The sequence below is a fragment of the Psychrobacillus sp. Z3-81 genome (genome assembly GCF_056620325.1).
In genome coordinates this window covers 1-53780 of the sequence record NZ_JBWQPU010000018.1, presented here as the reverse complement: position 1 = coordinate 53780, position 53780 = coordinate 1, and the positions used below count along the sequence as shown (strand labels likewise).

Sequence of the window (53780 nt, the reverse complement as noted above, 5' to 3'; positions counted from 1 at the left end):
TGAACGGGAGAATGACGCAGGAAGAACAGATACGATGATTGTCGTAACAGTTAACCCTGATTTAGGGACCATGAAGATGCTAAGTATTCCCCGTGATTCACGTGTAGAGATAGTGGGCAACGGAACAGTGGAGAAAATAAACCATGCTTACGCTCGCGGAGGAATTCCGATGACGATTGATACGGTGGAAAAGGCATTAAATATTCCAATCGACTTTTATGTATCTGTAAATATGGAAGGCTTTCTATCGATTATTGATGAGCTAGGTGGCGTAGAAATTGAAAACGATATGGATTTACAGCATCAACATTACTCTTTTCCAAAGGGAACAGTAAACTTAACTGGAGAGGAAGCATTAGTTTTCTCTCGTATACGCTATGAAGATCCAAGAGGAGACTTCGGCAGACAAATACGCCAAAAGCAACTAATCGAGGCACTCTTAAACAAAGCAAAAAATCCTTCTATCCTTTTAAAGATCGATGATATTTTTGAAGTTCTAGGAGACAATGTTCAAATGAACTTCACGAAATCCCAGATAATGAATATGCAAAAGCTCTATAGTAAACTAGACAGAAACATTGAGCAATTGGCATTTGAAAAAGGGGTAGGTAGTCGTATAGATGGATATTGGTACTACGTCTTGGATGAAGAAGAAGTAGCAGCTATCTCGAAGGAGTTAAATGATCATTTAAAAGGTATACAGGTAGTACAGGAAAATACGTTGCCTGAGCAATAAAAAAGAATATTCTTATTATTGTAAAATGAATATGTTAAAATGAGAGCTATCCAATCGTCTGATGACGAAGTGGATGGCTCTTTCTATTTGCTTGCTATAACCAAAAGCTAATAACTGCGCTTTACCATACTGATTCTATACAAAGGGGATAACTTTATGGAGTATTATAAATACTTACGTCAATATATAGGGCATCAACCGATTATTTTACCTGGTGCAGTAGTCATACTATTGAACGAGCACAATGAAGTTTTATTGCAAAAGAGAATCGATGGTGGGTACGGCTTGCCTGGAGGATTAATGGAGATGGGAGAGAGCCTAGAGCAAACTGCTAAAAGAGAGGTATTGGAAGAGACCGGCTTGGAAATTGATGAGCTAAAGCTTCTAGGGATATTTTCTGGGGCTGATTACTATTTAAAGATGAATAACGGTGATGAGTTATATTCCGTAACAGCCGTTTACTATTCAAGAAAACAAAGCGGAGATATAAGAGTTGATTTATCAGAATCAAGTGCAATGGAGTATTACCCTCTTACTGACATGCCAGAAGATTTGATCGAGTCATATCGCAATTACATAGAACCATATATTCCGAGAATTTTAGAAGAATTTACCCCTACTTTCTAAAAAATAGGGGTGCCTCAAATTTTAAAAAAAGTGTTATAATGTTTCAGTCAGTGTGCAGGAAAGCAGCATGGCCATCTGAAGGTCGTGCTTTTTTTAGTGCTTTAACATATGCCATCTGAATAAATTTTTAGGAGATGAAAATATGCACAAAGAAAATAGACTGCCTCACAATGCAAAAGAAGGAATCCTATTTATGTTGATTATTTCAATCATTTCTGTAAACACGATTGCTCCAATTATAATGGGTTTGGAACGTGGATTCAGTATGGATGTCTACTTAGATACATTAAAAATAATCCCGATTATGTGGGTGATTGTAATCTTACTAGTAAGATTAGTAGCAGGTCCGCTTGTTGGAAAAATTATGCCGAAGTTTGTGGGACAAACGGACGGATTTAATGCAAGGATATTATTAAACACTTTATTAAATGTAACAGTTCTTTCTATTTGTTTGTCTATCATAGGGACATGGGTCGGAACGAAAGAAATTTCAATGGAACCGTTCCAAAACTTCTTACACATCTGGCCAAGAAACTTTGGTATAGCATTTTGGATTGAATTGCTGGTTGCACAACCAATTGCTCGGCTTGTGATGAAAAAGATGCATGAAAATCAAGAAAGAAAATTAGCATTGTAGTCTACACTCCCATTGAAAATTTTATTTCAATGGGAGTTTTTATTTATCCCGCATTAAGGGACAGTAAGACTCCCACTTCTAGATGGCAAAAGAAATGAGACAGCTAAGTGGGAGATCAACTGTCCCTAAAAGCCCGATTGGTTCAACTAATGATTGGTGGGGATGAAAGAAAACCCCACCAATCAAAGTTTCACTTTATCCCGCATTAAGGGACAGTAAGACTCCCACTTCAAGATGGCAAAAGAAACGAGACAGCTAAATGGGAGATCAACTGTCCCTAAAAGCCTGATTGGTTCAACTAATGATTGGTGGGGGATGAAAGAAAACCCCCACCAATCAAAGTTTCACTTTATTTATTAAGTTTGACTTGGTGTATACGTATGTATACAATTATAAGAAGATTACTATATTAATAAGGATGGAGTGAAAGATATATGTTCGTTCAAATGCGTAAATGGGTTGTAACAGAAGGAAATGCAGATAAAATAATTGAGCGCTTTAAAAAGAAGTCTGGTGATGGTCCATCCTTACTTGAACAACGAGAAGGCTTTGTGGGTCGTGAAATTCTTGTGAAGAATGTCCGCCGTGGAGAAGAAGAGGTTATCATGATGGTGCGATGGGAGTCTGAGGAAGCATGGAAGGCTTGGGAAAAGAGCCCAGAGCATATCGCTGGCCACAAGAACAAAATTAAAGAGCACGGTGGAAAACCACCTCAACCAGAATATGTTATTTCTGTGGAAAGTGGCAAATACACAGTAGTAGAATAAGCAAGTATATAAAAGATAGAGGCCGGGATAAATAAAATGAGAAGCAGTTATGATTCTATATTACGATTAGAATTATAACTGCTTTCTTTTTTTGAACCTCAGGTTCTTCGCTACGTCGGACGCTTTCCCGGAGGCCAACAGGATGTTGGTCAGGAAAACGTTGTCACACGACGTGACGTTCTTAGTTTTCCCTCCACTAGGCAAGACAGCACCCAACGCTTACGCGTACGGCTGTGCTGTCTTGCCTACCACCCTGCTCCCGCAGGAGTCGCCGACGCTGCTCTGAACCAATAGAGTTACTTACTAAAAATAAAGTTTTGATTAACAATTCCCAAAAGGATATAGTTCATTAAGAAGGGCTAGGGTTATATCCCGACCTCTTTTCCTTTTTTATAGGGCTTCTACCTATTCGAATTTAGTACTAGTATTACAATAGTGATTTTGTATATGCTAGTGGAAGAGGTGACTAATATGTCCAACAAGTATTATTCCATAGGGGAAATGGCCAGGTTGATGAACGTTTCGATTCAAACACTACGTTATTATGATCAAATCAATTTGTTCAAACCAATATATAAGGATCCGGTAACCAATTACCGTTATTATGATGAATCTCAATTTTACTATTTGGATTTAATAAAGGCACTCAAATATGTAGGGACACCATTAGAAACGATTAAGCAAATGCAGCATTCTTCGCTGGAAGAATTGGTAGAGTTCCTATCAGAGCAAGAAAAAGCCATTGAATCTGGCATTCAACGACTTCAAGAAGTCCAATACACACTTCTAAAAACAAAAAAACAGATGGAGGAGCAGCTTGCTATATCCGTTTTTGATGAGGTTTATATAAAGGAAGAGGAGGAGGCTCGATTACTTTATATTCAAGTAGAAAATGCAACTCCAGATTTTATTCCGAACGAATATTACAGTGAGCTGATGAAAACGATAGAGAATGAAAATAGTTTGACGACAGGTAGGTATGGGAGTACATTTTCCTTTCAATCATATAACTCTATAAAAGAAATTTCTTATGAACGCATATTTACCCCCATTTTAACCAATCGCTATCTACAGCATTTGTCAGATGATATGGGAGTGTTGAAATACCAGTCAGGACGTTATGTATGTATTTCTTTTATCTTTTCGGTAGATGCTTATTTAGAACAGTTTCAGAAATTGTATACGTATATACAAGAGCAACAATTAACAGTAGAACCAGAAGTATATGAGTTTTTTATGCCAATGCATTATTCTCCACGTCATGAAAATCAGTACATAATTGAACTAAAGGTAAAAATAAAAAGCTAATTAAGTTGACCCTATAGTTACTATAGGGTTTATCTTGTTAAAGGAGATGATTCCGTAATCATCATGGAAAGAATGGAGCAAACACGATGCAAAAAATAAAAGAAAATCTTACATTATCTATATTGTTAGGAAACTTATTTATAGCCTTTTTGGGTATAGGGCTTGTGATACCTATATTGCCAACGATTATGAACGAATTAAATATAAATGGGAAGGTTGTTGGTTATTTAACGGCTTCCTTTGCGTTGGCACAGCTGATTGTTTCCCCATTTGCGGGAAAAGCGGCTGACCGGTATGGTCGGAAAATAATGATTGTGCTTGGATTGTTTATCTTTGCTTTCTCGGAGTTTTTATTTGGAATTGGAAAAACAATTGAAGTTTTATTTATCTCCCGTATATTAGGAGGTATTAGTGGGGCATTTATTATGCCTGCTGTTACTGCCTTTATTGCTGATATTACGACGCATCGTACTAGACCAAAGGCACTTGGCTATATGTCAGCAGCTATTAGTACAGGATTTATTATCGGACCAGGAATTGGTGGTTTTCTGGCAGAAATAGGAACAAGGGTACCATTTTACTCTGCGGCAGTACTTGGAACAGTAGCAGCAGTGCTGTCCATTATATTATTAAAGGAACCAACTCGTCAGATACAAGAAGAGCATATAGGTTTACCAAAAACAAAAGGAATCAGGAAAATATTTATTCCTATATTCTTGATTGCCTTTATCGTCATATTCATTTCCTCGTTTGGACTTGCTGCATTTGAATCATTCTTTAGCTTATATGTAGATCATAAGTTTGCTTTTACCCCTTCTGATATTGCTATCGCCATTACTGGAGGTGCAATCGTTGGGGCAATTGCACAGGTCCTTCTATTTGACCGATTAACGCAAAGGCTTGGAGAAATAGTATTGATTCGTTATTCTCTTCTCCTTTCGGCTATTTTAGTTTTTATGCTAACGGTTGTAAATTCATATTGGACCGTATTACTAGTAACTTTTGTTGTCTTTGTAGGATTTGATTTAATTCGTCCTGCTGCTACAAATTATTTATCTAAAATAGCTGGGAATGATCAGGGCTTTGTTGGGGGGATGAACTCGATGTTTACCTCTCTTGCAAATGTAATCGGCCCGGTTTTAGGTGGAGTATTGTTTGATGTGGATATTGACTATCCTTATTACTTTGCTGCTATTACGTTGGTTCTTTGCTTGGTGGTAGCGTTATTTTGGAAGATGCCAAAGAATTTGGCATAAGCGCTTGTTTGGGAAGCACCTGATTCTCTGCAAACCTTTATCCTTTATATGGTAATATAGAGGGGGACGGTGAAGGGAGAGAGCTTCAATGAGTGTGAATGGATTATTATTTGGAGCGGTTGGAGGAATTCTTACGTTTATTGTTGCGGGAGAAGCTACACCGCTTATAGTGACAAATGTGCTGTTAGGTTTCATTGCAGGAAAGTTAACTGATAAAAAATAGCCGCTATCCTTTCGTGGGATAGGGGCTATTTTTTGTACCGCAATAAATTTAGATGATATCTAAGTGATTCCGTCCTATTGTATCACTGCTTGTCTTTCATAATTCTTATTTCGTCCTTAGCTGCAGCGTGCGATGTAAGAATACAGAAAAGTGCTCGCGGCTTACTGGTCTATTTGGCATGAAGTTGCCGTTATCTCCAGTAGTAATCCCGTGTGATGCAAGAATTTGGATATATTCATAGGAACCGTGAGTTGAGCCAACGTCCTTCCACTCAGGAGCATCTCCTTCTAGCTTTAAATCAAATGCTTTTACTAAAATTTTCGCTAGCTGTGCGCGAGTTAAATTTTGTGAGAGATTCATCTTGCCATTGCTACCATCCACGACTCCGGCTTCATAAAACGACTGGATTAGCAGATAATCGGTACTAAAATGCTTTACATCTTGAAAGGAAACCATCTCTCGTATTTTAGACAATGGTAATTCATCATATCGAGAAAGCATGGTGAATACCTGTCTACGTGTGATGGCCTCTGTCGGTAAAAACGTACCGTCAGTATAACCATTAATAATGCCTTTTGTGGATAGGCTCATGATTTCTTCATAATAGCGGTGGTGAGAAGGAATATCCTTATAGGTGACTTCCGTGAACATCATTTGATAATTTACTTCATCTGTCTTAGCGTGTAATGTACTTGGTTCGAACAAGTAGTTACCCGGCTGCAAGAAAACAGTAACGGTTAGTAATCCTTTTTGTTCATCGTAAGTAATACGATTGTAGACTTGTTCTTCATTCCCATCTTTGTCTATGGAGAATAATATCCCCGACATCAACTGTGGAGAGTCTGTAGAAACAGTAATTTTTATCTTTTGTTCCCGATCTAAGCTAAAGAAGTATTCATCATTGCGAGATAAAAAGCCTCTTATTTCCTGCCCCTCTAGAAGTGATGTTCCGAAAATGCTATTTTTAAAGGTTTCAGGATGCGTGATTTCCTCTGTCTGTATAGTGAATTCATAATACGGATTGTAGGACATAGTACTACGGCTGACCTTGGCATAATAATTCCCAGGTAGCAGCATTTCTATATCATTCTTAGACCATGTTTGAGAGGTCATGGTAGATAAATAGATTCTGCCCTCTTCATCAAAGACCTCTACATATAAACGACCATTGAGGTCGGGATATGAGTTAGGCATAAAAGCATCTGTGGCAAGTGTCACCTTGCTTGGCTTGTCAATTGTAAACGAATAAAAGTCCTCAGAATCAGAGGCACTTCCAATATTTTTAACCTTTTCGTTAAGCATAAGTGGGTTTGCTTGAGCTCTTGAATCATTTGGTTCTAAATCGATAGATGATTTCAATGGTAAGATAGAGTAGATGGCATTATACGCTTCTTCATCGGGACCATCCAGACGAATATAGTATGTACCAGCTCGTAGCTGGAGCTGTTCCGTCGTTTGATTTATATTTCCATCTTTCTCCGTAGTTCGCAAGGATACAATGGTGCGACCATGGGTTGAACCATTATCCTCTATAATCGATAGTAATATTTCGCCTTTGGCTGGGTCATCAAAGGTGAAGTTGACATACGAATCCTTTTCTAATTGAATGCGATAGTAGTCGTATGAATAGTCGGGTACTTTCTCCAAGCGAGTTTCCGGGGACCAAACCGGTGCCTCTTTCATAAATTTCTCAAAATATGTTGCTTGTGCACTCGTATTGCAACCTAAAAGGAGCATGAGGGCAAATGTACTTACTGCTAGCCATTTCTTCAATTGACAATCCCTCCAAATAAACACATGAATTTTATTATAACTGGGACAACTTCATTACTAAATCTATCCTTCTCCCTGTTTAATTGGGGAGAACTGCCTTTTTTGAAATAAACGGAAAAATGAACCTTTTTCGGTTGTTTGACGTATAAGAGGAAGGCTATTCTAAAGGGAGGTGGTGGTTATATGAACGATGTAGGGGAATTGACACCTTACAGTTTTGGAGAATCTTTTATTCAAGAAAAGTTTGCATCTATCTACTCGCAAGCTACGCAAGAATTTCAAGCGTTGGTAACCTTAGATCAATTTGAGCAAATGGCAAAGGACTATAATAAAGGCGTAAAAGGGTATAAGTTAGAAATGAGCACAACCGTGCAAAACTTAACGCAATTTATTTGGCTAGATACCAAGCGTAAAAAGGGGATAGCAGTCTCTTTTGACGATCAAGATGTGATACATAGCATTTATTTGAGACCATTTGTGAGCTTTCCAAAAAGCGATAAAGCCTATACGAAGAATACTTACCAAATGCCTGTTGCAGAAGGTTGGCTTGTTTTTTGGGGAGGCACGAACGAATTTATTAACTACCATTACATCTATGAGCAGCAAAGGTACGCTTACGACTTGGTGCTACAAGAGGATTGGCAATCCTTTAAGGGGACGGGAGAGCAAAATGAAGACTACTATGCCTTTGGAAAGGATATTGTCGCTCCTCTGGAAGGAAGGGTAGTAAAGGTTCAGGATGGGGTAGAGGATAATGTTCCTGGAGTGATGAATGAGGCAATCCCTGAGGGGAACTGCGTGGTTATTGAACATAAGCATGAAGAATATTCGATGCTAGCACATATGAAGAAGGGCTCCATTTTAGTGAAAGAAGGAGATATGGTGCTGCGGGGACAAGTAATTGGGCAGTGTGGGAACTCAGGTAATTCCTCCGAGGCCCATTTACATTTCCAAGTGACAGACTCGCTCGATTTCTATTCTGGTAGATCCATTAGAATCCGTTTGAAGGGGAATGAGCCGATCCAAGGAGAGACTGTATCTCACACACGTAGTCAAAAAGAGGATGATAAATTTGATCGAATTGATACGGCATTCACCATAGGGGATATTTTTGTTAGTATAGGTCGATTATTCTCTCAGTTGTTTAAATAGGATATAAACCACCTACTTAGTTTAAGTAGGTGGTTATTTTTATGAGTAAAATTTAATGAGAAACACTTTTGATTCTTTAATAGGATAAAACATAAGTGCTCTCTATTTTTTGAGACTGATGTTCTCCGCTGCGTCGGGCGCTTTCCACGGGCCAACAGGATGTTGGTCAGGAAAACGTTGTCACACGATGTGACGTTCCTAGTTTTCCATCCTTAAAATGAGCCATAGCCGAACGCTGTCGCGTGCCGTTGCTATGTCTCACCTGTCTCCCTACCCCTGTAGGAGTCGCCGACGCTACTACGAACCAATAGAGCTTCTTACTATACATAAACTTTCATCAATAAATTTCAAAAAGGAAATATTCCATTAAAGAATAGGTTTTGACTCTTATCCTTACTGTGCAAAAATATTTGAAAATTTACACTTGCCAATCTTCTTGATTTTGTGTATATTGTGTATATAGTATATATACATTAATAACAAAAAGAGGTTTTTGCATGCAAATAATTATTTCGAATAACTCAAAAGAGCCGATTTACGAGCAGATAACCAACCAGGTGAAAAAGCTAATCCTAACTGGTGAATTGCAGGAGGGAGAATCGCTTCCGTCCATGCGTCAGCTTGCAAAGGACTTAAATATTAGTCTCATTACCACAAAACGTGCTTATGAGGAGCTCGAAAAAAACGGTTTTATCTATTCTGTTGTTGGGAAGGGCTCCTTTATTTCCGAGCAAAACATGGAAATGGTCAAGGAAAGAAAAATGAAGGTCATGGAGGAAACGCTATTACATGCCATTCACAATAGTAAAGAGCTGGGGATGAGTCTGGAAGAGCTAAAGGAATTACTGACCTTACTCTATGAGGAGGATGAATAATGGAGAATGTAATTGAATGTCAAAACGTTCGTAAAACATTTAAGGGGTTTGAACTAAAGGATTTATCTTTAACGGTAAAAAAGGGGTATGTGAATGGATTTATCGGTGGAAACGGAGCGGGCAAATCAACGACCATTAAACTGATTATGAATCTGTTGAAGCCGGATAGTGGGTCCGTTTCTGTTTTTGGTCTGAACTACAAGGAACATGAGAAGGAGATTAAGGAACGAATAGGCTTTGTCTATGACGACAATATCTACTATGAAAATCTTACATTAAAAGAGATGAAAAGAATTATGCGTCTTTCTTATAAGAAGTGGGATGATAAGATTTTTAAGCATTATGTAGAATACTTCGAGCTCCCACTTAATAAAGCCATTAAGACTTTTTCAAAAGGAATGAAAATGAAGGTCTCTCTAGCTTTTGCTTTGTCTCATCATGCTGAACTAATCATTATGGATGAACCAACATCGGGTCTTGATCCCATTTTTCGAAGAGAGCTGTTAGATATTTTACATGAGTTAATGCAGGATGAGAATAAAACCATTTTCTTTTCTACTCATATTACGACAGACTTAGATCGCATTGCGGACTACATTACTTTCATTCATGACGGAAAGCTTATTTTTACAAAGGAGTTTTATAAAATAGAAGAAGAGTATGCCATCGTAAAGGGGACGCTTGATTTATTAGATCGGGAAGTGGAACGTGAATTTATTGCAGTTAAGAAGACCAATAGTGGATTTGAAGCATTAACCAATAATAAAAACCACGTAGCTGGCATATTTGGTGAAACGGTAGTGATCGAAAAGCCATCGCTCGAGGATATTATGTATTATACCAAACAAGGGGGACTTTCTTATGCTTAGACTCTTGTGGAAAGATATCTTAACACAAAAAAGGACTTTCCTGATTCTTATTGCTATTCTAGTTGCCTTTTTACTTCTAAACGATGGTATTTCGTTTATGTGGCTAGGAATTTGGTTCAGTATTGTCGTTGCCATGAATACGTTTAGTATAGATGAGAAAGCCAGCATTCAAACTTTACTCAACTCCTTACCTTATACAAGGAGGGAAATTGTCAGTTCGAAATATATTGGTGCTTTGGTCTATACCGCATTCTCTGTATGCTTCATCTATGTAGGTGACTATTTAATTAATGGAAGCAAAGAGTTATTTGTATGGAAGGAAATGCTGCTGATAGTAGGAATCGTTTTACTTGCTGTTTCATTTATGTTTCCTTTTTCATTTAAATTTAAATCCCAGTTTCTGTTAATCGGAGTAATGGTTTTATTTGTAGTCTATATGGTTTTTGCGAATATCTTTGCCCTTAATGATAAAATAAGGGAGTTTGTTGGACATGTCCTAGCTCTTTCCGATACACAATTATTTCTTTATGCTTCGGGTATCATTTTAGCTATCTACTTTGCATCTTGGCTGCTTTCTATACGTATTTATATGAGAAAGGCATTTTAAATCATTGGCACTCCTTTGTGGGGTGTTTTTTTATTTGTTACAAATATTGGTTGTGGAACGTCTACTATTTTATAAAGGGGGTTAGATTCGATGAGGAAGTTCCTTATAGGATTGATGATAGTCGTTTGTGTGGCGTGGATATTTATCTATGAACCATTTCGCGGAGAACCTCCTACACCAAAGGTAACTGTTGGAGAAGAGAAAATTCCTACAACGAAAGGCTCCTATTGCTGGGATGGAATCTTGATTGCTAGATGTGCAGATATGGCATTCACAGGAACAATTGATATGGCTAGAAACCATGAACCGACAACTGTATCACCAGGAGCGAACATAGAAATACAATTTTCTAGAGAGCCAATTGATGGCCTGATTGAAGTGGAGAAATGGATAGGTGAGAAAACTCACGAAGCTGTAGAACTAAAGGATGACATGATAAAAGCACCTTCCGAGGAAGGTGTCTACGTTTATCGTATAATGGCCGATTGGAAGCGAGGCGACGGGGAAGATGTGTTTTCTATTAAGGTGAAATAGTGGCTAGGAATATTCTGTAAGTAGATCATTTTCCGATTCATAAAAGCCTAAGGATGTTGCCCCTTCTGTGAAAAAATTCATTCTTGAGAACGCAGAATCATTTGAACGTCAAAACCAGCCCCGTTAGATGGAAAGGGGCTGGTTTATAGCTGCTGCTCTTTTTACATTTTCCTTCAGGTACCCAGGGAGCTCTGGGTGGGCAAGTATCTCGGAAGTGGTCATCCAGATTACATCATCGACCTCGTCTACGGCTTTTGCATACGGTTCACCCGATTGATACTGACAAAGGAATACGATATCAATTACATGGATACCAGAATCAGTTATAAAGGAGGAGCTGTTCACATATTGTAGCTCTGCTACCTCTATTCCAACTTCTTCAAAAATTTCTCTATGTAATGTTCTTTCTAGAATATCAGAAGAGAACCCTTCAAGCTCACATTTTCCTCCTACCAGGGATAGTCCGCCACCAGCGTGCTCTTCCTTTTCGCTCCTGCGAATCAATAGCCACTTGCCTGTCTTATAAATAGCACCTTCTACATTTACCACAAACATACGAATCACCCTATCTAAATTTTATCTCTCTATTATATAATAAAAATATGAAAAATTAGAAAATATTAGTCGGGAGGTATGGTGTGAAAGGGAAAAAATGTGCATTACTTTTTATTGGGCTGGTACTCTCCGGCTGCGGTAAATCGGTCGCTGTCTCGCATAGTCATGCCACAGCATTTACTGAAAATGAAGAAGATATAGTTGATAAGCACGGTGAAGTAGCCAACTTTGAAAGAATGGAAGAATTTTTATCAAATATCGAATGGCAATCGGAGGATCATATTCGAATTGTACACTATACAGTAGAGGGAGACCCTATTATACAAGAGGTAGATTTTAATGGGGAAATATATACTTATGTATATGACAATACACATGACAATTTTGGCTCTCCAAATGTGACGACAAGCACCTGTACAGAGCTAGAAACAAAAGAAGAATCGGGAGTGACTAATTATGTGCTGCTTGGATGTGATTTAGAATATGATCCATTGCTATTAAATATCCCAGATTAAAATGGAAGGTGATTTACATGATGAATAAAGCAATAAATGGTGGACTTCACTGGAAGCTACGAATACCGCTGATCTTATTTATTTTTGGCGTTACCGCTGGGCTTTATCAGTCTTTTCCAGGCTTATTTTTGTTTGAGAATAGTTTCTTCATAAGCGTCCAATATATTGGGGTCAATGCTTTACTTATTTGGTTCCTTGAGGTGACAGAGATAAACGAAAAGCGCGTACACTTTTCTATCGGGCTTCTATTCATTCTCGCAGCGTTTTTCATCGATTTTCTGCTTGTTTAAACATGTACAAAAGCCTCCTTCAAACAAAGGAAGCTTTTTTTATGGAAAGCCTAGTCACGCAAGCTCTTTTCCTCTAACAATTCAATAATCCTATCTAATTTTTTCTCCAAATTCGCCTCGCTAATGCTTTCAGCTCGACGATAGCTTGTATTGATTAATATTTTTCGAATAAATAAAGTGAAGGACACCACTGTTAATAAACCCACTATAAATATAACTAGAAAAAATACTTCGGCCATTTAACTACTCCTCCTCATATTATATAAATTTTACTATTTATTAATAATGGTTCCAACATGTTTCCTTTCTGCTTTATTAGTCAATCTATATAGAGAGAGGTTTTAGAAGGAGAGATAACATGGCTCATAGTCACGACCATACCCATGGTTCCAATAAAAGAGTGTTACTTGTTTCCTTTACTATTATCACGTCGTTTATGCTCGTAGAGGCAATCGGAGGGTTTCTTACAAATAGCCTGGCACTTCTTTCAGATGCAGGGCATATGCTTAGTGATTCCATTTCTTTATTGATTGCGCTGCTTGCGTTTAAGCTTGGTGAGAGGTCAGCAAGTGCTAGTAAGACCTATGGCTATAGAAGGTTCGAAATACTGGCAGCTGCTTTGAATGGTATCACCCTTCTTGCAATTGCCGTTTTTATTTTTTACGAAGCAATCAAGCGCTTTGCCAATCCTCCTGAGGTCGCTACTACAGGAATGCTAATCATTAGTATTGTCGGCTTACTAGTGAACGTGTTGGTGGCTTGGATTATGATGAGGGGCGGAGATACGGAAGATAATCTAAACATGAGAGGTGCCTTTCTTCATGTATTAAGCGACATGCTTGGTTCGGTAGGAGCGATAACGGCTGCACTACTCATTATTTTCTTTGGCTGGGGCTGGGCGGATCCGTTAGCTAGCGTAGTAGTGGCGGTGCTTGTTTTAAGAAGTGGCTTTAACGTGACAAAGGATTCATTACATGTACTCATGGAAGGTACTCCCAGTAATATAAATCTAAAGGAGATTGTACACGCAATAGAAGGAGCGGAAGGAGTTATTTCCGTTCATGACTTACACGTTTGGACTATCACGAGTGGATTGAATGCACTATCTTGTCTTGCCGTAGTAAGCGGAAGGATGACCATTGAAGAAGGCGAGCGAATCCTCCAGGGGATAGAACATACTTTAGCCCATAAAGGCATTCATCATATGACGATTCAGCTTGAAACCGAGAGCCATCCGCATGAGAATTCTTTGCTTTGTAAGCAGAAAAATGAAGTATCACATCATCATGAAAGGCATTCCTAAATGGGGATGCCCTTTTCTTGGTAAACGATTTTTACGACATTATCGCTCAAGTTTACGACATAGCTAGTGATTTTTACGACATTTGCTCTTCTTTTTACAACATCTTCAGAGTGGCAAAGCGTTATTACGACATTTACGCTTAAAATTACGACATAACGGTTAATTTTTACGACATCTAATCTGGTTTTTACGACATTCTCCCAAAGTATAATTAGTCAACTGCACTCCTAAATAGAACTTTAACTGATTCAACTAATTCTGATTGCGTTTCCTTCTTCTTAAAAGTAATTCTTCTATTGCTCCCGTTCCAAATAACACCCCGATGATGATGGCTATACACCCCAAAATCTGAAACAATGTAATTTGTTCTTTTAATATTAGTGTAGTGCCTATTATTCCGAAAATGGTATTAAAGTTCCCAAATATAGCTGTTTCTGCAGCTCCGATTTGAGAAATAGCGAAATTATAAATCATGTGGCCGATGGCGGTTGCTAATAATGCAGAACCAAACAGTAGGGCATACATCTCAAACGGTGCATCTAAAAATTCAAGGAAATTCATTGGCTCTATCACTAACCCCATGAACAACAAGACAAAGGAGCCAAATAAAAGCATATAGCCTGTTAACAGCATGCTGTCAAAGTTTTGGGAAACCTTACGAATCACTAGAAAGCTTAAGGCTTGTGTCGTAATAGAAATGAAGACCATGAGATCACCAGAAGAAAATGAGGTGTTGACGTTCCCACCATTCATTACAGCCATTGTAACGCCAAAGGTCCCTAATAGAAACCCAAAGAACGAGAGTGGATTAAACCGGTTGAACCCAAAGACTAAAGCCAAAATAGCAGTAATAAGTGGACTAAAGCCTAGAATTACACCACCATTAATAGCACTCGTTTTCGATAGGCCGATGGATAATAACCAGTGATGGAGCACTACTCCCAGGAGACTTGCCAATCCAATCCATTTCCACTCTGACCCTTTAGGAAGTCTTAAACGATGAAAAAAGCCTAAAATGATGAGCACGCTAATACCGGCCAAGAAAATTCGAATACCTGTCATAGGAAGGGGGCTGAAATAAGTAACGAGCAATTTTAAGGCCACTAAGTTTAGCCCCCAAAACATCATAACCATTAGCAGCAAACTATAAATCCTAATTTTAGTCATACGATACCTCTTTTTTAGGTTGTTGTATTGCAAAGGCTTCGGTTAATTCGTAGAATATTCATTATATAAAAAGTACTCTAAAATTATAGTGTATACAAGAAAAAGAGATTGAGAGGATATTTTATGGTAGAGAGTATTGTGTTAAGACCTATTAAGATAGATGACTTTACAAAAGTGCTAAAGTGGAGCATGAATGAAGAATTTTGTTTGTTAAATGAATGGGAGTTAAATCGGGAAGAGAGAGAGCTTTACGAATGGTGGAAAAAATGCTGCGATATACAACATTCATCCTCCTTCCGTCGAATGGGGATAGAGGTTGCGGGACGACTGATTGGATATGCAGATATAGCGGAGATAAAAGGTAACACTGCAGAGGTCGGTATTGCAATAGGGGATAGCACGCTTTGGGGGAAGGGCATCGGTACAAGAGTACTAAAAAAGCTAATGCAATACGGAAAAGAGGCATTAGCGATCGAGGAATTTTACGCAGAAACCAAAACATCTAATCTTCGATCTAGAAAGATGTTAGAGAAGTTAGGGTTTTCTCAAACGGATATTAAGGAAGATATTTATTATTTTAAAATAATTTATACCGATGAGTAATTACTGATGAATACTTCTTATTTATAAAGAAGCATTTTTTTATTTTATCAATATAAAACAAATAAACAGGTATCAAAAGAATGTGTCCAAATTGTGAAGTAAGGAAAATGAGTAGTAAAATAATGCTTACATCCGTAAAAGTTATTTTGATATACTAAACAAACCGATTGGTATGTGGGGGTGTACTACGGAAACGGATACTACGTTAGTAAATATAAATAGTAACGAGTCTTCTTCCCATCTATGGATGATGAAAGAAAATGATAATAAGCATTAAGGGAGTTTTAAATAAGTGAATAAAACAATTAAGACAGGACCTATAATGGCTGCTCTTCTAGTTGCAGGCTTTGTAGGTTTATTTAGTGAAACGGCTTTAAATATTGCGTTAGCAGAACTAAGCAATATTTTTAGTGTCGATCCAACAACGGTTCAATGGCTTGCAACAGGTTATTTCTTAACACTCGGCATTTTAGTGCCTGTTACAGGAATATTGATGCAAAAGTTTACAACGCGCCAAATGTTTATGGCGTCTTTATTTTTCTCTATTATCGGAACAGTTTTAGCAGCTGTAGCACCATCGTTCGCAATACTCTTGACTGCTCGAGTAATTCAAGCGGCAGGTTTAGCAATTATCCTTCCATTAACGCAAAATGTTATCTTCACAATCTTCCCCCCAAACAAACGTGGGGGAGCTATGGGTATAATGGGGTTGGTTATCCTAGCAGGGCCAGCATTTGGGCCAACTTTAGCGGGGATGATTCTAGATACACTATCATGGCATTGGATTTTCTGGGTAACCATTCCGTTCCTACTATTCTCTCTAATATTCGGATATATTTACATACCGAATGTAAATGAAATACGTAACGTATCAATAGATGTCTTTTCTGTTATCTTGTCTACTATTGGCTTTGGTGGCGTCGTGTACGGAGTAAGTGTAGGCGGAGAATTCGGTTGGACAAGCGGCACCGTGCTTGGCTGTATTATTGTAGGTATTCTCGCGTTAATTTTGTTTGCATTCCGTCAAACAAAGATGGAAAATCCTATGTTAAATTTAAAAGCATTCAAGTACCCGTTATTCGTGCTTGGTTTGGTCATGAATATGATCACCTTCTTGAACATGTTATCTATGCTTGTTGTGTTACCGATGTATATGCAGATGGCACTTATCGTATCAGCGTTTGTGACAGGGCTAATCATGCTGCCGGGTAGCTTGTTGAACTGTATATTTGCGCCTATTATCGGAAAAATGTTCGATAAGTACGGACCGCGGGCAGTGATAACTCCTGGAACAATCCTAGTTGTAATTGGTTATGCGTTGTATACAATGTATGGCACTGATACAGCTCTATGGATCATGGTTGTTACTCATATCATTATGATGCTTGGTATAGGGATGGTTTTAGCATCTGTCCAAACAAATACATTGAATGCACTTCCAAGACAACTCTATCCCGATGGTATTGCGATTACACAAACGTCTCAACAGGTATCTGGAGCGATTGGTATCGCGGTGATGATTTCCATCTTCTCTGCTAAACAAAATAGTTATCTCAATGATGTGGCAAATGATCTTCCTGCTTCAGCAGCGAGTGGATCATCTCTCGTATTCACAATAAGCTTGGTTTTAGCTGTCATCAATGTGATTTTATCTTTATTTATGAAAAAGCCTCAACAATAAGCAAGAGACGATTGTCATTTGGCAATCGTCTTTTTTGATGGAGAGAAAATAAAATATAATTGGATATTTATGTTAAAATAAATGGTAGATAAAGTGGATTGTTTTTTTCGAAGAAGCTCGGTAAAAAGCAATTCGCACAAAATTATGCACTTGACTAGTCATCGCTCGAAACTGTGGTGTTATCGATCGGAAATGAGGTGTTATCTATCGATAAAGTGTGTGTATTAATCGATAATCTCTATCTATTAATCGATAAATACTTTCAAGAAAGCAATCGAGCGAAACGAGGGAGTCATCGATCGGAACCGAGGTGTCATCGATCGATAAAGCGAGTGAATCAATTGATAATCCATGTCTATCAATCGATAAAGTTTTTATGAGCAAGGTATCGCTCGAACCAGCGGTGTTATTGCTCGGTAAATTCTATCAAGATGGATAAGGAGCTAGCTATGTTAAATATTATAGAAATTTTGATTGGGATCACGGTTGTGACATTGGTATCCTATTCATTGATAAATACAAAATACTCCCAGTCATAAATATAGAAATAGCGGAGTTTTTTTCGTTATTTGGTTATTTGGTTATTCGTTTATAAAAGATAATCCTAAAAATAAAGGTACAGATGTATCCTTGCTGTTTACAACTGGCTCTATATTTATAACGACGATTGCTAAAATTTTTTTAATGAATGGAGGTGATAAGAGTGGAATTTATCGCTGGCGCTGCAATTTTAATAGTATTGGTAATTAGCACTAACACTATAGAAAAATCTTTAAAGAAAATGGAAAGGCAGAATGAAGAAATAATAAAAATTTTAGAGGATATTAAAAATAAGTAAAATTTCTTTTGGGGTAAGGGGGATTTAATGAACACAAGAGTGATGGCATATTTACATATTGCAAGCTTCAATGATTTTCCGGTTCATAAGGTCACAGAGCTACTTGGTATACAACCAACTGAGACAAGAATTAAAGGGCAATTAGGTAATAACCAGTTCCCGCACCGTTATACAAGCTGGAAATATAGCTCTGGCTATCAGGAAACTTTAGAGGTCGATAAGGTTCTTATGGAAGTGCTAGAACCCTTTGAAAATAAAGTACAAGAAATCCTTGCAGTAAAAGAAAAATATCAAGTGGATACAGTTATTCAATTGGTTATAGAAATATATAATGGTCGAACTCCTGGTTTAGTAATTGATCCAAGAGTGAGTAAATTTGGTGGAGATATTGATTTATATGCTTTTCCGTACGTAGAGCCTGACGAGCCTGAAATAATCGAAGGATATTTTGAAAAGTAAAAGCAGCCTCTTGGAAGGCTGCTTGTCAAAAGTGGAAATCGTCTTCTGTGATAATGATATCTTTGGGGTCGTATGGCTCGATATGAACAAACGCGATAGCATGGTTGTTCATTTTCTGGACATTTTGTTCGATCATTTCAGCGATATCATGCGAGCGGCGAACACTTAGGTTAGGGTTTACAGCAATCGTAATATCGATGAGCATTAAGCTGCCATGCTGTCTCCCTTTAATTTCGCGAATTTCACGAACTTGGGGGATTGTTTTTATTTCTTTATTGACCTTGTTTAATACCTCTATATCAAATCCGTCGGTCAATAAATAGACAGCTTCCTTAAAGATTTCAATAGCTGTTTTTATAATAAGAATCCCAATAACAAATGCTGTAATTGTATCGATTATGGGGAAACCAAAGATAGACGCTGTAATTCCGATTGCAGTTCCTATACTGACAAGTGCATCGGAGCGGTTGTCATAAGCAGCAGCCTTAACAGCTGTACTTTTAATCTCTTCAGCAAGCTTTAAGTTATACTTATAAACTGCAAACATTACAATTGCACTAAATAATGCAATAAAGATGGTTAGCACGCTAGGATCCTCAGTTGTTCTGTTAAACAAGTTTTTCCCTGCTGAAATCAATACTTCTATCCCCACATAAATCATGACAAAGGAAGCGATGAGAGAGGCAATGGTTTCTGCTCGGAGATGTCCATACTGATGGTTATGATCGGGAGGACGTTGAGATATACGTAATCCAATCAACACAGCAACAGATGCGATGATATCGGTGGTGTTGTTCAAGCCATCTGCTAATAGGGCTTGGGAACCGCCAAAGTAACCAACAGTTAGTTTTAAGGCACTCAGAAAAATATAAGCTCCAATAGATAGGTAGGCTCCTTTTTCCCCGGCTCGTAAGTTTGTATATAGCTCCAAAATGTTTCCTCCTACCAAAAGTCCTCTAAACATGAAAGAGGCTACACTACCTGGAAGTAGTGTAACCTCTTTATATTCAATTTAAGCGTCTGTTAAGTATAGCATAAATTTAATTTAAAGAGGAATGAGATTCTATTTAAATTAACTATTCAGTAAATAGTAGTATAATTTTGTAAAGGAAAAGAAAAGGGGTGACGACCATACTAAAGCAAGCGAGTCGTTCAGAAGCTGTGGATGCAGCATCACTAGCATTACTGCTATGGCCAAGCCATACGCTAGAAGAATTTAAAGAAGAGATGGAGCAATTAATAGATTCAACTGGATCGGCCGTTTTTCTAGTATATGCTGGTGAGGAGGCAATTGGCTTTGCACAATGTCAATTACGACGGGATTATGTAGAAGGAACGGATACAAGCCCGGTTGGTTATTTAGAAGGACTGTATGTAAAGGAGAGCTACCGCAAGCAAGGCTATGCAAAGTTATTGATAGCGCATGCTGAACAATGGGCTAGAAATAAGGGATGTCAGGAATTCGCAAGTGATTGTGAGCTAGCTAATGAAGAAAGCTTAGCAATGCACCTTCGCTTAGGCTTTACCGAGGCAAATCGAATCATCTGCTTTACCAAAAAGCTCTAGTGGAGAGTTAATGGAAGTAGCATGGCAGATTGATTTTTTGGTTTTGAAGTGGGAGAACCGAGATGGAAAAGTTCATTAATCAACATTTAGCTTTAGAAGTAAACGCTAATTGGTTCGGAACAGCATCGGTGACTCCTGCGGGAACAGCGCGAGGGAGAGTTAAGGAAGGAAAACTAAAAGCGTCATATCATGTGACAACGTTTTCCTGACCAACATCCTGTTGGCCCGCGGAAAGCGTCCGACGCAGCGGAGAATCCTGAGGTTTAAAAAAAGAAAGCACCTATGATTCATTATCATAAGTGCTTCTCATTCAATTTGTGTCCCACTCGCTTTTCTTCACCGTTAGTATTAAAAGAAATAGCTAATAAGCAAGCCGATGGATAAGAAGAATCCAAAGAAGGTGTTTGTGAGTGCTGTGCTTTTCATTGCTAACCCTGTTACAGGGGGATTGTTTTCCCCTTTTTGAAAGTTTTTGATAGCAGCTACTGGCTTAGGAAGGCTCAGTAGAACTACAAGAGACCAAAATGGAATCTGTCCAAGCATAACGAGGATCACAATCCAGGCATAGGCAAAGATAAATGCCCCGGCTAGTCCGAGGATCGCATTTTTACGTCCAAGAAGAATCGGCAGGGTTTTACGCCCTCCTTTAATGTCCTCCTCGATATCTCGAATATTATTAGACATATTGATTGCCCCCACTAAAACAGTCATTGGAACTGCAAGTAAGATACTAGAAGGACTGATTTCTCCAGTCTGAATGAAGTAAGCAATTAGAACAAAAGCAGCTCCCATTGCAACTCCAGAGAACAGCTCTCCAAATGGAGTATAGGCAATTGGTAGAGGACCTCCTGTATATAGAAACCCGATTGCCATCCCTATAAAACCTACTAATATAAGCCACCAGCTAGTAGATGCACAGATATAAAGACCGATGATAGCTGCTACTACATAGAGCAGGAGAGCAACTGTTAGAACGTTTTTAGGCTTTAAGCCATGACGAACAATTCCTCCCCCAATCCCTACGGACTCTACTGTATCTAAACCACGCTTGAAATCGTAGTATTCATTAAATAGATTTGTCGCAATTTGTAAGCAAAGACATGCTAAAAGCATTGCGATAAACATTACCCAATTAAGCTCCACATCAAATAATGCGATGACAGTCCCTAAAATAACCGGTACAAACGTTGCCGTTAATGTATGGGGACGAGTCATTTTCCACATCAGCTGTGCAGAAGTTAGTTCTTCTTTTTCCTGTACCATCTTTCATTTCCTCTCTATATAATGCTTTTTTTTGACTTAAATTCTCTACCAAACAAGTATAATTCTATCGGCATAGTAAAACAACTCCTCGCTTGGTCGATTGTCTCAAGATTAAGAGAATAGGGAAGTATTCATTAATTCTCCTTTGAACCTCTTTCTCTCTTATTCGTCTATTATTTGGAGAGAGGTGGGTTGAAATGAAAAAACTATTAGCCCTATTACTTATCACCTTTGTCCTTGTCGCTTGTAATAAGGAAGACTCTTCAGCGAAGCTTGAAATTATCAACGATTCTTCTGTTCCTCTTCAATCGATCATCCTTCATTATTATGAAGATGGACGACCGCTATCTACAGGAGGGGCTATGAATGCTGACCAATCCTTAATGGAAAAAGGAGATTCCTTTGTATTTGAGATCCTTCCTGACAGTGACCCGACTGACAAGCAAATTACTGTAGAGGTCATGGCTGAAAGAAAAGGGGAAGCTAGCATTTCGCTAGGGACTATTGATATTTCTGGTTATGAAAAAGGGGAGCGAATTACTTATAGGATTGTAGGGGATTCTTTCCAAAATTTAGAGGTTACGAAAGATAAATAGCAAACAGGCGGCTGAAATTGTATCTTCAGCCGCCCTTTTCTGTATAGAATGCAATCTTATCTTTTATTCCCAACAGGAATTTTCGCCTTTCGATAGCTATCCCATACTTCAACTGCGTAAGTCACAATAGTAGAGATAATGATAATCGCCCAGATAACGTTAAGCGAGGTAGAGATAGATTGGGATGAGAGTTCCATTACATCTGCAAGGTATGGGACAAGCTCGCTATTCAATAGATCTGGAGTGCCGGCAATAAAGAGTAGTACAACCGTGCTAATTAGATGAATTGCTGTATTCATCCAGAAAAGGGTCATGGTCCACTTTCCAACTCTCCATTTGTAGATAAGGAAAGCAAGCTCTATCAAGATAATAAAAGTGATAGCCGGCAAATAGGATAGGAGAGTTTCCTGGTTAAATATTGGCTGGGCAAACGTGAGACCTTGACCTTCTACTGAATGATAAATTCCAATGATTTTGTCTGCATAAAAGTAAGCTAGAGTAAAAATGGCTAACCAAGCTATGGTGAAGAAAATCTCAAATTTCGTTATCATTTTCTTTGGTGGAATGATGACGATGTCTTTTAAACTTTCAGGGCTCCAAGTAGTACCGATGGCTGTTAAGTTCTCCTTATCATGCGCTGTTCGATCAATCACGAAGAATACTGCAGTTATCCAAAAGAAAGTGTGGATTAAGGCTAGGATGATATCCACTACTGTATCGCCTAATGCAGAGAGGATGCTCATCAGCACGTCGTTTCCTTGGAAGGCAAATACTGCTTCGATAATATTGATAATGGTAACAACCATGATTACAATAGGATTTACTATTTTTAGAATGTGGATATAGGGATCATATACATGAGGACCAATTAAATACATTGGCTTGCCACGGTAGCTTGCTGCTAATGTGGCAGGGTTACCTAGCTTTCCTAGTGCTCCTTTTATTTCTTCCTCTGATGGATTCTCCGAAAGCATATCTTCAATTGATGATCTAAGCTCCAAACCAATATCTTCTCGATTTTTTTGTGGTAGCCGCCTGGTTACCTCATACACGTAAGTATCAACTAGGTTCATCGTGTTCCTCTCCTTTTAGTAACGACTTTAACTCAAGTGTCATTTTGCTCCATTCCTCTTTTAGTTGCTCAAAGACTTCTTTGCCATTTTCGCTTAATACATAATATTTTCTAGGTCTGCTCTCTGTTGTATCCCAGCTGCTCGTCACGAGTTCTTGTTTTTCTAGCCGCCTCAAAAGTGGGTATAAGGTGCTTTGTTCCATTACTACTCCAGCTTCTTCTAGTCTTTGTACTAATGAGTATCCGTACTGAGGGGTATCCAACTGGCTTAAAACGGCTAACGTTAGTGTCCCTCTACGTAGCTCTGTCTTATATGATTCGAGCGAAGATGTCATTTGATCATCACCTCTTATTTTCTATGCTGTATATCATACACTATTTGTATTCGGATAATACCGTGTTTGTCACAATAATGGGATTTTTTATAAAAATATAAATTTAATTAGGAAAACCAAAAATAAACCGTAAAAGAAAGAGGATTTTATGCTCTCACTTTTACGATTTTTAGCGTAAGAATATTTCGTTAAATGTTCATTTGTTATATTCAATATAACTTTTTAGAATAAAAGAGAGGAAAGCGTCAAACAAGATATAACCTTGGAATGTCTCAATAGGAGGGAATAGAAAATGGGTAGATTACAAGATAAAGTGGCAATCATTACAGGAAGTGGAGCAGGTATCGGAAAAGCTATTGCTACTGCATATGCGGAAGAAGGAGCGAAAGTTGTTATTGCCGACTTCAATGAGGAGGCTTTAAAGTCAACGGTAGATGAATTAAAGACCGCAGGACATACAGCTTTAGGAATTAAGGTGAATGTTTCAAATGAAGTAGATGTTCAACATATGGTTTCTGCTGCTATTTCGGAGTTTGGTCGTGTAGATATACTGGTCAACAATGCCGGTGTAGGTGATAACATGCAGGCTGCCGCTAATGTACAAGATGAAGTGTGGAATCGCGTGATGAATATTAATGTTACTGGTGTTATGCGTTGTATTCGTGCGATCTTACCTCACTTTGAACAAAATGGAGCAGGAACTATTGTAAATATGGCATCTCTTGCAGGGGTAATGGGTGGCCGTGGCGGTCTGACTTATACGGCTGCAAAGCATGCTGTAGTGGGAATGACGAAAAATGTTGCTTCTCATTATGGCCCGCTTGGTATTCGCTCTAATGCAATAGCTCCAGGTCAAATACAAACTGGCTTTACTGCTTCTATGGATAATATCGATCAATTTGGTATGCAACAGGCGATCCGTGGTGTATCTCTCATGCCGAGAGCGGGACAAGTATCCGATGTGTCTAATATTGCTGTATTCTTGGCATCTGAAGAATCTAGTTTAATTAATGGTGTCGTGCTAACTGCGGATGCAGGATGGAGTGCATACTAATCCTTCAGCGTTAATACGATAACAGAAAAAAATGGAAACGTTCTTCCAAGGAACGTTTCCATTTTTTATACGTACAAATAAGGGGGGGAGGGAGTAGAGAGATGAACATAACCTATACAAAGTTTCAAGCCGATTCCTTTAAAGAATACTATCGGTTAGTCTCAGATATTCGAGTGATGGCTCAAATTACAGAGAGGGAATTACCGCAGGAAGAAGCGAATGATAGATTTGCGCGTATTCTAAAACGAAATGAAGCACACCCGTTATATGGCTCCTATATGGTTAGGGAAGAAGATAGTTTTGTGGGATTAGGACATATTACTTTAAAAGAGGGGAAGAAAGGGGAAGCGGAAATCGGTTATATGCTATTGCCAGAGTATTGGGGAAAGGGCTATGGAACAGTTATCGCAAGGGAAATGGTTCGACTAGGTGTAGAAGGTGGTCTACATAAGCTAACTGCTATTATTGATCCGAAAAATATACCTTCCCGAATGATTCTTACTCGCTTAGGGTTCAGTTCTGAGGGACTTTGTGAATTTGATGGGCTGCCAGGTGAAGTATTAAGCTTGCAAATAGAGGAAGCCAAGGTGCTTTAAAACCCTGGCTTCTTTTTTTGCATAAATGTTGTCCACAAAAAATCCTCTCCGAAAAGCTCTTTGGAAGTAGATTTTTTCATCTTACGGAATTGAAGAATATTAAAGTCTCGTTCAAATATTCCTCTTAATCTCTCCTCTGTATATCCAATGCCTCTCTTTAAGCTCTGTTCCTTGTATATTTCTACATCGGAAGTAGGCAGAGCTCCTTTTGGGGTAAAACAGACAAGACCGAAGTGACCATCCTGTTTTAACAATCTTATTAAAGATTCTATATAGGAAATTCTTCTATGAGGAGTCAGATGATGAAACAAGCCGCTGTCATAAATAAAATCATACTTGTTTGGCTCTAGCTCCATATCGAAGAGTGAAACACATTGAAAGTTAATAGTTACTTCTTTTTTTAGAGCTCTCTCAGCTGCCCAGTTAATCGCATTCTCTGACAAGTCAATGGCATCTACCTCGCAGTCTTGGGAAGCCATGTAGATAGCGTTTCTACCTGGGCCACATCCTATCTCTAGTACTTTAAAAGGCTTGAACCCCTCATTAAAGTAACTAACTAAATTCTCATCCGGTCCTTCATTTTTAAAAAAAGGAATATCTTTTTCACGGTCGTTATAAAAGTCCTCCCAAAATTTCTTTGGCTCCCTAAAAACCTCATCTAATACTGTAAATAAATCTTGAACAAGTGAATTCAACATGTCCGCCCCCTTCTATTTTTATTTTACAAGAGAGAGGGCTGATCGTTGTTACACAGTCGTTAAAAGGAGTTTACATATCTTAAAAGGATGGGGACTCGATTGCTGGTAATTACCTCAATACATTCAAAAAATTGACCTTTCATTATTGTTAATTCATCTGGAAATAGATAAGTAAGCAAAAATACATAGAGGGCGGAGAATAGAAATTTTTGTGGTTTAAAAGGATACAATTTTCCATGATTAAATTCGTTATGTAACAATTGGAATATATTTGTAACATTTAGCGTACTAGAAGGAAACTGTATATAATTGGAGAACATTATAGCTATCAATGTGTGGGAAAAGAGAGATGGATATGAATCTATCAGAAATTACGCTTGTACTAGAAAATTATTTTATCCAACCTGAAGAAATAACTTTTATAAGAAATACGGAAAGAATTTTAGCGAAAATAAAAGATATAAATGGTCTTGGTTACTATATAAAAGGAGAGAAAGGAAATAGAGAGCATATTGAAAGGTGCTGTGAGTATGCGGAGTATTTAAGAAAAGAAGACTTCCCAACTTCTTGCTATCAAAAAGGCAAAGAGGGTTCCTATACATATTTATTCGACTCTAAAATTTTTACATTGGAAAAAGTGTTAAAAGGTAAGGAGATTCAAATACTTACGGATGATTATCTAAAATCTATTGCCTAAATGCTTGGGGAGCAACATCAATTATCAATAAGATCCGACATACATATTAACCAGGCTAACTCTTGGAGTCTTTTCGGCGGGAATGCTACGGATAGTATCTTAAAAATAGAATGGGAAAAACTTTTCTCGAGAGGTTATATTCTTTTTGGGTTTTATTAATCAATTTTTAATTTTAGCAGAAACACTAGTGGTTCGGAGCAGTGTCGGCGACTCCTGCGGGAGCAGGGTGGTAGGTAAGACAGCACAGCCACGCGCATTAGCGATGGGTGCTGGCTTACCACGCCCCCGAGGAAAGCGTCCGACGCAGCGGAGAACCTAGGGTTCAAAATTTTTATCTCCTGACCAACCCTCTGTTGGCCTCCATGGAAAGCGTCAGGAACAATGAAGAACCTAACATTCAAAAATAACAAAACACTTATGATTCTAATAGAATCATAAGTGCCTCTCATTCAATTTGTAACAGTCTCTATAAATTAATTTTTTATTTCACAGCCGTCATCGGTGCAAATCCCTGACTCAGCAGTTGGTTGAAGCTGTTCAAGAGGTGAAGGCTGGTTTTCCTCTTCCCACACCTTTTCCAGTGATTTCACGAAGGTATCTAGTGGTTGGGCTCCCGATATTGCATATTTTCTATTTAATACGAAGAAAGGGACTCCTTGAACGCCAAGCTGCTGTGCTTCTTGCTGATCCATTAGCACCTCATCCAAGAAAGCATCACTTTGTAAGACTTCTTTTGATTGGCTTCTGTCTAAGCCTACCTCTTCTGCTAAATCTAATAGTACCTCACGGTCTCCTAAATATCTTGCTTCAGTAAAGTGCGCACTTAGCAGTTTTTCTGTTAAAGCAGCTGCTTTTTCTTGTGTCTCAGCAAATTTAACTAGTCTATGGGCATCTCTTGTGTTTGTTTGCTTCATATTATCAAAATTATAATCTAATCCAACCGTCGCAGCGTTCGCAATCATTTGTTGATTCATTGCTTGGGCTTGTTCAACGGACACATTCATTTTCTTTGCTAACATCTCATCAAGTGAAATATTCGGATCACTTGGTAGATGAGGCTGCAATTCAAATGCTTTAAAGGAAACCTTTACTTGATCCTTATGCTCGAATCCTTCTAGTGCCTGCTCTAGTCTTCTTTTGCCGATATAACAAAAGGGGCAAATGTAATCAGACCAAACTTCAATTTTCATACATAGTCACCTTCCTTACGTTTCATTTCTTATTTTTCCAGACGTTTTAACTATATCATAAGTTTTCCAATTCGCTTCTTCATGAGCTTGCTTTAAATGAGTGATTAAAAAGTAATGCAAATTTAGCTTTTTATTGTAGAGATAATTTGGGTTGTTAGGTCAATTGTTGAAGGTTTCTTTCCTTGTTATGCAGAATACAGTAAGAAAGACATAAGGAGAAATTTGATGAAGGGAGAAGGGGGGATAAAAGATGAACATAGAATACATATTATCGGAGCTTGGATATTTCGGTAATTTTTCATACACAGAAATACCAGGCGGAAAAGATAGTACGGTGTTTAAATTTGTAAACGATGATGGGGAAATACTGGCTTTACGAATCATCTCTAGTGACCGATTGCATCAATTCAAGCGAGAGAAAAAGCTTATGGAGCTTGCTAGAGAAAAAGGGGTTCCAACACCAAGGGTCTATTCTGTAAAAGCGGTAGGAGAATATGCCGCAATGGTTATGGATTGGGTTCCTGGAAAGACAGTGTTAAGCGCATTACAGGAAAATCCAGCGTGCGCTTCTGTTTTGGGGTTTAATTTTGGAAGGATGCAAGCTCTTATTAATCAAATAACGCTTCCAGATGAATGGCGAGAGGAAAATTGGCTAACTCCTGTTGTAGAAGAGGAGGAAATTTTGAAAGCTGTATCTCCTTCTGGAGATCAACTTCTTCACTTGGATTATCATCCCCTTAATGTGATGACGGACGGAGTAAATATCGTTGGAATTATTGATTGGATGAATGCGGCAAGAGGAGATTATAGATTCGATTTTTCTAGAACATATTCAATATTAGAGTTAGAGGGATTAAAGGTTTTCCAAGATGATATAGAGGTGCTTCAGACTTTCCGAAAAGGCTGGCGGGAAGGATATGAAAGCATCCTGGGCACAATGGAAAATATGTCGATATTCCATGCATGGGCGGGGAAAAGGATGCAAAGGGATATGGCTAATAGAATTCTTCCTAACGATTACATACGTATTGAACAATGGATACAAAGCTGGCTTCATTAGCTAAGAAAACCTTCTTCTTTCACGCAGTTTAACCCGGTCTTATAAGGGAAAACTCTATATAAAGAAAGGAGAGGTTTTTTTATGAGCAAAACTGTTGCGGAGGTCATATTAGACCAGCTATCTCTTTATGGTGTTAAAAGAGTGTACGGGGTGACGGGAGATACGATTATTGGTTTGCTGGATGCAATGGCAAAGCAAGACGAAATTGAATTTATACCGGTGAAACATGAGTCAGTGGCAGCTTTCATGGCATCTGCAGAGGCGAAATTGACTGGAAAACTTGCGGTATGCACAGCTACCATGGGTCCGGGAGCTACGAACTTATTAAATGGTCTAGGAGATGCTTATTCCGACAGAGCGCCTGTTCTTGTCATCACAGGGCAAGCTGCAACCGATAAAATAGGAACTGATTATCAGCAGTACGTGGATCAACAAGCCTTATTTCAACCTTTTGTTGAGTTTTCTACCAATTTGGCCAGCCCTAATGCTATTGGAGAGCTGCTAAGAAAGGCAGCATTGACCTCTATGGAGCAAAGAGGCGTTACGCATATTTCCGTTCCAAAGGATTTATTTCAACAAGAGACCACTTCAAAGACCAAGCCATATCCAACTGTGTTAAAGGGAGTTGGATCGCTTGGAAAAGAGGATATGCAAGAGGTTGTTGCTGTGATGAATAAGGCGAAAAAACCAATGATCCTAGCTGGTGCTGGAGCAGAAGGTGCAACAGAGGCTATAGATGAGCTTTCGAAGAAGTGGGGAGCAGGCATCCTATTCAGCTTTGGAGGGAAAGGTATTTTTAAAGCTTCTACCGAGCATTTATTGCAAGGTATCGGGGAGGGAGGAAACCCTCATGCGAAGGAATTATTCCAAGAAGCAGATGTTGTGCTTGTTGCAGGAGCTACCTGGTGGCCGGATGGTTATGTTCCGGAAGAAGCGAAAGTCATATTAATAGACTTGCACCTAGAAAATGCAAACAAGCGCATCCCAGCGGATATTGGCATAAAAGGAGACACACAGGAGGTTATCCCGCTTTTATTGGAAGGAATATCAGGAAATCAGGAGAGCTATGACTGGGTTACCCAGATAAAAGCGGTAAAATCAAAGTGGGCCACTCAAAACGAGCAAGAAGGAAAAATAGGTGGCTCACCAGTTCATCCTTCGAGAATCGCTAGAGCTCTAGAAAATACAGTAGCAGATGATGCAATCCTAGCTATTGATACAGGGGATGTAACCGTTTGGATGAACAGAAACTTCCGTCAAACCAATCAAAAGGTACTGGTATCTGGCTACTGGCGTTCCATGGGGTTTGGATTGCCTGCAGCTTTAGCAACCAAGTTGGCGGCTCCTGAAAAACAAGTGGTGGCTGTCGTGGGAGATGGAGGTCTTCAGATGACCTTGGCCGATTTAACTACTGCGACACAGCTTAATTTGGATATTACGGTAGTTGTATTCAACAATCGTGCGCTTCAAATGGAAAGTGATAAAATTCAAGCTGCAGGGGTAAAGGAATTAGGGACACAGCTTACAAACCCTGATTTTGTGAAAGTAGCGGAAGCTTGTGGCTGGAAAGGCTACCGAATTACAGAGGATAGCGGGATGGAAAAAATATTGGAGGAAGCATTAGAGTACCAAGGCCCAACACTTGTGGATATTAATACGGAACAAGCCTTTTTCCCAGAAACCGAATAAATAAAAAATTCCACATCAGCTTGTGAAGGATGTGGAATTTCTTGTTTAAAACATTGGAAACACATAGGATATCAGGAACCAAAGAAGCCCAAAGAAAATAATTAGGTACGCTGCATACTTGATAAAAGTAGCACCAACCAGACCATTATCTGTATGCTCCTCGCGCCGAACTTCTACTTTTCTTTCTTCCTCCATGGTTTTTGCTCCTCTCGTTTTCCATTTATTTCAAATTAGGGTAGGTAGGTTATAGATTTAATACCCGAGGAGGGTAGAAATAAACATATAGAACAAAGAAAAAGGGTGCGGATACCTAAATACGTCTATATAACGTAGAAAATGAATACTCACCATTTAATTTCAAAGGCTCTGTGACGGTCAGCCAGTAAAAGCAATATCCATATCCAGTTGGCTAGTATATTTCTCTCATATTTCCTTTCCATCTAAGAGTACTTCTATATTAAAATGGAGAGGATGAATTGGAGGGATAAAACATGACAGTTACATTACCGAATTGTCCAAAATGTGGATCAGAATATACGTATGAGGACGGATTCATGCTCGTTTGTCCAGAGTGTGCGCATGAATGGTCACCGAATGAGGAGCAGGAAGTTGATGAAGATATCCTTGTGGTGAAGGATGCAAACGGTAATCTTCTACAAGATGGTGATACTGTTTCTATTATTAAAGATCTTAAGGTAAAAGGAAGCTCTTCTGTTCTAAAAATAGGGACAAGAGTGAAAGGAATTCGCCTAGTTGACGGAGACCACAATATTGATTGTAAAATCGATGGATTTGGAGCTATGAAGCTTAAATCTGAATTTGTGAAAAAAATCTAATAGAAAAAAGCAGAAGCTGGTTCTGGATGCTTCTGCTTTTTTCATTCATAAGTCTGAAATTATATATAATCCTCCTTGAGACTGAGCCGTAAAATCCCATCTCACTCTATAGTAGTGGTAAGGGAGGGAATATTGTGAAGATTAAACAAGTAGAGCTATACATTAGTCGTTATAATGAAACGGTTTATTTTTATGAGCATGTTCTTGGATTCCGCTTAAAACTTTGGACAGAAGAGATGGCCGATTTTCAAATTGGTGACAGTATTTTAAGGCTGATAAAGGATAAGGAAGAAAATCACTACTACTATCATTTTGCTTTTAACATTCCTGCAAATAAATTTAAGGAAGCAAAGAAATGGCTGAAGGAGAAGGTGATTTTACTTACAGAGGATGGAGAGGATGAAATAGAGTTTGACGGTAGAACGCAAGCGACCTCTTGTTACTTTGAGGATCCTTCAGGAAATATTGTTGAGCTCATTGCTCGTAAAGAGGTGGCTCCCAACTCAGATAAGCAGGAATTTACAGTGAAAAATATCCTCTCTATCAGTGAAATCAGCTTTTCCACAGAGAACATAGGAGCAGCCTATAAGCAAATGCAAGCGTTGGGCCTCGCGGTTAGGAATGATAATGATGTCCATCTGCACACATATCTAAATTTTGTGGGAGATCGGGAGGATAATGCTTTTATTTTACTTGGGCCCGTAGGGAGACGATGGTTGTTCTCGGAGAAGCGAGCTATAGCCTCCCCGGTAGTTATCGAGACAAATTACGGTAAGCTTTTTCATAAATGAAAAACACCTCTCTGCAATTAAATCAGAGAGGTGTTTTTTCTTGTTTATCCTTTTGGGAGAAAAACTTTTTCCCCTTTGCTAAACTTTCAAAAGCATCTGTATTAATCATGGTTCTTCCAAGGGTAAGTAATGTGATGAACATGACCCCTGTACCCACAGTTAGATAAATCATCGTAAATACCTTGCCGAAATCAGTTACAGGAGATAAGTTTGTTTCCACACCTGTCGGGATGAGGCTAACCACACAAAAATAAATGGCATCTAGTACCTCCCAGCCCTCTTTCTTTGTGTAGAAGAGAGTTCCCGAAAGGATAATAAAAAACAGCGTTGTAAATAACGAAAGGAAAATAGGCTCCTTAAAGGCCTTGAAAAACGCTTCGATAAAACGTTTTACGGTCAAAATAAAAGAAAGCATGCTGTTTCCACCTTACTATAAATGTTGCTCAAAACAGTATAACAAAGTGGGATGTGAAAAACAGTTACAAATTTTCAAACAAACGGATACTTAAGTTTTTTTCTGATGATTTGTGGGAAGAGTCACCCAGATTTTGATAAAATCTTTGCTGTTACTTTTTGTATGTTTATTTCTGAATGAATACCGGTAATTACACCGTATGTTTCAGCAAAAGAACGCTGATTTAGTGCGATTCCGATATTATCTAATGAATTGATATAAAGTAGTGGTTCTCCTATGTCTGCAGCCGCGAAGGAACGACCATAGGCAACCTTGCCTTCAAAAACTATCTCACCATTATTTTGAATTGATACATAGAATCTATCTCCATAATTAGCTCCAAGCTCTTTAAAAAGTAGTCGATTTATATTCGTCCAAAGATTGCCGAAGGGACGGTCAATGACATCAATCACTCCTTGTATGGCCCCATTGTCTTGAAAGGATTCCTTTAAAGGTAACTCTACGATTGTATTGGTTGGTGAGTTTGGACCAACCTGACTGTATTCAATGACCCTTGAGGCAAGGCGAGCACCAGTATAGGCGAATATATCTCTACCGTGAAAAGTATGTGATTCGCCTGAGTTCGGTAGCCGATTAATACTTTCATCAATTACTCGAACTTCTTTGATCCCGATAAATCGTTTTACATGTGTAAGGGTCCCGTTATCAGGAGTGACGATATATTGATTCATAGCAGTTTTGGCTACTACGCTTCTTCTATCTGAACCAACGCCTGGGTCTACGATAGAAACAAACACTGTATCTTCCGGCCAATAATTGATTGTTTGCCATAATCGATAGGATGCCTCCCAAATATCAAAGGTAGGAATTTGATGAGTTAAATCAAAAATAGGCAGTCCACGCTCCACTGTATTAGCCACTCCATGCATAGCACTAACAGCGCCATCACTTATTCCAAAATCTGACTGAAACACTAACAATCCTTTTGACATATCAAACACTCCTAAGCTGTTTTTATTTTCAATTGAGGAGAATCAGCATGTAAAAAATCCCGCCCTCCTCAATCATTGATCATTGATTGAAAAGGACGAGATATATCTCGTGTTACCACCTTTTTTTCGCTGCTTACTCACATAAGCAGCCTCAGCAAGTGTAGAATTTCTGACATGAATTCTAGACTCGTGGTATGGATAACGGGTACCAAATCCCGCGTCCGCCTAAGGTGCACTTGCACGTTCGATGGAGTGCTCAGAGGCCATTGTTCAAATGGAGTATTTTCTGCTTCTTTTCAGCTACCGAAGCTCTCTTCAAGAAATCCAGCCATTTTACTTTATCTCTTCATCGCATTAACTTATTATAGTGAATTTACACTCAATTCAGAACGCAGTCAATACATTTTGAAGAATTTTTTCGTCAAATAGAAGCTAACTATATTATTTATGTTTAATTGTAGGAGCTACTGCTTGAAACAGAGGTAGTACTGCCCGAAAAAGAGGAGCTATCGCTTGGTATGAGTATCTATCGTGCGATCAATTTTTTGGAGAGAAAGATATCGAGCGACGGCCCTTGCCTATCGCTCGATACTTTAGATAAACCTATAAATGAAGGGCTTCCCATTCTTCTCTTAGAATACCCATTCGAATAGAATCGTAGTAATGACCGTTGTAATAACGGACTTTTCTTATTCTTGCTTCTTGGGTCATTCCAAGCTTTTCGCCAACGCGAATCATACGCTCGTTACCAGACCAGGTTGTATATCCTACTCGAACCAGAGGCAGCGTTTGGAATAAATGATTCATCCAAAGTTTTAATGCCCTTGTCCCCAAGCCATTTCCCCAGCTCGGTGCTTCGTGAAAGACGATGCCCATTTCTAGCCAATTAGAAGGCTCATGCTCCCAATAATAAGAGACGATGCCACATACAATGCCGCTTACTTCGATTGCCCAGAAGCTTTCACTATTTACATAGCAATCTGCTTTTTCCATAAACATTTCATATGGAACTTGCTTATACTCATAGTAAGGTGCATCCCATTTTTTCCATTCAGGAGACTCTTCCTTGTGAATGAGCTCCCAAAGTCTTGGAAGATCCTCAGTCTTTACTTGGCGTATAATTAGTTCTTTGTCTTGATACAAGTTATTTTCCTCTTTTCAGTCGTTTAGTTTTTCATTTATTGATTGAAAAGAGCTGCTGTTTGCAGAGATTACTTTTCAATCACCTTTGTTTTGTTTTTCATCTGTAGACACTTCCTTTCTAAAATATTAGCTTTATTATAAAGTATTATTGGAAATATTCGCAAAAATTTTAAGAAAAACTACTTCTTTCTTATATAGTTTATGAGAAAATAAAATAATCTGAATCCTCTTGGTGGACGTAGGAATAAAGTAAAAGTGTAAGGGGGCAAGAACCATGAAGAAAACCACCATTTATTTGATAAGACATTGTAAGGCAGAGGGGCAAGAGCCTGATGCAGCGCTTACGGAACAAGGTAAGCAGGATGCAAAAGAACTTGTTCAAATGCTTAAAGATACAAAGGTAGATCATATCCTTGCTAGTCCCTATAAGAGAGCGGTCGATACCATTAGGCCGTTAGCGGAGAAGTTGAACCTTGAAATACAGAGGATAGAAGGACTAAAGGAGCGAGTGCTGAGTGATCAGCCGATGGATGATTGGTTGGTAAAACTAGAGCAAAGCTTCACAGACAAGGATTTAGCGTTTGAAGGTGGAGAGTCGAGTAGAGAAGCTCTATCGAGGATTTTGAATGTTATTGAGGAGATGGTGAATAACGAAGAAATGAACCAAGTTGTCCTAGTTTCTCATGGGAATCTGCTGTCATTATTAATTAATCATTACAATTCGGCATTTGGATTTCAGGAGTGGGCGAAAATGAGGAATCCTGATTTCTTTATTTTAGAATTGGAGGGGAATAATGCTCGAATTACTCATCATCGTGAAGTAAATAAAAATCCTGTCCTCTAAATTGGACAGGATTTTTGCTTACGACTCTTTTGTGTTTGAAGGAATTCGAACGTTATTTAATCTTTCTTGTTCTTGCTCAGCGATTATTTCATTATCCTCCGCGTTGTCACGAGTAACCTTTTGGGTCAGGATAGCACCTACTGCTACTAAAATCATCACCGCAATATAATATCCCTTTTCGTTTAGCTGTAGATTGTCTGCATTATACAGACCGATACTGAACATCAAAACCCCTGCGAAAAACGTAAAGTAAGCTAGCACTGTGAAAGCCATCGTATTACGACGTCTATATCTCTTCAATCGAGTCCTCCCCTTCCTTATATTACTATTCTATGAATATTATTATAATAGATGACGCATGAAAAATGTTACAAAAATTTACTTGTTTTTTCATTTTTAGAGGAATTATATCACAAAAGGTAGAAATTTGTATAAATGAAACTTACAGAAACGGAGATATAGAAATGACTATACACCTGATGGAAACAGCTGAAATAAATGCGTTAAAGTCAAGACTCCAGACCATACAGTCACTAAAAGGAAACCCAATGAAAGTGAATATCTTAAAAAGAGGGGATATGTATGGCTTTCAAGCAAAAAATATCCCTGGACCTGCGTTTAATACAATCAGGGGAATAAACGAAGAAGATCTTCCTCAATTAGATGAGCTTTTTACCCATTACGAAGACCAAGGAATTTCCTTTCGTATAGAAGTTTCTCCTGTTAACGGGTCGGAGAAAGTATTTCGAAAGCTGAGCGAAAAAGGCTTCTACCAATCTGGCTTTCATTGCTCCTTTATTGGAGATATAAATAATGTTCCGATAAAGGAGGATCCTGCCGACATAGTCATCAAAAGATTGGAGGAGGATGAGTTTTCCCTCTTTGCAAATATATATGTTAAGTCTTTTGGTTTGCCTTCATTTATTACAGAAGGGGTTCGACAAAATAATGAGGTTCTCTATCATGTGCCGGGATGGGAATTTTACCTTGCCTATTATCGTGGAGAGCCGGTGGGGATCTCTGCTTTATACATAGAAAAAGAAGTTGCAATACTTTCTGCGGCAGCTACTCTTCCTGAATATAGAGGTCTTGGGATTCAGACGGCTCTCATTGGTGAAAGAGTCCAATCTGCGAAGCGAAAGGGAGCAAGATATATTGTATCGGAGGCAGCCTTTGGAAGTGGCAGTTATCGCAACATGCTTAGAGCTGGGTTACAGCTGGGCTATATGAAATCATTATGGACGAAGCTTTAGGAGGACCAAAATGGAATTAACAACCGTTGTTAGAAATACGCTAGGAATAGTTGGATTTCCTTTTACGTTCATGAATTTAGCTATCCAATGACAAACCAGAGTTGCACCTCCAGGTAGAATGATAGAAACCTCCAGTTCAGCCTTGCATGTAATATAAATGGGAGAGGGACCGGTCACTGTCATTTTGGAAGCTGGTCTCGGTTCCTTTTCAATTGATTGGTATGCTGTTCAGCCTGAGCTCAAAAATGCAAAGGTTGTGGCCTATGACCGAGGTGGTTACGGGTGGAGCACAACGCATAGAAAGACAATGACAATAGAGGATACAGTTAGAGATCTAAAGGAGCTCGTGGAATGTCTGCAATTAGAGCCGCCATTTGTATTGGTGGGTCATTCATTTGGAGGTCTTTCCATGAGGTTATTTGCGGCTAGATATCCTGCGTTTGTTGCGGAGTTAGTACTGATAGATTCTGTTCATGAAAATCAATATAGGAAAGAAAACTATAACCATTCATACAAACGTCTAGTTATGTTTGGCTATATAACATCGTTAATAGGAATTCCAAGATGTATTAATCAAAGAGTGGGGAGAAAGTTTTTACATAAGGATTTCGAAAAGCAACTTACTTATACAGGTTATCATCTTGCATCTTATCAATCGTTGTATCGGGAATACCGTGATACTATACATGCTGTGCCTTTGCTAGAGAATACCCAGTTGCTTAAAGAACTACCAGTTATTGTAGTGAGCTCGAATAACCGATCTAGTCAAGGGAAACAACAGCAAGCATTATTAGCCGGGTTAACGCTAAATACAGAATGGATACAGACAGAACATGGTCATTCTACCCATTTGGAAAACCCACAGTTAGTCATTGGTGTGGTTCAAAATCTAATAACAGAATCTTCCGCAATAAAAGGACATGTTCTTTCTTAAGTTTTTTACGTCATTCCATTAAATTGAAGAAAGAAGCAATCGATATTGAGAAAGAAACAACGCCTGGCTTGAGTAGAGCAGCAGAGAACGTGGCTATTTCTAATGAATTCTTAGAAACGAAGCAACTAAGCACATGTGAAATAAACTATTCTCGGAGCTAGATTAACTAAAGACAAAAAGACTCTTATAAAAGGAATATCTCTTCCTTCCACGAATAATGATAAGATAAATTATTTAATTGGGGGAGTTCTATGTTAACAGAGGTAGAAATTGAGCAGCTTTATTTGACAGTTGAGCATATGGAGGAGTTGTCCGAGCTATTAATACAGGTAGTAGAAGACGGGGCATCCATTGGTTTTTTACCACCGATAGCATTAGCAGAAGCAATGGATTATTGGGAAGAGGTAATCAATCCAGATGTTCTTTTATTAGTGGCTAAGAAGAACAATCGAATTGTTGGGAGTATACAGCTGCACTTATGCTCCAAGCCGAATGGGTTACACCGAGCAGAAATCTCGAAGCTAATGACACATCCTCATTATAGGAGAATCGGGATTGGTCGCCTCCTCATGGAGACGGCAGAAGAGATGGCAACTGCAAGAGGGCGATCGCTGATTGTATTAGATACTCGAGAGGGAGACCCTTCTAACCTCCTTTATACATCGTTAGAATATGAGAAGGCAGGGGCAATCCCTTTCTATGCAAAGTCTGCAGACGGAAATTTGGATTCTACTATCTTTTATTACAAAATGATAGGTAAATAGAAGTGATTGGCCTGTGGAAATTTAACAGTAGATATAAAGTCATGCACATCTTCTGGGAGATGTGTTTTTTTATTTGGCATAAGTGCCTATAGAATCATTTGTGACGAAAAATATGAGAGGGAATAGCGGTGTATAGGGTATTTTGAATTACATATTCAGTCAAAAAGAGGAAAAACAACACTCTATTTGTAGAAAGATTAGAAGTTTAGTAGAAAAGATTGCCCGCAAAAAATGCAGTCTTATACTAAGATTAATCTCCTGATTCAAAAGTTTCATTGGGTATATCGGGAGGATTGATAATAATAAACTTTATGACTATAGGGAGGGAATGTGTTACTGAAAATGAATAAATCCTCTTACTCTTCTGGGTAAAATGAATGGACAAAACGAGAAAGGAGTCTAGGTTTGATTGAGAAAAGTATTAACTATATTGTTGATTCTATTAATAGTAGGATCAGGCACAATTTATGCATCTGAAAGCAAATTTTCACATCCTATTTTAGAGTGGTATGATCGGTCCTTTAATAAGGATTCTGAGAGATTACTGGAAGTTACTGACTCCGGGTTATTTAAATTCTCGAATAATGCGAAGCTGCTTGTAACAATTACTTCTGAAGAAATAGATAAAAATCTATCAGAAATTTTATTAAAACAGGTAAAGAAGTCGGTTTCTACGATAAATGACTACCAAGAAGATAGCAACAATCTAATAGAAGAGACAGTGACTACATTAAGCAAAGAAGAATTAGAAGAGGAGCTTGATAGTGCGGCTGTTGAAGAGGAATTAGAAGAGGATATTGAAAATATCTTAAAAGAAGTTTTAAACAACAATTAGTATCGCTAATGTTTTTCTTTCGTTTCATTAATGCTAAAGGGGTTATTTTATGCTGAAAACAGTTAAGGGCAAAGTCATAGCAGGAATAGCAGTTGTGTTCTTGTTTGTAGGTGGGGGAGTAGCTTTTGGAGCGACTAATGCTGGAGGCAATCTGCAAACATGGTATAACACAAAATTTATTAAGTCTTCTTTACTTATAACAGCGAATACTGCCAGTTATATAAACGGAAAAAAAGATATTCTAACTAATGAATATGTAAGTATCAAAACGAAAGCTGAAGAAACTATTAAAGCTACAAAAGAAAGGGAAAGCTTAGCAAAAGCAGATGCTATTAATGCTGCTAAAGAAGAGCATGTTAAAACATTAAACGGTAAGTCAAGCCAGATTGAAACGTACATGGATGGTCAGTTCAAATTCATTGAGGAGGCAGCTCAACTTGCTATCAAGGAAACTGGAGAAGAAGTGTTAGATTTGTCATATAGTGATTTGCTATTATTTACTGGTTTGGCAGGTGAAACTGCAAATGAAACTATGGAAAAAGAGCTTAAAGATGCTCAGGGTAAAGCCGTTGCTGATCTGGAAATTGCAATTAAAGAAGCAAAGTTATTGCTCCAAGGGCAATTAGATGTCAAAGCGGCCGATTCTACTGAAACAATAAAAAGTATGATTGATAATAAAACTTTAGAATTGGAAAATTTAATTTCCAGAAAGAAAGACGAGTTATTAGAAGAACAAAAAAACATTATTAGTGAAAGGGCTATTGAAATAGAAAATGAGGCTAAGGCGGCGCTTGACTCAGTAATTAAAGAAATAAACAAATGATGAAATAGAGAAAAGGGTATCACAAAATCCTTTATTCTCTAAAATGGAGGACATCATGCTAAGTAGAATAGATAAATACAAAAAAATAGGAAGAAGAAAGCTACTAATAGTAGTATGTTCATTGCTATTTTGTTTTGCATTGGTGGGGAGTATTGGGAATGCAAACGCTAATGAAGATATAACAAGCATCTTAACTAATTGGTTTACAAATAAAAAATCACAATCTATTCAACAAATAGAATCGGCCATAAATGATGAAAAAAGTCTATTGGTTGCTGATTTAAAAAATACATTGACTTCTGAAATGAAAGTAGTAAATGAAGAGTTAGAGAGTTACACCCAACAAGAAATTTCTATAAGAGTCGATAATTTGCGGGCACATGCAGAAGCGTTAAAAAATAAATTAAAGTCGGATAAAAATGCTCAAGAGTTAATTGTACAAGAAAATCTTGATGCCATTGTAGAGAATGCTATTGCTTTAATGAATGGTCAAGTGGCTGAGCTATCATTACAACCTATTCATACAATAGAGGGACCTTCGGAAGAAACAAATAATGGTGAGTCTGTTCAACCAGATGAAGTGATAACAAACCCAGTAGATTCTTCAAGTTCCCCTAATAATTCAGAGGAAACTGTTACGCCTAATATAGTTCCTTGATTTGACAATGTTTTAAATGATGTCGATGTTCCTAGGTGAAAATATTCACGTGTTACAAAAATGGTGCAATATTTGTAAAAATATAAAATAAAAATCAAAAAACATCAGAGGAGAATGAACAATGAAAATCGTAAAAACAGTTAAAGGGAAAGTATTAATTGGAGCAACGGCAATCGCATTATTTACAGGAACAGGAGTAGCGTTCGGGGCTTCGGATGCAGGAACGAGATTAGAAAATTGGTTTAAGATCCAAGTTGGTTTGTCAAAAGAAAGTACAATTACTAGTGTAAATGGATATATTGATGAGAAAAAACCGGAATTGCTAGCTGAATATAACGAGAAAAAAGTTGCGGGTGGAGAGAAAATTACCAACCTTGGTAAAACATCTACAACTGATGTAAATAACAAAATTGATAAAAGTGTGAAGGAGCATAAAGATGCAATTGCGAAAAAGAAAGCTGAGCTAAATACTTATGCTTCCAATGAATTTAGTAAACTACTGGATTCAGAAAAGAAAAGACTGCGCGACTTGTCTAACCAAGTAGCTGCAGCAGCTCAAACGGATACAGATAATTTTACTGGTGAAAAAGGAAGAAAAGCGCTAGAGGATTTAGAAACAGAAATTGGAGCAAAAGCAGAGCAAGCGGCAGCTGATTTAGAAACTGCAATCGCTAATGCAAAGACAGAATTAGGAAATAATTTGGATACGGTTGAAGAGACTACTTTAGTAGAGCTTAAGAAGATAGTAGATAAACATATTGCTGATTTACGTATTTGGACGACGAATATGATTAACTTCTCTGTACAAGAGCAAACCGATCTGATTGAAGACAAGGCGAAGGAATTAGAGGCTGCAGCAATGGATGACATTCGAGAAATAGTAGAAGGAATCTAAATTGTCTCTAAAATTACTCGGAATAAATAAAGTGTATATAAAAGAAGCTTTCCGTCTAGGAAGGCTTCTTTTTACTTTATGAAGTAATTTTTTTACTTTTTAAAATAAAATCACTTGCATTTGAGCGTAATTAATATTACTATTTAAAGTAACAGGAAGGAGTGGGAGAAAATAGAAGATATTCGTTTAAATGTAGCATTACTTCGTAGAAAGGTACCGAATCTGACTACGGCGGCAAAATCGATTGGCATTCGACCGGCTACAGTATCCAATTTATGTACAGGGAAAATTGATTTGGGGAAAGCTGAGGTACGCACTCTTGTGGGTTTGGCATCTTTGGCAAATTGTTCGTTGGATGAATTAGTGATAAGAGGGGAGAAGGTTCATATGATTCAAACGGGGATTAAAGCTCTAGACTTCTTTGCTCCATTAGTAAAGGAAGGGACGACTGGCTTGATCGCACGTCCGGGAATGGGGCAGCTAGTTATTTTAGCTGAGCTTTTACACAATCTGAAAGATAGTAATTACAAGACAGTGTTTTTATTGCCAAAGGGAGAAAGTAAGGAGTTAGATGGGACAGTTGAGCTTGCAGACATAACAAGTTCCTCTATAGAAGAAACACTTGAGAAGTTCAAGGGGTTAACAAGTGATATTATTTTTATTACTGATCGTAGCTATGTTGTTTCTGGAGAGTTGTTTGACATACAGGAAAAGCTGTATAAAGAAAACCTTCCGCCGATTACGACTATTCTTTTAGATTTATCAGGAGAGGTAGTGGACGAGGATATCCCTTATGGTCCTCTAGAAACAGTGTGGCAGCTGGATGCAGAGCTTGCTGCTCGCCATTACTATCCGGCGCTTCATCCACTTTACTCAACATCTTCTCTACTTGAAGGGGTCGATTTGGACCAGCGCCATTTTGCCTTGAGACAGCGTGCTTTGAAGCTATTAAGACGATATCGTGAGCTACGTGCGATGGTAACAGTACATGGTATGGAGAAAATCCCGACAGTTGAAATGGAAACCTATAAAAGGGGTTCTCGTTTAGAGGCTTATTTTACTCAACCTTTTGCTGTTGCAGAAGAGTTTACCAAGCAACCTGGGAAAAAGGTTACTTTATCTGAGACCTTGGATGACGTGGAAGCCATTTTAGATGGCAAAGCAGATGATATGGAAATCAAAGAGCTGACGTTTATAGGAAGCTTAGCTTAAAGCTTGAAATATTTAATGCCATGAACTTAGTGTTCATGGTTTTTTGTTGTTCACTCTCCCGTTTGTTTGTCGGGAAACCCAGGAATATTTTTTATTTCCTCCTTTAACGTTTAAGTGATTCTTATCGGGGAAAACTAGATAATAATTTAGTTGATGGGTAGGAGGTTGCTATGACTACTGTTAAGAGAGTCCTTGATAGGGAAAGTCAGCGAAGATATGCCAAGCAAAATTTGTGGACAGGAGTATTGTTTGGGCTCGGAATAGTCGCATTTATAGACGAGGTGGTCTTTCACCAACTATTGCACTGGCATCATTTTTATGACAAGTCCACAAAGGATATAGGATTAGTCTCAGATGGGATTTTTCATGCTTTTAGCTTTTTTGCCACTATTGGCTCCGCTTTTTTACTAGCTGACTTACATCGAAAGCATGGATTTTGGGTAAAACGTTGGTTAGCAGGAATATTTTTAGGCTCAGGAATTTTTCAACTATATGATGGGACTATTCAGCATAAGCTTATGGGCTTACACCAGATACGATATGGTGTAGATATACTTCCTTATGATATTGTTTGGAACGTGATTGCAGTTCTATTGATTCTAGTGGGAGTAGTGCTTATTTTTCAGACGAGGAAAGATTTATGAATCAGCACTTGCATCAAGGGGTACTTGGTCAATCCTTTGAGGTTGCACAATATTTACTTGCAGTCCCATTTGTTTTATTCCTTTACCTTTACTTGCTTGCAGTTGTTTTATCGAACCGCCATAAGAAAAAATGGCCGTATTATCGCACTGTCTTTTGGGGGATCGGTACTTTACTTGCGCTTCTCAGTGTAATTGGACCATTGGCAGATAAGGGGCACACTGATTTCCGATTTCATATGCTTGGTCATTTACTTTTAGGAATGCTTGCTCCTTTCTTGATGGCCTTGGGAGCGCCAATGACGCTCTTTCTCAGAAATCTGCCTGTACAGTCTGCACGTAAGGTTACCAAGTTATTGCATCGTAAGTTTTTTGGCTTTTATCAGCATCCATTCGTTGCAGCCGTACTTAATATTGGGGCGCTTTGGTTATTGTATACCACCAGCTTATATGAATTAATGCACCAGCATCCGTGGATATATTTTGTCGTTCATATACACGTCTTCCTAGCCGGGTATTTGTTTACGATTTCCCTTATTTATATTGATCCTACGTCTCATCGAAAAGGATATCTATATCGCACAATTATTTTTGTTATGGCTCTTGCAGGTCATAAAATACTTTCCAAATACATTTATGCTAATCCACCATTTGGAGTATCTAAAGAAGAGGCGGAAGCAGGAGCGATGCTGATGTATTATGGTGGAGATGCGATAGAAGTATGCTTAATCACTCTTTTGTTTTTTCATTGGTATAAGGCTACAAAACCAAAAACAAACTATTTACAAGCCGAAACTACTTAAAGAAAGGCAGTGAGGGTTATGTATGTAAAAACTTTTTTGATGAAATTTATCATGACTTTTGCTCTTATGTTGATTGTATTAGGTTGGTACTATGATGTCGGTTTACTTAATGTACTTATTACTACGATAGCGGTGACGGTCCTCGGGTATATTGGAGATATCTTTCTTTTGCCAAGAATCGGGAATGCGCTTGCTACGTTGGGCGATTTTATTTTAGGGGTCCTGATTGTCTACGGTGTGGGAACGTTACTATATGATGAAATACCAGTTGGCACAGCAGCCTTTGTTATTTCCATCATATTGATTGTAGGAGAAATGTTTTTACATCAATATATAGAAAACAGAGTTTTTGAGCCCCAGACAACTGATCCGAGGGATAAGAAAGGGTATTATGAGCGAGTTGCGTTATATAACGAATATGCTGAGTATAAACAAAAAATGAATAAATAAGATGTATAATCCCTCCCCTTTTAGCCATTCTAATATTGGTTAATCAAGAAGGGAGGGTATACTGATGGATAACAAAAACAACCGTAACGAAAATGATTTCAACCGCAACGAGCGCAATCGTAACAACAATAACAACAATAACAACAACAATAACAATAACAACAATAACCTAGAGTTTGGTGACGATTTCAACTTCGAAAACCTAAACGAATTGGATAATAACAACCGTAATAACAATAACCGCAACAATAACAATGACAACAACAACCGTAATAACAACAAAAGATAATAACAATTAGTATACAAGGGCAATCTTACTATAAGGTAAGATTGCTCTTGTTTAATTTAGCCTGCAAGACGGGTAAAGGAGAGGAAAGGGGTGAGGCTGATGAAAAGTGATATGAGTAATGAACTGAGTATTAAAAAGGCTTATGCAACCTTCATGTTTCCTTTTGCTTTTCAAGAAAAAAGACGAAAAAGATTAATGGAAACCTTGACTGATAATGGATTCACGTATTTTAAATTAGAGAGAGAAGAGCTACAGGACAAGTATTATGGTAAGAATGTAAAGATTATACACGAGGAGCTAGACCAATATTTTTTGCCTTATATAGAAGATAAGCTATTTCCTACGACCACTGCGAATAGAGGGTTTTTACGCTATTCAAAACAGTTTAGCGATCAGTATAGTTGGCAATTAAGGGGAGATACGATGGATTTCCATCTTAATAGCTTAGATATTACTCTCTGTCCATTTGGTATAGGGGTCGTTACCTTAAGAGTGGAGTTAGTGGATGACGTGGAATATAAGTTGTCTGAGGTCCTGAATTTTATTTCTCATTTTAGAGTGATGGAGCCAAAACTTACAGAAGAAAAAGGTGTGCGAATTTTTTCAGAAGGAAAAGAGATAAAAACGACCAATGCGTTAATTATGGAGCACCTATGTCCTTCCGTTAAGCCCTTTATCGTAAGCTCCAATAAGTTGGCTGGTTACTATGGCGGTCTTCCTTTCTTTGAGGACGAAAGAATGCTTTCTTCTGCGTTTCTTATAGCTGATGAGCAAGAAGAAATAACAAATGAACAGTTGTATAGAATTTCTAGATTGGATGGTAAGGATATAGAAGGGAAACCCTTAATTTCGAGTAATAACAAAGAATATATTGATCAATATGTGCAGAAGAATACTTATGATCGCTGGGCGCCTCTTACATATCTGATATTTTCTGAAAACACCCAGATGACTGTTTCAATAAAACCCAGAGAGCTGCTTGATAAGGAAATTGCCGCTTTTATGAGCACCGATTATTACAATCTGTTACTTCATTATTATTACAAGGTTATGCTACTACGCTTGTCCTTTGAATATAGCGAAATTACATGGGTGAAGGATAAGGAATATGTAAAAGAACTCATGGAGCGTATATCGAAGTTTTATTCGAGATATTTCTTTGGATTAATCTCTTCTAGATCAGAAGGAAAAGAAATAACGAATTTCTTAAGAAACAGCTTTCAATTAGAAGCATTGTTTAATGAAGTCTCTAATACACTTAATGACTTATATCGAGGTCAGGCTAACCAAATAGATGCAAGACAAAATGCCTTGTTATTTATGCTCACCATTTATACGGTCGTTTCGGGTATTTATGGAATGAATCTAGTAATTGAGGATTGGAAGGATTTTACGGATTGGTCAAAGGTTCCGGGATATTCATTCTTTGAATGGGTAGCACTTTTAACAGCTCTAAGCGGAATAGGGATTGCTATAACAATCCTCGTTATGTATGGATGGAATGGTGTGCGTGATAAGTATAGAAAGTGGAAGAGAACGAATGAAATGTAAATATGGTTAAAAGAGTAGGCAAATAGGTATTCTTGTCTGCTTTTTTATTTTGAATATAATAATTATAATTATTTGACTGTTCTTTATTTAGATAAAGAGTTATAATTCCGAAATAGAAATAAATAAGAACGGAGCAACAGCACGTGAATCAAGAAAATACCTCTAAGTCTATCATCATTCCATTAGTAATATCCATCGTTGCCATTTCCTTTGCCGCTATTTTTGTAAAATGGTCTAATGCGCCAGCTACTATTTTAAGTATGTATCGAATGATTCTTGCTAGCTTATTGCTTGTTCCGGTAGTTTGGCTCAAGAGAGCTGAGTTTAAAAAGATTAGTAAGCGTGAGTGGGGGCTATTATTTTTTTCGGGTATGTTTTTAGCTCTGCATTTTGCCCTTTGGTTCGGATCACTAAAGCTTACCACTGTTGCAAGCTCTACGATTATTTTAGCCTTACAGCCTATTGTTGCTTTAATAGGCGGGGTGCTGTTATTTAAAGAACGTACCACTAGACAAGCCTTATTGACAATGGGCATAGCAGTCTTAGGGGCGATGATGGTAGGGTGGGGAGACTTTGGTCTAAGTAAAAATGCCATCTTAGGCGATATCCTATCCTTTTTAAGTGTTATCGCTGTGGTCGGCTATTTATTGATAGGTCAGAGTGCGGTAAAGAAGGTGTCCCATTGGATTTATAGCTTTTGTGTTTTTGGCTTCGCATCCATTGCTCTAGTTTTTTATAATATTGTTACCTCTGTACCTTTGGTTGGCTATGACTCAAAGGAATGGGGAATATTTGTATTGCTTGCGGTGGTACCAACTATTTCTCATTTAATAAACAATTGGCTCTTAAATTATGTGAATGCCACCACAATCTCTATGAGCATTCTTGGAGAGCCTGTGGGAGCGACCATTTTAGCGGCTATTATTCTTGGAGAGAGGATAGTAGCTTCTCAAATGGCGGGAGGACTAATAGTTTTAGTAGGTGTGTTCTTATTCCTCATGCAGCAAATCAGAGGACAGAGAAGAGTTAGTGGATAGTAAGGGGGATTCACCATGGATATAGGAGCAATGGGAAAGCTGATTTTATCAATGGCTATCTTTGGGTCTATTGGTCTTTTTACAACGAAGACAGGAATCCCTGCTGCAGAGCTGGTATTTGTTCGATGTATTTGTGCGACACTTTTTCTTGGTATACTCTGGCTGTTAACTAGACAATACAAGGTAGAGGTTTGGGAGAAACAGGAAATTTCGCAAACGATGCTCTGTGGTATATTTCTTGTTCTTAACTGGGTATTTCTTTTCAAAGCATTTGAAGTGACATCTATTACTGTAGCCATTACTATCTATAACCTCGCTCCAATTTTCGTGCTGATTTTAGGAACGTTCTTTTTGAAGGAGCGAATGACTACTTCTTCACTCCTTGCTGTTCTCGTCTGTTTTGTAGGTAGTGTCTTGATCGTCGGGTTAAAAAGCTTAGAATCAATGACGGACTTTTTGAATTCGGGATTTTTATGGGCATTACTTTCTGCGTTTTGTTATGCCATGACTATGCTGCTTGGAAAAGGAATTAATACACTGAGTGCTTATGCTACTACTTTTATACAGACGATAGTTGGAATAATTATTCTCTTGCCTTTTATGCAGTTTGACGTTTTCCAAGGACTAACAACGTCTAATTGGCTGTATATGTTAGGTACAGGACTTATACATACAGGTTTTGTCTATTATCTGTTCTTTGACAGCATCAGAAAGCTATCAACTGCGGTTATTTCCGCCTTGGTGTTTGTAGATCCGGTGGTAGCCATATTGCTAGATGTTTTTTTGTTAGACTTTCATCCTACCTTGTTACAGGTAGCGGGTATACTATTCATCTTCAGCGGAATCGTGTATACCTTATACTTGCCAAAGAAAAGCCTTGAGACATAACCATCTCAAGGCTTTTTTCATCTAGTTTTGAAGGCTTTTTCTTCGAATAGGTATGAGAATGAATGTTGCGATTAAGACAAGCAAAGCAATTCCTACTGCGGAGTAGAATAGTCCGCCATATCCATTCTGAGCAGCAGTAACTGTAACTTGTTGGAGACTGTCTAAAATAGCTTGCTTCAACCCGGGATCTTGAATTTGACCTATTACCTCTGACATAGCTTCCTGAGAAAAATCATTTCCTTCCGCAGAAATACTAGTAGTAATATTCTCTAATTCTTTCAAACCTTCTTGGCTAATGCCGGAATTTTGTATGTTGTTTTGTAAAATACCAGTAAAATCGTTTTTAAAAAGGGTAGGTAGCTCGTTAAATCCACGTGCGATAAATCCTGCATAAATAGTAGGGGCAATTGTCATTCCGATTTGTCTAGTCAGCGAGAGGGTTGCCAGTGCAGTCCCCTTATCAGTCAATAGCTTTTCAGTTGCTAAAATATTTAATGGGGCACCTAAGATAATTCCCATTCCTAAACCAGCAATACTGGAAGAAACAACAAATTGCCATTTTACTTCAATCCAGGTTGGGAATAAAAGAAAGCCAATTGCAGAAATCAATCCAGACATGAATACGGCTAATATTGGACCTTTTTTGTCTACGAGTATGCCTCCAACAGCAGCCCCGACACCAGCTGCTAGTGCTAATGGTGTCATCCAATATCCTGCATTTTCTTGTGCGATGCCTAGTACTTGTTCAGAAAATGCAGGTACGAAAATCATACCTGCTAGCAATGCCCCAGAGAAAGCACCGATAAGCAAGGTAAGTAAAAAAGTGGGCTGTTTTAGTAAGAGGATAGGAAGAATAGGGTCTCCACCACGTTTTTCAATTCTTCCCTCATATATTAATAAAAGAATAAATATTGCAATACCGCCAACTATAAACCCGTATACATTAGGTTGTAGTAGGCTCTCTAAGAATTGAACACCTTCAATGTTGGTTAACCCATACATAATACCAAGAATAGCGAAGGATAAAAGAATGGTTCCTAGTAAGTCTAGCTTCCCTGGTGTAGGATCTGCAGTTTCTTCTAGCTTTAAAAATCCTAAAATGATTAAGGTGATTGCGATGGGAACGTTTATGAGAAATAAAAAGTGCCAGCTTCCAGTTAAGTCTAGTAAGATACTTCCGATGTTCGGCCCTAACACAGCTGCGATTCCATTCATACCGCCTATCATCCCAAGAGCCTTTCCTTGTTTTTCTGGAGGTAGTGTACTAAGGACATGGGAGCTGCCAATGATAAAAATACCTCCCCCACCAAGCGCTTGTATAAACCTTGCGATTAGGTAAAAGGTGAAATTTGGACTCAATGCTACAAGTAAAGATCCAAGGCCAAAGATGGCAATCTCAATAATAAATAATTTCTTTCGTCCGTATCGGTCAGAAAGCTTACCGATGATTGGAACACTAATAGCCAGACCGAGCGTATAAAGTGTTACTCCCCAAGCACCCCAATTTGGTGATACTTCAAATGAATCGTTGATCGTTGTAAGAGCCGCACTAATAATGCCGTTATCAAGTGCAGCCATAAATACGCCAATAGAAAACAAAACAATAGCCCATGACTGGGAGGATCGTTTTTTTGCCACCCGTTACCCCTCCTTTCATTTGGATAAAAATGTAATTAAGTTCACTCAAGTATAGCATTAATAAATATACGTCTATTAGAGAGGAATTTCCTCCTTTTTTCCGCTATGATAAGAGAAGTACAAACAAAGGAGCAAGAAGATGAAGTCTTTTTTTTATACACAGCCATTATCAATAGAGTTAACCCCACGCACATCTGTTTATGACGAAGAGGGGAATGAAGTGTTTAGGTTTCAACGCTACTATTCAAATAAACTAAAAAAAATAATAGATCGTACAATGGATTACAGATATTTTTTGGATTATCGCGTCTATGATTTGAATGACCAACTACTATTTGTATGTAAAAAAATATCTCGTAAAGGGAGAGTTTACTATATAGCGAGAGACATCCAAACAATGGAAGACTATATGATTTCTTATGATAAATGGAAGGAGCTAGTTTCAGACCTTCTGATTACCGGAAAAGATTTTCAAATAGTGATTGATAAAGAAATGGAGAGCAGTTGGTCTCGATTTATTTATAAAGATAAGGAAATTGCTAGGTGGAAAGCAGATGTAGCAGAGGAATTTATGGTTCACCTAGAGATAGAAGAAGACTCGCCTATTAAAAATCCTGCTTTCTTTTTAGCGATTAGCCAGTGTGTATTATTTATAGGAGCATAAGGAGCAATGGCACTTTCGTGAAGGCTGATTAATTTACAATATTCAATTATATGGTATTATATCCATATACATCGTGTGCGATGTATTTACGGAGGGAAGAGTTTGTATGAGTAAATCGGTTAAATTAGAGCACCAACTATGCTTCGAGGTTTACAAGGCATCTAGTAATTTTGCGAAGCTATACGCAAAAACATTAGAGCCCTATCAGCTGACCTTTCCACAATATTTAGTGTTATTAGCTTTATGGGAAAAAGATGATTTGTTAGTGAAAGAGTTAGGAGAGCGTCTCGAACTTGGCATAGGTACACTTAATCCGATTATTAACCGGTTAATGGAAAGAGGATGGGTGAACAAGAGGCAGTCTGAAAAGGATAAACGGGCTTTTCTAATTTCTTTAACAGAAAAGGCAAAAAGAGCGGAACAACCAATCGCAGAATCTGTTCTTCAAAAAATAACAAGCTGTAACTTTCTAGGGCTGGATTCGGTGTTGCTGCTGTCCCAACTAAAAGAGTTAAATGCTTTCTTGACTAATGTAGAGGGGGGATAGAATGAGTATTTATGAGGTTAAGGTAAAAAAGTCGGATGGCACGGAATATGATTTGAGTGAGTATAAGGGTAAGGCAATGCTGATTGTGAATACTGCCACTAAATGTGGGCTTAGTGATCAGTTTGACGGACTTGAAGATCTTTTTAAAAAGCATCAAGAAAACGGGTTGGTCGTGCTAGGTTTTCCTTCTAACCAGTTTAAGCAAGAACTTAGCAATGCAGAAGAAGCTGAGCAGGCATGTCGGATGAGCTATGGTGTTACATTCCCAATGCATGAGATCGTTAAAATTAACGGAAAAGAAGCGCATCCATTGTTTGACTATCTAACTAGTAATACCAAGGGAGTCTTGTCTAATAGTATCAAATGGAACTTTACGAAGTTTTTAATTGATAAGAACGGCAATATTGTCCGTCGCTTTGGTCCTACAGAAAAGCCAGAGAGTCTGGAAGAAGATATAAAGCGTGTATTGTCTGAATAGAGTGGAAGGACTTGGAGAAATCCAAGTCTTTTTTTATCCCGCATTAAGGGACAGTAAGACTCCCACTTCAAGATGGCAAAAGAAAGGAGACAGCTAAGTGGGAGATCAACTGTCTCTAAAAGCCCGATTGGTTCAACTAATGATTGGTGGGGGATGAAAGAAAATCCCCATCAATCAAAGTTTCACTTTATAGGCTCTATGCTTACGGAGTTTATTAATCGACATATATGGCTACTAGGAAACACGATTGGTTCAAGTGGCGTACACAACTCCTATGTTTAAGGAAGAGGGATAGGAGGAATAAAGAACAAAAAGAGGAATGGGGAAGAGATATGGAGAAACTGACAGAAAAGGAACAAGTCCTTCTAGTATATTATGTTTATAACTTTTTAGAGAAAAAGGATAAAAATGAGGAAGAGCTCACGTCTGCACTGCGCCAAGGAGTAAAAGATCGGTTGCAGGAAGTACAAAAAGAATTAGTGCAGGATGGATTTCTGAAGGAGCAGGAACAAGAAATCACAACCGAAGGAAGTCTTCATATAGACAGCATTTTGCACATTCAGTCCTATGCAACGGAGCGGAACAAGCTAGCATATATTAAAGACAGCCTACAAATAAATGAAATGGAATTTACTGTAGAACCTATTAGAGACTATATCTATAAAAATATTGAGATGGATAAACCGTCCATACATTAGGGCACGTTGGTATCTTCCAACGTGCTCTTTTTGATAACCAAAGTATTTTCATCGTCTAGCTCCTGCGCTTGAGAGCCCATTACTGGCCTTTCTGCTCAATATTACAGACACTTAGTAAATTACCATCCGGATCCTTGAAACCGAAGCCTCCCAATCCCTCTTCGTTCACGTTGAACGATCCCACTTCGACCTGATTTTTTTTTAGCCAATGGTAAAAGTCCTTTAGGGTGGGGGTGTAAAAATCAATTACACTATGTGTCACACCTGAATACGTATTAAAGAAGGATACAGAGGTCGGTTCTTTTGTTTCAACCAAGTAAATAGTAGGCACTCCTCGTTGTCCAAACGAAAGCATGGCCGCTTTTTCTCCTTTAAATTCTAAATGCACACCAACAACGCTCATGTAAAAGTCGATAGATTTCTCTAAATTACTGACAGGAAGCTCAATAGTTGCTATACGTGATATAAAGTGAGACAAGGTTTTCCCTCCTAATATTCTTTTATAGGTATTAATTCTTCCTTATTCTGTTAAAATCCTTCTTGTTAAAATATAATTAAAATTGATACAATTTATCCATTGGGAGGGGCAGAGAATGGAGAATAAATTATGGAGAGTTGGAACGACGTATATACCTGTCAGTAATGTCGAAAAAGCCTGCAACTGGTACGAAGAGAACTTGGGAGCAATTGTCAATTATAAGGACAGTGAAAAAGCGATATTGAACATGGCTAATCAAAGTTTTTTTCTAGTGCATGCAAAACAAGGGGAGTCCTCTAATTTTATAGATATGAAAGGAGACAGGCATTTTACAATTACCTTTGAAGTGGATGGAGAAGATCGGCTTAAAAGTTTAAGGTCAACATATCTTCAACAAGGCATGAGAGTCGGAGAAATCGAAAGCAGGGGACATGCTGGGAAGAATTTTGTTTTTGAGGATCTAGATGGGAACATGTTTGATGTATGGAGTGAACTAAGTCCGATTTTCAAGGAAAAATATTTTATCCCGCATTAAGGGACAGTAAGACTCCCACTTTCAAGATGGCAAAAGAAATGAGACAGCTAAGTGGGAGATCAACTGTCCCTAAAAGCCCGATTGGTTCAACTAATGA

Annotated in this window: 68 protein-coding genes and 1 other annotated feature (1 of these 69 running past the window's edge); of the genes, 51 read left to right on the top strand and 17 right to left on the bottom strand. The window is 38.2% G+C overall.

Annotated features, from left to right (window positions below):
- From AC1ECF_RS15850 to AC1ECF_RS15820, 7 genes are all read left to right on the top strand, one after another.
- On the top strand, window positions 1–736 hold the 3' portion of the coding sequence (locus AC1ECF_RS15850) for an LCP family glycopolymer transferase (RefSeq protein WP_480390404.1). Its footprint begins 239 nt before the window's first position; 736 of the gene's 975 nt are visible here — the last part of the coding sequence; its start codon lies off the left edge, out of view; it ends in the stop codon at window positions 734–736.
- A 156-nt stretch (window positions 737–892) separates the two neighbouring features.
- Window positions 893–1363, top strand: a complete 471-nt coding sequence (locus AC1ECF_RS15845; RefSeq protein ID WP_480390403.1) for an NUDIX hydrolase — start codon at window positions 893–895, stop codon at window positions 1361–1363.
- Between the two features lie 142 nt (window positions 1364–1505).
- Window positions 1506–2000 (top strand): DUF2798 domain-containing protein, encoded by a 495-nt coding sequence (locus tag AC1ECF_RS15840; protein ID WP_480390402.1) that lies wholly within the window; start codon window positions 1506–1508, stop codon window positions 1998–2000.
- Between the two features lie 434 nt (window positions 2001–2434).
- Complete coding sequence (locus tag AC1ECF_RS15835; RefSeq protein WP_480390401.1) at window positions 2435–2767, top strand: antibiotic biosynthesis monooxygenase family protein; 333 nt, start codon at window positions 2435–2437, stop codon at window positions 2765–2767.
- Window positions 2768–3238: 471 nt separating this feature from the next.
- Entirely contained in the window at window positions 3239–4075 is an 837-nt protein-coding gene (locus tag AC1ECF_RS15830) for a MerR family transcriptional regulator (protein WP_480390400.1), read from the top strand.
- Between the two features lie 86 nt (window positions 4076–4161).
- On the top strand, window positions 4162–5331 hold the full coding sequence (norA, locus tag AC1ECF_RS15825) for a multidrug efflux MFS transporter NorA (protein WP_480390399.1): 1170 nt from the start codon (window positions 4162–4164) through the stop codon (window positions 5329–5331).
- Window positions 5332–5419: 88 nt separating this feature from the next.
- Window positions 5420–5554 (top strand): hypothetical protein, encoded by a 135-nt coding sequence (locus tag AC1ECF_RS15820; RefSeq protein ID WP_480390398.1) that lies wholly within the window; start codon window positions 5420–5422, stop codon window positions 5552–5554.
- Between the two features lie 105 nt (window positions 5555–5659).
- On the opposite strand, the gene AC1ECF_RS15815 is transcribed toward AC1ECF_RS15820, so the two are convergent.
- Entirely contained in the window at window positions 5660–7327 is a 1668-nt protein-coding gene (locus AC1ECF_RS15815; protein WP_480390397.1) for an S-layer homology domain-containing protein, read from the bottom strand.
- 183 nt (window positions 7328–7510) lie between these two features.
- Between AC1ECF_RS15815 and AC1ECF_RS15810 the strand changes: the two genes are divergently transcribed.
- From AC1ECF_RS15810 to AC1ECF_RS15790, 5 genes are all read left to right on the top strand, one after another.
- On the top strand, window positions 7511–8479 hold the full coding sequence (locus tag AC1ECF_RS15810; protein ID WP_480390396.1) for a M23 family metallopeptidase: 969 nt from the start codon (window positions 7511–7513) through the stop codon (window positions 8477–8479).
- 497 nt (window positions 8480–8976) lie between these two features.
- A complete protein-coding gene (locus AC1ECF_RS15805; protein ID WP_480390395.1) occupies window positions 8977–9354 on the top strand; it encodes a GntR family transcriptional regulator in 378 nt (125 codons plus the stop codon).
- Window positions 9354–10223 (top strand): ABC transporter ATP-binding protein, encoded by an 870-nt coding sequence (locus tag AC1ECF_RS15800; protein WP_480390394.1) that lies wholly within the window; start codon window positions 9354–9356, stop codon window positions 10221–10223. The genes AC1ECF_RS15805 and AC1ECF_RS15800 overlap by 1 nt, the downstream gene beginning before the upstream one ends.
- Window positions 10216–10830 (top strand): ABC-2 transporter permease, encoded by a 615-nt coding sequence (locus tag AC1ECF_RS15795; RefSeq protein WP_480390393.1) that lies wholly within the window; start codon window positions 10216–10218, stop codon window positions 10828–10830. Before AC1ECF_RS15800 ends, AC1ECF_RS15795 begins: the two co-directional genes overlap by 8 nt.
- Before the next feature lie 90 nt (window positions 10831–10920).
- A complete protein-coding gene (locus tag AC1ECF_RS15790; RefSeq protein ID WP_480390392.1) occupies window positions 10921–11364 on the top strand; it encodes a hypothetical protein in 444 nt (147 codons plus the stop codon).
- A 123-nt stretch (window positions 11365–11487) separates the two neighbouring features.
- Here the strand turns inward: AC1ECF_RS15790 and AC1ECF_RS15785 are convergent, their stop codons facing one another.
- Window positions 11488–11919: an NUDIX hydrolase gene (locus tag AC1ECF_RS15785; protein WP_480390391.1), complete on the bottom strand. Its 432-nt coding sequence runs from the start codon at window positions 11917–11919 to the stop codon at window positions 11488–11490.
- An 83-nt stretch (window positions 11920–12002) separates the two neighbouring features.
- Here AC1ECF_RS15785 and AC1ECF_RS15780 point away from each other — a divergent pair, with 83 nt between their 5' ends.
- Complete coding sequence (locus tag AC1ECF_RS15780; protein WP_480390390.1) at window positions 12003–12434, top strand: DUF4362 domain-containing protein; 432 nt, start codon at window positions 12003–12005, stop codon at window positions 12432–12434.
- A 20-nt stretch (window positions 12435–12454) separates the two neighbouring features.
- Window positions 12455–12724 (top strand): hypothetical protein, encoded by a 270-nt coding sequence (locus tag AC1ECF_RS15775; RefSeq protein WP_480390389.1) that lies wholly within the window; start codon window positions 12455–12457, stop codon window positions 12722–12724.
- A 50-nt stretch (window positions 12725–12774) separates the two neighbouring features.
- On the opposite strand, the gene AC1ECF_RS15770 is transcribed toward AC1ECF_RS15775, so the two are convergent.
- On the bottom strand, window positions 12775–12963 hold the full coding sequence (locus AC1ECF_RS15770; protein WP_480390388.1) for a DUF4083 family protein: 189 nt from the start codon (window positions 12961–12963) through the stop codon (window positions 12775–12777).
- Window positions 12964–13082: 119 nt separating this feature from the next.
- Here AC1ECF_RS15770 and AC1ECF_RS15765 point away from each other — a divergent pair, with 119 nt between their 5' ends.
- Window positions 13083–14027, top strand: a complete 945-nt coding sequence (locus AC1ECF_RS15765; protein ID WP_480390387.1) for a cation diffusion facilitator family transporter — start codon at window positions 13083–13085, stop codon at window positions 14025–14027.
- Between the two features lie 252 nt (window positions 14028–14279).
- Here the strand turns inward: AC1ECF_RS15765 and AC1ECF_RS15760 are convergent, their stop codons facing one another.
- Window positions 14280–15194, bottom strand: a complete 915-nt coding sequence (locus tag AC1ECF_RS15760) for a DMT family transporter (RefSeq protein WP_480390386.1) — start codon at window positions 15192–15194, stop codon at window positions 14280–14282.
- A gap of 123 nt (window positions 15195–15317) precedes the next feature.
- Between AC1ECF_RS15760 and AC1ECF_RS15755 the strand changes: the two genes are divergently transcribed.
- From AC1ECF_RS15755 to AC1ECF_RS15740, 4 genes are all read left to right on the top strand, one after another.
- On the top strand, window positions 15318–15797 hold the full coding sequence (locus tag AC1ECF_RS15755; RefSeq protein WP_480390385.1) for a GNAT family N-acetyltransferase: 480 nt from the start codon (window positions 15318–15320) through the stop codon (window positions 15795–15797).
- Window positions 15798–16119: 322 nt separating this feature from the next.
- Window positions 16120–17478: a DHA2 family efflux MFS transporter permease subunit gene (locus tag AC1ECF_RS15750; RefSeq protein WP_480390414.1), complete on the top strand. Its 1359-nt coding sequence runs from the start codon at window positions 16120–16122 to the stop codon at window positions 17476–17478.
- A 703-nt stretch (window positions 17479–18181) separates the two neighbouring features.
- Complete coding sequence (locus tag AC1ECF_RS15745) at window positions 18182–18316, top strand: hypothetical protein (RefSeq protein WP_480390384.1); 135 nt, start codon at window positions 18182–18184, stop codon at window positions 18314–18316.
- 27 nt (window positions 18317–18343) lie between these two features.
- On the top strand, window positions 18344–18775 hold the full coding sequence (locus AC1ECF_RS15740) for a DUF4279 domain-containing protein (protein WP_480390383.1): 432 nt from the start codon (window positions 18344–18346) through the stop codon (window positions 18773–18775).
- A 25-nt stretch (window positions 18776–18800) separates the two neighbouring features.
- Here AC1ECF_RS15740 and AC1ECF_RS15735 read toward each other — a convergent pair whose 3' ends face one another.
- Window positions 18801–19706 carry a cation diffusion facilitator family transporter gene (locus AC1ECF_RS15735; protein WP_480390382.1) on the bottom strand — a complete coding sequence of 302 codons (906 nt, stop codon included), beginning with the start codon at window positions 19704–19706 and terminating at the stop codon, window positions 18801–18803.
- A 200-nt stretch (window positions 19707–19906) separates the two neighbouring features.
- On the opposite strand from AC1ECF_RS15735, the gene aac(6') reads away from it, so the two are divergent.
- On the top strand, window positions 19907–20341 hold the full coding sequence (aac(6'), locus tag AC1ECF_RS15730) for an aminoglycoside 6'-N-acetyltransferase (protein ID WP_480390413.1): 435 nt from the start codon (window positions 19907–19909) through the stop codon (window positions 20339–20341).
- Window positions 20342–20403: 62 nt separating this feature from the next.
- On the top strand, window positions 20404–20550 hold the full coding sequence (locus AC1ECF_RS15725) for a hypothetical protein (RefSeq protein ID WP_480390381.1): 147 nt from the start codon (window positions 20404–20406) through the stop codon (window positions 20548–20550).
- Window positions 20551–20689: 139 nt separating this feature from the next.
- On the opposite strand, the gene AC1ECF_RS15720 is transcribed toward AC1ECF_RS15725, so the two are convergent.
- Complete coding sequence (locus AC1ECF_RS15720; RefSeq protein ID WP_480390380.1) at window positions 20690–21604, bottom strand: 1,4-dihydroxy-2-naphthoate polyprenyltransferase; 915 nt, start codon at window positions 21602–21604, stop codon at window positions 20690–20692.
- A 197-nt stretch (window positions 21605–21801) separates the two neighbouring features.
- On the opposite strand from AC1ECF_RS15720, the gene AC1ECF_RS15715 reads away from it, so the two are divergent.
- The gene (locus tag AC1ECF_RS15715) at window positions 21802–22200 is read left to right on the top strand and encodes a putative periplasmic lipoprotein (protein ID WP_480390379.1); all 399 of its coding nucleotides are present in this window, start codon (window positions 21802–21804) and stop codon (window positions 22198–22200) included.
- Between the two features lie 56 nt (window positions 22201–22256).
- Here AC1ECF_RS15715 and AC1ECF_RS15710 read toward each other — a convergent pair whose 3' ends face one another.
- Both AC1ECF_RS15710 and AC1ECF_RS15705 read right to left on the bottom strand, forming a co-directional pair.
- Window positions 22257–23273, bottom strand: a complete 1017-nt coding sequence (locus AC1ECF_RS15710; protein ID WP_480390378.1) for a hypothetical protein — start codon at window positions 23271–23273, stop codon at window positions 22257–22259.
- Window positions 23260–23607 carry a PadR family transcriptional regulator gene (locus AC1ECF_RS15705; protein WP_480390377.1) on the bottom strand — a complete coding sequence of 116 codons (348 nt, stop codon included), beginning with the start codon at window positions 23605–23607 and terminating at the stop codon, window positions 23260–23262. Before AC1ECF_RS15705 ends, AC1ECF_RS15710 begins: the two co-directional genes overlap by 14 nt.
- A 292-nt stretch (window positions 23608–23899) precedes the next feature.
- Between AC1ECF_RS15705 and AC1ECF_RS15700 the strand changes: the two genes are divergently transcribed.
- Together AC1ECF_RS15700 and AC1ECF_RS15695 are read left to right on the top strand one after the other, a co-directional pair.
- Complete coding sequence (locus AC1ECF_RS15700; RefSeq protein WP_480390376.1) at window positions 23900–24661, top strand: glucose 1-dehydrogenase; 762 nt, start codon at window positions 23900–23902, stop codon at window positions 24659–24661.
- 101 nt (window positions 24662–24762) lie between these two features.
- Window positions 24763–25257: a GNAT family N-acetyltransferase gene (locus AC1ECF_RS15695; RefSeq protein ID WP_480390375.1), complete on the top strand. Its 495-nt coding sequence runs from the start codon at window positions 24763–24765 to the stop codon at window positions 25255–25257.
- Here the strand turns inward: AC1ECF_RS15695 and AC1ECF_RS15690 are convergent.
- Window positions 25254–25955 carry a class I SAM-dependent methyltransferase gene (locus tag AC1ECF_RS15690; RefSeq protein ID WP_480390374.1) on the bottom strand — a complete coding sequence of 234 codons (702 nt, stop codon included), beginning with the start codon at window positions 25953–25955 and terminating at the stop codon, window positions 25254–25256. The two genes, AC1ECF_RS15695 and AC1ECF_RS15690, sit on opposite strands and share 4 nt — an antisense overlap.
- 355 nt (window positions 25956–26310) lie before the next feature.
- Between AC1ECF_RS15690 and AC1ECF_RS15685 the strand changes: the two genes are divergently transcribed.
- Complete coding sequence (locus AC1ECF_RS15685; protein WP_480390373.1) at window positions 26311–26652, top strand: hypothetical protein; 342 nt, start codon at window positions 26311–26313, stop codon at window positions 26650–26652.
- A 473-nt stretch (window positions 26653–27125) separates the two neighbouring features.
- Here the strand turns inward: AC1ECF_RS15685 and AC1ECF_RS15680 are convergent, their stop codons facing one another.
- The gene (locus tag AC1ECF_RS15680; protein WP_480390372.1) at window positions 27126–27842 is read right to left on the bottom strand and encodes a DsbA family oxidoreductase; all 717 of its coding nucleotides are present in this window, start codon (window positions 27840–27842) and stop codon (window positions 27126–27128) included.
- Between the two features lie 250 nt (window positions 27843–28092).
- Between AC1ECF_RS15680 and AC1ECF_RS15675 the strand changes: the two genes are divergently transcribed.
- Both AC1ECF_RS15675 and AC1ECF_RS15670 read left to right on the top strand, forming a co-directional pair.
- A complete protein-coding gene (locus AC1ECF_RS15675; RefSeq protein WP_480390371.1) occupies window positions 28093–28902 on the top strand; it encodes a phosphotransferase family protein in 810 nt (269 codons plus the stop codon).
- Between the two features lie 81 nt (window positions 28903–28983).
- A complete protein-coding gene (locus tag AC1ECF_RS15670) occupies window positions 28984–30591 on the top strand; it encodes a thiamine pyrophosphate-binding protein (RefSeq protein ID WP_480390370.1) in 1608 nt (535 codons plus the stop codon).
- A gap of 45 nt (window positions 30592–30636) precedes the next feature.
- Here the strand turns inward: AC1ECF_RS15670 and AC1ECF_RS15665 are convergent, their stop codons facing one another.
- Window positions 30637–30786, bottom strand: a complete 150-nt coding sequence (locus AC1ECF_RS15665) for a hypothetical protein (RefSeq protein WP_480390369.1) — start codon at window positions 30784–30786, stop codon at window positions 30637–30639.
- A gap of 296 nt (window positions 30787–31082) precedes the next feature.
- On the opposite strand from AC1ECF_RS15665, the gene AC1ECF_RS15660 reads away from it, so the two are divergent.
- Together AC1ECF_RS15660 and AC1ECF_RS15655 are read left to right on the top strand one after the other, a co-directional pair.
- A complete protein-coding gene (locus tag AC1ECF_RS15660; protein WP_480390368.1) occupies window positions 31083–31427 on the top strand; it encodes a zinc ribbon domain-containing protein YjdM in 345 nt (114 codons plus the stop codon).
- A 134-nt stretch (window positions 31428–31561) separates the two neighbouring features.
- Window positions 31562–32218 (top strand): VOC family protein, encoded by a 657-nt coding sequence (locus tag AC1ECF_RS15655; protein WP_480390367.1) that lies wholly within the window; start codon window positions 31562–31564, stop codon window positions 32216–32218.
- A 22-nt stretch (window positions 32219–32240) separates the two neighbouring features.
- Here AC1ECF_RS15655 and AC1ECF_RS15650 read toward each other — a convergent pair whose 3' ends face one another.
- From AC1ECF_RS15650 to AC1ECF_RS15640, 3 genes are all read right to left on the bottom strand, one after another.
- The gene (locus AC1ECF_RS15650) at window positions 32241–32633 is read right to left on the bottom strand and encodes a potassium channel family protein (protein ID WP_480390366.1); all 393 of its coding nucleotides are present in this window, start codon (window positions 32631–32633) and stop codon (window positions 32241–32243) included.
- A gap of 122 nt (window positions 32634–32755) precedes the next feature.
- Entirely contained in the window at window positions 32756–33625 is an 870-nt protein-coding gene (locus AC1ECF_RS15645; protein ID WP_480390365.1) for an SAM hydrolase/SAM-dependent halogenase family protein, read from the bottom strand.
- An 88-nt stretch (window positions 33626–33713) separates the two neighbouring features.
- Window positions 33714–33984 (bottom strand) — a binding site (T-box leader).
- A 244-nt stretch (window positions 33985–34228) separates the two neighbouring features.
- Entirely contained in the window at window positions 34229–34768 is a 540-nt protein-coding gene (locus tag AC1ECF_RS15640) for a GNAT family N-acetyltransferase (RefSeq protein ID WP_480390364.1), read from the bottom strand.
- 274 nt (window positions 34769–35042) lie between these two features.
- Between AC1ECF_RS15640 and AC1ECF_RS15635 the strand changes: the two genes are divergently transcribed.
- Window positions 35043–35612 carry a histidine phosphatase family protein gene (locus AC1ECF_RS15635; RefSeq protein ID WP_480390363.1) on the top strand — a complete coding sequence of 190 codons (570 nt, stop codon included), beginning with the start codon at window positions 35043–35045 and terminating at the stop codon, window positions 35610–35612.
- Between the two features lie 18 nt (window positions 35613–35630).
- Here AC1ECF_RS15635 and AC1ECF_RS15630 read toward each other — a convergent pair whose 3' ends face one another.
- Entirely contained in the window at window positions 35631–35912 is a 282-nt protein-coding gene (locus AC1ECF_RS15630; RefSeq protein WP_480390362.1) for a YiaA/YiaB family inner membrane protein, read from the bottom strand.
- A 164-nt stretch (window positions 35913–36076) separates the two neighbouring features.
- On the opposite strand from AC1ECF_RS15630, the gene AC1ECF_RS15625 reads away from it, so the two are divergent.
- From AC1ECF_RS15625 to AC1ECF_RS15555, 15 genes are all read left to right on the top strand, one after another.
- The gene (locus tag AC1ECF_RS15625) at window positions 36077–36865 is read left to right on the top strand and encodes a GNAT family N-acetyltransferase (RefSeq protein WP_480390361.1); all 789 of its coding nucleotides are present in this window, start codon (window positions 36077–36079) and stop codon (window positions 36863–36865) included.
- Window positions 36866–37022: 157 nt separating this feature from the next.
- On the top strand, window positions 37023–37799 hold the full coding sequence (locus tag AC1ECF_RS15620) for an alpha/beta hydrolase (RefSeq protein WP_480390360.1): 777 nt from the start codon (window positions 37023–37025) through the stop codon (window positions 37797–37799).
- A gap of 251 nt (window positions 37800–38050) precedes the next feature.
- On the top strand, window positions 38051–38563 hold the full coding sequence (locus AC1ECF_RS15615; protein WP_480390359.1) for an N-acetyltransferase family protein: 513 nt from the start codon (window positions 38051–38053) through the stop codon (window positions 38561–38563).
- A 409-nt stretch (window positions 38564–38972) separates the two neighbouring features.
- Window positions 38973–39398: a hypothetical protein gene (locus tag AC1ECF_RS15610; protein ID WP_480390358.1), complete on the top strand. Its 426-nt coding sequence runs from the start codon at window positions 38973–38975 to the stop codon at window positions 39396–39398.
- Between the two features lie 49 nt (window positions 39399–39447).
- Window positions 39448–40221, top strand: a complete 774-nt coding sequence (locus AC1ECF_RS15605; protein ID WP_480390357.1) for a hypothetical protein — start codon at window positions 39448–39450, stop codon at window positions 40219–40221.
- 55 nt (window positions 40222–40276) lie between these two features.
- Complete coding sequence (locus AC1ECF_RS15600) at window positions 40277–40879, top strand: hypothetical protein (RefSeq protein WP_480390356.1); 603 nt, start codon at window positions 40277–40279, stop codon at window positions 40877–40879.
- A gap of 121 nt (window positions 40880–41000) precedes the next feature.
- Window positions 41001–41774: a hypothetical protein gene (locus AC1ECF_RS15595; protein ID WP_480390355.1), complete on the top strand. Its 774-nt coding sequence runs from the start codon at window positions 41001–41003 to the stop codon at window positions 41772–41774.
- Window positions 41775–42161: 387 nt separating this feature from the next.
- Window positions 42162–42986, top strand: coding sequence for a P-loop NTPase family protein (locus AC1ECF_RS15590; RefSeq protein WP_480390354.1), 825 nt, complete (start codon window positions 42162–42164; stop codon window positions 42984–42986).
- A gap of 170 nt (window positions 42987–43156) precedes the next feature.
- Window positions 43157–43630 carry a DUF2243 domain-containing protein gene (locus AC1ECF_RS15585; protein WP_480390353.1) on the top strand — a complete coding sequence of 158 codons (474 nt, stop codon included), beginning with the start codon at window positions 43157–43159 and terminating at the stop codon, window positions 43628–43630.
- Complete coding sequence (locus AC1ECF_RS15580; protein ID WP_480390352.1) at window positions 43627–44430, top strand: cytochrome c oxidase assembly protein; 804 nt, start codon at window positions 43627–43629, stop codon at window positions 44428–44430. The genes AC1ECF_RS15585 and AC1ECF_RS15580 overlap by 4 nt, the downstream gene beginning before the upstream one ends.
- Window positions 44431–44448: 18 nt before the next feature.
- The gene (locus tag AC1ECF_RS15575; protein ID WP_480390351.1) at window positions 44449–44880 is read left to right on the top strand and encodes a DUF2512 family protein; all 432 of its coding nucleotides are present in this window, start codon (window positions 44449–44451) and stop codon (window positions 44878–44880) included.
- 64 nt (window positions 44881–44944) lie between these two features.
- Window positions 44945–45169 carry a hypothetical protein gene (locus AC1ECF_RS15570; RefSeq protein WP_480390350.1) on the top strand — a complete coding sequence of 75 codons (225 nt, stop codon included), beginning with the start codon at window positions 44945–44947 and terminating at the stop codon, window positions 45167–45169.
- A 99-nt stretch (window positions 45170–45268) separates the two neighbouring features.
- A complete protein-coding gene (locus AC1ECF_RS15565) occupies window positions 45269–46720 on the top strand; it encodes a hypothetical protein (RefSeq protein ID WP_480390349.1) in 1452 nt (483 codons plus the stop codon).
- Window positions 46721–46863: 143 nt separating this feature from the next.
- Window positions 46864–47757, top strand: coding sequence for a DMT family transporter (locus AC1ECF_RS15560; protein WP_480390348.1), 894 nt, complete (start codon window positions 46864–46866; stop codon window positions 47755–47757).
- A gap of 15 nt (window positions 47758–47772) precedes the next feature.
- A complete protein-coding gene (locus AC1ECF_RS15555) occupies window positions 47773–48645 on the top strand; it encodes a DMT family transporter (RefSeq protein WP_480390347.1) in 873 nt (290 codons plus the stop codon).
- 21 nt (window positions 48646–48666) lie between these two features.
- On the opposite strand, the gene AC1ECF_RS15550 is transcribed toward AC1ECF_RS15555, so the two are convergent.
- Window positions 48667–50223: an MFS transporter gene (locus AC1ECF_RS15550; protein ID WP_480390412.1), complete on the bottom strand. Its 1557-nt coding sequence runs from the start codon at window positions 50221–50223 to the stop codon at window positions 48667–48669.
- A gap of 199 nt (window positions 50224–50422) precedes the next feature.
- Between AC1ECF_RS15550 and AC1ECF_RS15545 the strand changes: the two genes are divergently transcribed.
- From AC1ECF_RS15545 to AC1ECF_RS15525, 5 genes are all read left to right on the top strand, one after another.
- Window positions 50423–50947 carry a tubby C-terminal domain-like protein gene (locus tag AC1ECF_RS15545; protein ID WP_480390346.1) on the top strand — a complete coding sequence of 175 codons (525 nt, stop codon included), beginning with the start codon at window positions 50423–50425 and terminating at the stop codon, window positions 50945–50947.
- Between the two features lie 106 nt (window positions 50948–51053).
- Entirely contained in the window at window positions 51054–51494 is a 441-nt protein-coding gene (locus AC1ECF_RS15540) for a MarR family winged helix-turn-helix transcriptional regulator (protein WP_480390345.1), read from the top strand.
- Between the two features lies 1 nt (window position 51495).
- A complete protein-coding gene (locus AC1ECF_RS15535; protein WP_480390344.1) occupies window positions 51496–51972 on the top strand; it encodes a glutathione peroxidase in 477 nt (158 codons plus the stop codon).
- A 72-nt stretch (window positions 51973–52044) separates the two neighbouring features.
- Entirely contained in the window at window positions 52045–52254 is a 210-nt protein-coding gene (locus AC1ECF_RS15530) for a hypothetical protein (protein ID WP_480390343.1), read from the top strand.
- A 50-nt stretch (window positions 52255–52304) separates the two neighbouring features.
- Window positions 52305–52670 (top strand): hypothetical protein, encoded by a 366-nt coding sequence (locus AC1ECF_RS15525; RefSeq protein ID WP_480390342.1) that lies wholly within the window; start codon window positions 52305–52307, stop codon window positions 52668–52670.
- 79 nt (window positions 52671–52749) lie between these two features.
- Here AC1ECF_RS15525 and AC1ECF_RS15520 read toward each other — a convergent pair whose 3' ends face one another.
- Window positions 52750–53148, bottom strand: a complete 399-nt coding sequence (locus tag AC1ECF_RS15520; protein ID WP_480390341.1) for a VOC family protein — start codon at window positions 53146–53148, stop codon at window positions 52750–52752.
- A gap of 115 nt (window positions 53149–53263) precedes the next feature.
- Between AC1ECF_RS15520 and AC1ECF_RS15515 the strand changes: the two genes are divergently transcribed.
- On the top strand, window positions 53264–53683 hold the full coding sequence (locus tag AC1ECF_RS15515) for a VOC family protein (RefSeq protein ID WP_480390340.1): 420 nt from the start codon (window positions 53264–53266) through the stop codon (window positions 53681–53683).
- Window positions 53684–53780: the final 97 nt, after the last annotated feature.

Excerpts from the sequence above, each read along its gene's own strand:
- AC1ECF_RS15580 (WP_480390352.1), top strand. The coding sequence starts at position 43,627 with ATGAATCAGCACTTGCATCAAGGGGTACTTGGTCAATCCTTTGAGGTT.
- AC1ECF_RS15720 (WP_480390380.1), bottom strand. The coding sequence starts at position 21,604 with ATGGTACAGGAAAAAGAAGAACTAACTTCTGCACAGCTGATGTGGAAA.
- AC1ECF_RS15795 (WP_480390393.1), top strand. The coding sequence starts at position 10,216 with ATGCTTAGACTCTTGTGGAAAGATATCTTAACACAAAAAAGGACTTTC.
- AC1ECF_RS15595 (WP_480390355.1), top strand. The coding sequence starts at position 41,001 with ATGAAAATCGTAAAAACAGTTAAAGGGAAAGTATTAATTGGAGCAACG.
- AC1ECF_RS15555 (WP_480390347.1), top strand. The coding sequence starts at position 47,773 with ATGGATATAGGAGCAATGGGAAAGCTGATTTTATCAATGGCTATCTTT.
- norA (WP_480390399.1), top strand. The coding sequence starts at position 4,162 with ATGCAAAAAATAAAAGAAAATCTTACATTATCTATATTGTTAGGAAAC.
- AC1ECF_RS15835 (WP_480390401.1), top strand. The coding sequence starts at position 2,435 with ATGTTCGTTCAAATGCGTAAATGGGTTGTAACAGAAGGAAATGCAGAT.
- AC1ECF_RS15550 (WP_480390412.1), bottom strand. The coding sequence starts at position 50,223 with ATGGCTGCACTTGATAACGGCATTATTAGTGCGGCTCTTACAACGATC.
- AC1ECF_RS15545 (WP_480390346.1), top strand. The coding sequence starts at position 50,423 with ATGAAGTCTTTTTTTTATACACAGCCATTATCAATAGAGTTAACCCCA.
- AC1ECF_RS15765 (WP_480390387.1), top strand. The coding sequence starts at position 13,083 with ATGGCTCATAGTCACGACCATACCCATGGTTCCAATAAAAGAGTGTTA.
- AC1ECF_RS15710 (WP_480390378.1), bottom strand. The coding sequence starts at position 23,273 with ATGAACCTAGTTGATACTTACGTGTATGAGGTAACCAGGCGGCTACCA.
- AC1ECF_RS15820 (WP_480390398.1), top strand. The coding sequence starts at position 5,420 with ATGAGTGTGAATGGATTATTATTTGGAGCGGTTGGAGGAATTCTTACG.
- AC1ECF_RS15840 (WP_480390402.1), top strand. The coding sequence starts at position 1,506 with ATGCACAAAGAAAATAGACTGCCTCACAATGCAAAAGAAGGAATCCTA.
- AC1ECF_RS15680 (WP_480390372.1), bottom strand. The coding sequence starts at position 27,842 with ATGAAAATTGAAGTTTGGTCTGATTACATTTGCCCCTTTTGTTATATC.
- AC1ECF_RS15830 (WP_480390400.1), top strand. The coding sequence starts at position 3,239 with ATGTCCAACAAGTATTATTCCATAGGGGAAATGGCCAGGTTGATGAAC.
- AC1ECF_RS15715 (WP_480390379.1), top strand. The coding sequence starts at position 21,802 with ATGAAAAAACTATTAGCCCTATTACTTATCACCTTTGTCCTTGTCGCT.
- AC1ECF_RS15790 (WP_480390392.1), top strand. The coding sequence starts at position 10,921 with ATGAGGAAGTTCCTTATAGGATTGATGATAGTCGTTTGTGTGGCGTGG.
- AC1ECF_RS15600 (WP_480390356.1), top strand. The coding sequence starts at position 40,277 with ATGCTAAGTAGAATAGATAAATACAAAAAAATAGGAAGAAGAAAGCTA.
- AC1ECF_RS15585 (WP_480390353.1), top strand. The coding sequence starts at position 43,157 with ATGACTACTGTTAAGAGAGTCCTTGATAGGGAAAGTCAGCGAAGATAT.
- AC1ECF_RS15615 (WP_480390359.1), top strand. The coding sequence starts at position 38,051 with ATGTTAACAGAGGTAGAAATTGAGCAGCTTTATTTGACAGTTGAGCAT.
- AC1ECF_RS15770 (WP_480390388.1), bottom strand. The coding sequence starts at position 12,963 with ATGGCCGAAGTATTTTTTCTAGTTATATTTATAGTGGGTTTATTAACA.
- AC1ECF_RS15570 (WP_480390350.1), top strand. The coding sequence starts at position 44,945 with ATGGATAACAAAAACAACCGTAACGAAAATGATTTCAACCGCAACGAG.
- AC1ECF_RS15645 (WP_480390365.1), bottom strand. The coding sequence starts at position 33,625 with ATGTCAAAAGGATTGTTAGTGTTTCAGTCAGATTTTGGAATAAGTGAT.
- AC1ECF_RS15800 (WP_480390394.1), top strand. The coding sequence starts at position 9,354 with ATGGAGAATGTAATTGAATGTCAAAACGTTCGTAAAACATTTAAGGGG.
- AC1ECF_RS15625 (WP_480390361.1), top strand. The coding sequence starts at position 36,077 with ATGACTATACACCTGATGGAAACAGCTGAAATAAATGCGTTAAAGTCA.
- AC1ECF_RS15705 (WP_480390377.1), bottom strand. The coding sequence starts at position 23,607 with ATGACATCTTCGCTCGAATCATATAAGACAGAGCTACGTAGAGGGACA.
- AC1ECF_RS15650 (WP_480390366.1), bottom strand. The coding sequence starts at position 32,633 with ATGCTTTCTTTTATTTTGACCGTAAAACGTTTTATCGAAGCGTTTTTC.
- AC1ECF_RS15670 (WP_480390370.1), top strand. The coding sequence starts at position 28,984 with ATGAGCAAAACTGTTGCGGAGGTCATATTAGACCAGCTATCTCTTTAT.
- AC1ECF_RS15845 (WP_480390403.1), top strand. The coding sequence starts at position 893 with ATGGAGTATTATAAATACTTACGTCAATATATAGGGCATCAACCGATT.
- AC1ECF_RS15525 (WP_480390342.1), top strand. The coding sequence starts at position 52,305 with ATGGAGAAACTGACAGAAAAGGAACAAGTCCTTCTAGTATATTATGTT.
- AC1ECF_RS15605 (WP_480390357.1), top strand. The coding sequence starts at position 39,448 with ATGCTGAAAACAGTTAAGGGCAAAGTCATAGCAGGAATAGCAGTTGTG.
- AC1ECF_RS15690 (WP_480390374.1), bottom strand. The coding sequence starts at position 25,955 with ATGTTGAATTCACTTGTTCAAGATTTATTTACAGTATTAGATGAGGTT.
- AC1ECF_RS15575 (WP_480390351.1), top strand. The coding sequence starts at position 44,449 with ATGTATGTAAAAACTTTTTTGATGAAATTTATCATGACTTTTGCTCTT.
- AC1ECF_RS15775 (WP_480390389.1), top strand. The coding sequence starts at position 12,455 with ATGAATAAAGCAATAAATGGTGGACTTCACTGGAAGCTACGAATACCG.
- AC1ECF_RS15740 (WP_480390383.1), top strand. The coding sequence starts at position 18,344 with ATGAACACAAGAGTGATGGCATATTTACATATTGCAAGCTTCAATGAT.
- AC1ECF_RS15540 (WP_480390345.1), top strand. The coding sequence starts at position 51,054 with ATGAGTAAATCGGTTAAATTAGAGCACCAACTATGCTTCGAGGTTTAC.
- AC1ECF_RS15725 (WP_480390381.1), top strand. The coding sequence starts at position 20,404 with ATGGAAAAGTTCATTAATCAACATTTAGCTTTAGAAGTAAACGCTAAT.
- AC1ECF_RS15530 (WP_480390343.1), top strand. The coding sequence starts at position 52,045 with ATGGCAAAAGAAAGGAGACAGCTAAGTGGGAGATCAACTGTCTCTAAA.
- AC1ECF_RS15810 (WP_480390396.1), top strand. The coding sequence starts at position 7,511 with ATGAACGATGTAGGGGAATTGACACCTTACAGTTTTGGAGAATCTTTT.
- AC1ECF_RS15590 (WP_480390354.1), top strand. The coding sequence starts at position 42,162 with ATGATTCAAACGGGGATTAAAGCTCTAGACTTCTTTGCTCCATTAGTA.
- AC1ECF_RS15565 (WP_480390349.1), top strand. The coding sequence starts at position 45,269 with ATGAAAAGTGATATGAGTAATGAACTGAGTATTAAAAAGGCTTATGCA.
- AC1ECF_RS15760 (WP_480390386.1), bottom strand. The coding sequence starts at position 15,194 with ATGACTAAAATTAGGATTTATAGTTTGCTGCTAATGGTTATGATGTTT.
- AC1ECF_RS15535 (WP_480390344.1), top strand. The coding sequence starts at position 51,496 with ATGAGTATTTATGAGGTTAAGGTAAAAAAGTCGGATGGCACGGAATAT.
- AC1ECF_RS15515 (WP_480390340.1), top strand. The coding sequence starts at position 53,264 with ATGGAGAATAAATTATGGAGAGTTGGAACGACGTATATACCTGTCAGT.
- AC1ECF_RS15695 (WP_480390375.1), top strand. The coding sequence starts at position 24,763 with ATGAACATAACCTATACAAAGTTTCAAGCCGATTCCTTTAAAGAATAC.
- AC1ECF_RS15675 (WP_480390371.1), top strand. The coding sequence starts at position 28,093 with ATGAACATAGAATACATATTATCGGAGCTTGGATATTTCGGTAATTTT.
- AC1ECF_RS15620 (WP_480390360.1), top strand. The coding sequence starts at position 37,023 with ATGGGAGAGGGACCGGTCACTGTCATTTTGGAAGCTGGTCTCGGTTCC.
- AC1ECF_RS15805 (WP_480390395.1), top strand. The coding sequence starts at position 8,977 with ATGCAAATAATTATTTCGAATAACTCAAAAGAGCCGATTTACGAGCAG.
- AC1ECF_RS15685 (WP_480390373.1), top strand. The coding sequence starts at position 26,311 with ATGAATCTATCAGAAATTACGCTTGTACTAGAAAATTATTTTATCCAA.
- AC1ECF_RS15660 (WP_480390368.1), top strand. The coding sequence starts at position 31,083 with ATGACAGTTACATTACCGAATTGTCCAAAATGTGGATCAGAATATACG.
- AC1ECF_RS15785 (WP_480390391.1), bottom strand. The coding sequence starts at position 11,919 with ATGTTTGTGGTAAATGTAGAAGGTGCTATTTATAAGACAGGCAAGTGG.
- AC1ECF_RS15755 (WP_480390385.1), top strand. The coding sequence starts at position 15,318 with ATGGTAGAGAGTATTGTGTTAAGACCTATTAAGATAGATGACTTTACA.
- AC1ECF_RS15635 (WP_480390363.1), top strand. The coding sequence starts at position 35,043 with ATGAAGAAAACCACCATTTATTTGATAAGACATTGTAAGGCAGAGGGG.
- AC1ECF_RS15665 (WP_480390369.1), bottom strand. The coding sequence starts at position 30,786 with ATGGAGGAAGAAAGAAAAGTAGAAGTTCGGCGCGAGGAGCATACAGAT.
- AC1ECF_RS15750 (WP_480390414.1), top strand. The coding sequence starts at position 16,120 with ATGGCTGCTCTTCTAGTTGCAGGCTTTGTAGGTTTATTTAGTGAAACG.
- AC1ECF_RS15700 (WP_480390376.1), top strand. The coding sequence starts at position 23,900 with ATGGGTAGATTACAAGATAAAGTGGCAATCATTACAGGAAGTGGAGCA.